This is a genomic window from Butyricimonas sp. Marseille-P2440, assembly GCF_900091675.1.
Classification (GTDB): Bacteria; Bacteroidota; Bacteroidia; order Bacteroidales; family Marinifilaceae; genus Butyricimonas; species Butyricimonas synergistica.
Window position 1 is genome coordinate 1,343,452 of sequence record NZ_LT594610.1, and the last position, 57,671, is coordinate 1,401,122.

Here is a 57,671-nt window from a genome sequence, read left to right on the forward strand (position 1 = left end):
ATCATGTTGATGTGTTTGTGAATGTAAGCAGTTCCGAAGGTATACCAGTGTCAATTATGGAAGCATGCTCTTGTGGTATACCAGTAATTGCAACCAATGTTGGTGGCACATCAGAGATCGTTCATGATAAGCAAAATGGGTATTTACTTGACAAAAATTTCAAACTTGATACATTTACGAATTGTATAGAAGATTTGATTCAGAATGAATATAAATTAAATGACATGAGAAAACAATCAAGGCAAATCTGGAAGAATTTGTTTTTTTGTGAAACTAACTATCATGAGTTTTATAACAGTGTTATTAAAGTGTAAGCATGAATATATTATTTGTTATTCCTAGCATGCATTGCGGTGGGGCAGAAAGGGTAATGTCAATTCTTTGTAATAGTTTCTCATCGAAAGGAGATAATGTATTCCTTTGTATTACAGAGGATGCTACAGATATAATGTATCCATTATCTGACAAGGTTCAGATAGTTAATCTTACTTGTTCTGGTTCTTCGTATGTTTATAAAATACCCCAATACATAAGAGGTATTTACGATATCGTTAAAAGAATTAAGGCTGATATAGTTGTATCTTTTATTACTAGAACTAATATTTATTCGGTATTGGCGTGTAAGGCTGCTGGTGTACCTGTTATTGTATCAGAGCGAAATAATCCTATGACCATACCGGCAAATCGTCATTTGAGGATTCTAAGAAACTATGTATATAGATATGCGGACGGCATAGTTTTTCAAACTAAGTACGCAAGAGATTATTACTGCGAAAAAATTAGAAGAAAGTCTACAATAATAAAGAATCCTTGTGAATACAGTGAAATCGTTGTCCCATATCAAAATAAAGAGGACATTATTGTATCTGCATGTAGGTTGGTTCCTCAGAAAAATGTTTCTCTGTTAATAGAAGCTTTCTCGTTAATTAAAGATAAAATACCCAGCTATAAACTTTATATATATGGTGATGGCTCACTAAAAAATGATATTGAACGACAGATAACAACAAATAATCTTCAAGATAGAGTAATTATGAAGGGGGTTGATTTTGATCTAATAACGAAAATGTCTAAGTGTAAAATTTTTGCCCTACCTTCAAATTTTGAGGGATTATCAAATTCTTTAGCTGAGGCATTGTGTACTGGTGCGGCTTGTATTGCAACGGATTCTCCGACATTTGGCAATCGTGAAATTATTATAGATGGGGAAAATGGAATTTTAACTCCGGTAGGGGATGTCAACCGTTTTGCAGATGGATTATTTAGACTTACTACTGATATGGCTTTTGCTAATAGTTTGTCAAAAGAAGCAATTAAGATAAGAAATAGCATTTCTGTATCAAAAATTACATCTGAATGGCAAATGTATATGCAGGAGATTATGAAATAATTGATTTTGATAATAATAGAAAATATTAATTACAAATGAAATTAATATCAAACATTAAAGTGTATATAAAAAGTAGGTTGTTTAGATTCTTTGGTCTAGGATGTGAAACCTCTGAAATGCTTAGAAAGCGTGGTGTTCAAGTTGGAGAAAGGCTTCAGAATTATGGCGTAATAGATAATGGACATGGCTATTTAATTCAAATTGGAGATGATGTGACAATTTCTGCAGCTCGAATATTAGCACACGATGGAAGCACCAAAATATGGACTGGATATAGTAAAATTGGACATGTAAAGATTGGAAATAGAGTATTTATTGGAGCTGGAGCAATTATATTGCCCAATGTCACAATCGGTGATGATGTAATTATTGGAGCAGGAAGTATCGTAAACAAAGATATTCCTTCTAATTCCGTTGTGGTTGGTTCTCCTATAAGAATTATTGGAAAAGTTTCTGATTATATAGAGAAGAACAGAAAAGAAATGACTCCAGATTTATGTTGGAACACATACTGGAAAAATAAATCGAAAGACGAAGAAAATGAAATACGATCAAAGCTTCTACAGGGAGGGGTAGGATTTGATGTATAAAACCTATTGTTATTTGTTTTTTTACAATAAGAGTCTATTGTATATGGATTTGCAACCATTTAGTATCGAATGAATAGATTATTTTTTTATACAAACATTAGAACTTGGGATTATACTTTAGGTATAACAAGAAAGGTATTTTCAGAGATCGAGTCGTTTAAGAAATTAGGGTATGATGTAACATACTCAGGCTATTTAGAGGATGGTGTTGCTATTTTTGATAGCAACCACAATATTATTAAGAGCCAAAAATTCTTTTTTAAGAATGGCACGATAAATCATTTTTTGCGAAGATCAATGGTTATGGACCTTTGTGTCGATTATTTAAAGACAATCTCCACATCATATTCTTTCTCTTATGCGAGGTATCATTTTTTTGATAACCATTATATTAAACTGCTCCGAACCCTAAAGGAGAAGTCTGCAAAGGTGATAATTGAAGCACACTCTACTCCAAAATTTCAATCAGGATTAAATAAATTTACTTATATCGCTTGGAAAGACAGAAATTGGAATAAGTATGCAAAAGAATATGTTAGTCTTGTAGCGTCTATGTCTGGTGATGATGTAATGTGGGGAATTCCAACTGTAAAAATTTCAAATGGAATTGATATTAATACCATAAGATTACATAACTACATTTCTAATCCTGATGATATTAATCTTATTGCTGTATCTTTTGAGGCACCTGTTCATGGTTATGATAGAGTAATAAAAGGAATGTATAATTACTACAAAAACGGAGGACAGAAAAATGTATATTTTCATTTGGTGGGCACAATTATGTATTCAACAAAAAAACTTATCGAAAAACTTGACCTAAGTGATAGATGCATAATATATGGACCGAAGTCTGGAGATGAGTTGGCCGCGATTTATGATAAGGCAAACATCGGAATAGGTTGTCTTGCTAACCATAGAATTGGTTCTACGTTTGGCTCGGCTCTCAAAACAAAAGAATATATTGCAAAAGGAATTCCTTTTGTTTATGGTTGGAGAGAAACCGTTTTGGAAAATTTTCAATATGCACTCAATGTTGAACTTTCTGAAGAACCATTAGACATGAATAGAGTTATTTCGTTCTATGAAAGTTTAAAAAAAGACTCATTAGCATTGAAAATAAGAAATCACCTTGACTATAAAGACACATGGGATTATCAAATTCAAACTGTAGTCAACGCTATTAATAATCAAGCAAATTAATTCAGTTGCATGGAAAGTTTCTCAAATGACGCTTTGACAATAAGATGTCGCTATAAAGGTTCTGATAGGATAGGTGTAATTTTTTATTCTATAATGGTTATTTTATGCGAATTGGCTATTTCCCATAGTGATAACACACTTTATTCGATGTGGCTAAGGAAATGCTATTTATACATTATGTTTGTAAGTTTAGTTGTTGTAATCGTTACGAAATTTTTGTACAAATCAGATGTTAATAAAAGCATATTGATAGTTCCAATAGTGTATTTTACAATTATAACAATACATACGAAAATGGGGATGTCTGGCAATCAAATATTTGATGCATTTTATTCTGGACTTAGATTAATTTTCTTTTTATTACTTACCTCAATGGGTAAAATAAAAGTTCTTGAGTTTTTTCGAACTTTTATGATTGTTACATCTGTACTCGGTATTATAAGTTTTGTTTCGTACATAGTTGGCATTCCTTTACCCCACAGAAGTGTTGTATATTATACTGATAGTATTTATGCTAATTATATAGATTATTACTTCAGTATTTTGTTTTCTGAATTTGGTGCGATTAGGTTATGTGGTCTATTTAATGAACCAGGAGCATTCGGAACCTTTCTTGCTTTGATGTTGTGTGTACAAGATTACAATTTAAGAAAGAAGGGCAATCTTATTATGTTTGTTGCAGGTTGTCTTTCCTTTTCTGTTGCCTTTTTCTGTATTACAGTTCTACATTATGTAATTAAGCACTATAAAAATGTAAAGCTATTTATTCCTGCTATAATTTTTATTTTATTCATTTTATTCGTATTACCTACTTTGAATATTGATAATCCGATTATTTCAGCTTTTACAACCCGTTTACAATTTGACAGTGGAAATTTTGTAGCTGACACCAGATCTTCAAATTTCATTGATAAAGAAATCATATCATTATTTAATAGTGGTAATTATTTATGGGGATACGGACGTGGATATCTCACATATATAGGATATGAAAGCGGAGCTTCTACATACAAAACAGTAATCTTAGATTACGGCATTTTAGGGTTCTTATTAATATTTGGATCGCTATTATTTTTTGCATATAAACAATGTAAAAGAAACCCTATATCAGTTAATCTTCTTATCTGTTTTGCTGCAAGTATATACCAGAGACCTAATGTATATTCTATTACTTATTTCCTCATACTATTTGGAGGCATTGAATATATAAATCATGTGGGCGGTCAAAAGTATCAAGCTAATACCAAACTTTTAATGCAATAGAAAACGATTATACTAACATTCCCATGAAGTATTTCAAAAAATAGATGAACTTTCTAATAAAATAACTTGGGATGTATGTTGAACTTCGATGCTTAGATTTTACGATGAACAATCTTTTCTGCGAACTCTTTCGTGTTTGTATTGGTTTGCGGTCACACTTGACTTGTGTTCCTTTTCTTGAAGAATGAAAGGAAATATATGCCTTAGACATTAAGCATGCGCTGAAGGTTGTGCTGTTTGATTACTTGAAAACTTTGCCAAAATTGAATGCTTGGAGAGGAGTGTGCTGTTTAATGGTTTACCGCCTCTGTCAATGTGAAGCAGGAGTGTCAAGGAACTTGGAGGTACAATGGAATAGGACGACTATAAGCATTCGCACCTTTTGTACAAAGGACTGACAATAGAAAATTATGTTTTCTTTACCGACTTCGACAATACGAAATGTGGTAAACTGACGGAGCCTTCTTAGCTAGCGAGATCTGCTCTAGGTATGAAGCTCGTATATAAAGAGTCCGGAGGTATATGTTTTTGATACTTATATTTGACTTATGATATAGCCATACATATGAAACAATGATGAAATATATAAAATGGTTATGTACAAGAATTTCTTTAAGCGGTTGATTGACTTCACCCTTGCGTTTATAGTGCTATTGGTCATTTGGCCGATTATAATGATTATTGCAATTTGGTTGCACTTTGCCAACAATGGGGCTGGGTCGTTCTTCTTTCAAGAACGACCGGGACTTCATAGTAAGATATTCAAGGTGATTAAGTTCAAGACAATGACGGACGAGCGGGATGCAGAGGGAAAATTGCTGCCTGATTCAGAACGACTTACTCCTGTAGGGCGCTTTGTCCGCTCCACATCGATTGACGAGTTGCCTCAGTTGATTAATGTGTTAAAGGGGGATATGGCGTTGATAGGGCCGAGACCTCTTTTGGTTCAATACTTGCCCCTTTATTCTAAAGAGCAGGCTCGTCGGCATGAAGTTCGTCCCGGGATTACGGGGTGGGCTCAATGTAACGGTCGTAACGCAATCTCGTGGACGGAGAAATTCAACCTAGATGTTTGGTATGTGGATCATTGTTCTTTTTGGCTGGATTTGAAAATTGTTTTGATAACGATAAAAAAAGTGTTCATTCGTGAAGGGATCTCCTCGGGAACGAGCGTGACGATGGAGGCATTCACTGGAAATAATTAAAATATCATGTATCTGTACGGAGCAAGTGGTCATGCGATGGTGATCATGGATATATTGAAAGCGTCGGGAGTCGTTCTTGACGGTTTGGTAGATGATAACGAGTCCCTGTCGGAATTACAAGGGATACCTGTTTTGCACGGGAACACGGGAGTTTCTCCCGTGATCGTGAGTATAGGGGATAATGCGACCCGTTGCTGGGTGGCGGGTAAGTTGTCGGGACCTTTTGGTAAAGCGATACATCCGTCTGCTATCATTTCTTCAATCGCAACAGTCGGGGAAGGAACCGTGGTGATGCAGGGGGCGGTTATACAAGCGGGAGCGAGAGTCGGGAGGCATTGTATCGTGAACACGGGTGCCTCGATCGATCACGAGTGTGTGCTGGAGGATTACGTTCACGTCTCTCCTCGTGCCACGTTGTGCAGTAACGTGCACGTGGGAGAGGGAAGTTGGATTGGGGCGGGAGCTACCATCATTCCCGGGGTAAAAATCGGTCGCTGGAGCGTGGTTGGTGCGGGATTCGTGGTAACCCATGACATTCCGGATGGCGTGGTGGCCATCGGGAATCAATGCGTGGTCGTCGGTGATGATAATAAACAAAAATTAACAAACGAGAATAAAATAGATCTTGCCGTGTACGGTGCCGGGGGATTCGGGAGAGAGGTTCTATCCATGGTCGAGAATTTGAACGAGAGCTGCGGCTTGTTCAACCCGGTCGGTTTCTTCGATGACGGGTTAAGCCGAGGATGCGTGGTGAACGGGCACGAAGTACTCGGGGGAATGGAAGAGTTGAACGCTTACCCGGGAAATTTAGCCTTGATCGTAGCGGTGGGCAGTCCCGCCGTGAAGAGAAAAATCGTGGAGAGGATAGATAACCCCCGCGTGTTTTTCCCGTCGGTTTTAGATCAAACCGCACTCGTGGGAGATGTTACTCGGGTGTCCATCGGCAAGGGATGTATCATTTGTGGGGGCACGATGATCACGACGAACGTGACAATCGGGAATTTCGTGATATTGAACCTTGGATGCACAGTGGGGCATGACACGGTTATTGGGGATTACTCGTCTTTCATGCCTTCCGTGAATATATCAGGAGAGGTGAATATCGGGGAATCGGTTTACGCTGGCACGGGGGCCAAGATTATCAATCGTCTGGAAATTGGAGCGGGAACCGTAGTCGGGGCTGGGGCGGTAGTGGCGAAGTCTTTACCTGCACGTTGTACGGCTGTAGGGGTTCCCGCCAAGCCCATAAAGTTTTTTTTTGAAATAGAGTAAACACACAATTTAAAAATATCGAGAATGTCTAAAGCTTTTTTATCACATAGCAGCAAAGATAAAGAACTTGTAAGGAGGATAGCCACGGAGTTAGGCGATCAATGTATTTTAGATGAAATATCTTTTGAACCAGGGAGGAAAACTTTGGATGAAATTTTTCGAACGATGGCAGAATCAGATATCTTCGTGTTGTTTATTTCGGGTAATTCCTTGGATTCACCTTGGGTGAAACAAGAAATTACTCGTTCAGAGAAACTTTCGAGTGAGAAATTGACGCATGTTTTACCCCTGGTAATTGATCCTACTATTTCTCACGAGGACAAGCGGATACCAGATTGGTTGGCAAAACCTTATAACCTCAGGTATATCTCGAATGTTAAGATTATATTGCAAAAAATAGAGAATGCGCTTAGAAAAATAAATGTGTTAAAATTTCCCCGGAATCAAGAGTTGATGAATTTATTCGTGGGTAGGAACGATGAGATAGCCCGTTTTGAATTTGATATAAATAATTTAGACAACTGGATGCCAACATATGTCGTTGCATATAATTATTTTGCAGGAATCGGGCGGCGAACCTTCTTGATGAATGCTTTGAAAAAAGTGAACTTGTTAGATGTTCTTCACCGACCCACGTTTATCTCCATAGACGCGAAGGAAAGTGTCGAGAATTTTATTTATAAATTGAATTCCATACACCAGGAAGATGATATTTGGCACGTTGATCTATCGCGAGAAACCATAGAGAGAAAAGTTTCGATAGCAATAGATTTGGTGAAAGAGTTTTATAAGGTCAAGGAGATTATTTTTATTGTAGATGACGGGGGAATCGTGTTGCCGAATCACGATATCGTGGATTGGTTTAAACAGATTGTTGCCGACGAGTATTTTCACAATCGATTAGTATTTTGTGTGGTTTCACAAAATCGTCCTAATGAACAAACGCTTCGAGAGGAACACTTGGCACTTTGGTATAGGATTCCAGAATTGACGAAAGAGGAGTCAAAGAGTTTGTTTATCAGGTTGCTAAACGTTTATCATGTAGAGAATTTGTCCAAGGAGTATAAACAGTATTTTTTGGATAAATTAGGAGGGATACCCTCGCAGATCAATTATGCAGTGCAGTTAATCAAAGATAATCCGGTAGAGGCTAAAATTCATGCGAATGATATTGTTGAATTCTCGGATCGGTTTTGTCATTTATTGCTTGATAACGTGAAAAAAAATGATCTTGCGTATCAAGTTTCTCTATTGCTTTCGAAAGAAGAAATTATAAGTTTGACCTTAATTTATAGAATTTTTGGGGAAACGAAAGAGACAAACGAGGCATTGCAATTTTTGTATGATTTCTCGTGTTTTAATTACTTACAAGGTGATTGCGAATTTGTCAAGTTGAACCCCACAATGGCAGATTTCATGAGGCGTTCGCGTCTGGAGTTGTGTGGAAAATACCGGACGAAATACAAGAATGTACTTCGTCAGTTGCTTGAAGAAAACTTGGATGAGCTTTTGGAAAAAGATTATTCTCAATTCATGTTAACCATTCAACAGATGCTTCAAGAAAAGAAAAGGATCCCGGATAAATATTTTATGCCCTCTCTTATTATTAAAAACGTGATAAGAGAATATGATAGAGGGCATTATTCTTACGTCATTACATTATGCACGGATCTTTTGAAAAATTCAAATTATGACGAGCAGATTTTGTGGGAAACCAGGTATCGCTTAACATTAGCGTACGCACGCACAAGAGATAGTCGTTTTCTTGAAAGTGTAAAATCTTTTTGGCCTACTAATAAATTTGATTATAATTTTTTGATGGGTTTTTATTATCGACATAATAAAGATGCTTCTAAAGCCTTGGAATATTATGATAAAGCTTTAGAAATATCCCCTGATAATTCTAGGACGAAAAGAGAAAAGGTGAATGTTTTGCTTTCCCTGGAGCGTTATGAAGACGCGTTGGAAATGGCTAGAGAAAATTATGAACACAGGCGGGGCAATATTTTTCATACTCAATCTTATTTTATTGCGCTGATCCGGAAACAGGGAATAATTCTAGAAAAAGAAAAAACGATATTACGAACGTTAATGGAAGAGGTTCACCAGAGTGATGATTCTAAAGCGATAGATATCTATCGTTGTATGAAAGGTGAATATATGTATTATGTTGATCACGATACAATAAATGCTATCAAGCAACTTCGAGATGCTATGAAAGAGAATGAAAATTCAGTATATCCTATAAAATCATTGATGATAATCTATAAACGCACGGGGCAGTTCGCTGCTTTCGAGGAATTAAGAGATAAACTTTCTAACATGGATGATAATTGATAGATTGGTATGTAACTAAAACGGGAGGAAAAATGAGACGTTCAAGTATAGTGGCACGGATCAAAAAGGTTTTGAAGTATGTGGTTCCGGGATTGACGGTAATTCTTTACGGGAGTGAAGCTCGTGGAGAAGCACGGGCTGAAAGCGATATCGATTTGTTGTTATTATTGGACAAGGACGTTGTCACGTTGGCGGATAAGATGGCGTTAACAGCTCCCTTGTACGAGTTGGAACTCCAGACCGGGATTCAAATTAATCCTTTTATTTTGTCTGTTTGCGAGTGGGGCAAACAGGTAACCCCGTTTTACGAGAACGTGATGAAAGACGCTATCGTGTTATGACCCTGGAGCAACGTCATAGCGTGGTGCGATACCGGAGTTCAGCCAAGGAACTTTTGCCCGAGATCAAAAATTATATGTACCCGCTAGTGTACAGGTTTATTGAATTGATTGATACTTATATAAGTTGCGAGTAAGTTTTTTTGTAAATCGACAACAAGTTTTTTTAATCATAGAATTTATGGACAAACGAATTTATCTTTGCCTTGCTCACATGAGCGGTGAGGAGCAGAAGTATATACAAGAGGCATTTGACACGAACTGGGTGGTGCCTTTAGGACCGAACGTGAACGGTTTCGAGGAAGATATCAAGCGATTTGTTGGAGAGAACAAGGAGGTGGTGGCGTTGTCGGCGGGTACGGCAGCGGTACATTTGGCGTTGTTGGCTTGTGGAGTGGGGAGGGGTGACGAGGTGATCGTGCAGTCGTTCACGTTTTGCGCTTCGGCTCACCCGGTGACTTACCTGGGGGCGACGCCGGTGTTCGTGGACTCGGAGGCGGATAGCTGGAACATGGACCCGGGGTTGCTGGAGGAGGCGATCCGGGACCGGGTAGCCAAGACGGGGCGTAAGCCGAAAGCGATTATCCCGGTGGCGCTTTACGGGATGCCGTACGATTGCGAGCGAATACAGGAGATCGCTGCACGTTATGAAATCCCTGTGATAGAGGATGCTGCGGAGGGGTTCGGCTCGAGGTATGACGGTCGGGTGCTGGGGACGTTCGGTCGCTACGGGGTGTTGTCGTTCAACGGGAACAAGATGATCACGACGAGTGGCGGCGGTGCGTTGATTTGCCCGGACGAGGCGGCGAAGCGGGAGGTGATGTTTTACGCGACGCAGGGACGGGAGGCTTATCCTTATTACCAGCACGAGAAGATCGGTTACAATTACCGGATGTCGAATATCTGTGCCGGTATTGGGCGGGGTCAGATGACGGTGGTGGAGGATCACGTGGCGCATCACAAGCACGTTCAAGCGCTGTACCGGGAGTTGCTGAAGGAGGTGGAGGGGGTGACGCTTCACGAGAACCCGTCGTCACGTTATGACAGCAATTTTTGGCTTTGCACGGTGACGCTGGACCCGGGCTTGCATGTCAAGGGAGAGGAGCACGCTTATGAAGAAGCGGTGCAAGGTGCTGTCGGAGGGGCGGCGGGAGTGACCCGTGCGGTCTCGGGGTTACACACGGCTCACGAGCCGAACCGGAACGTGGAGGCGACGCGGTTGGCGTTGGACCGGGCGGGGGTAGAGAGTCGCCCGTTGTGGAAACCGATGCACTTGCAACCGGTGTACCGGGACAACCCGTGTTTCGTGAACGGGGTGAGCGAGGGGTTGTTCAAGACGGGGCTTTGTTTGCCCAGTGGTCCGCGGGTGACGGACGAGGACGTGCGGTATATCGTTGAACAAATCAAGAGAAACTTGTAAATTTATGATTCACGATTGGGCGATTTACGATTGAGGTGTGTTTCGACACACCTCTTTTTTGTTTTTGGGGTATTGTTTCCCTGTACATGAAAAGGTCATTTCGCGAGATATAAAATTGGAAAGTTATGAAAGAATTGAATGATCAATCGCAACGTCTCGTGGGAGATTGTTTTTTTGTACGCCAGGGAGAACGTATGGAGAGGTGTTTTTACTCGGAAATCTTGTACGTGGAGGCATCGGGTTGTTATTGTTATATTTACCGTCGGGATAAGCCCCGGATATTAATTTCTTATTCTCTTTTTATGGTGGAACTTCGCTTGCCGAAAAGTATGTTCCGGCGGGTTCATCGAAGTTATATCGTGAATCTTCGGGCGGTGGATGGTTTCATCGGGAAGACGATTTGCATTAATAGAAAAATAATCCCTATCAGCAAGCCTTACCGGGAAGAGGTGTTCGGGTGCTTTGTTATTTGGGATTTGAAAACGAGGGAAGAGGAATAGTTAATTATTAATCGTTCTTGTGAGATGACCTATAATTGCTGAAGTTGCGTTTTATCCGGGAAGACTTAGGACTGGAGGAGAGGGTGAAAACGACGGAACTCAACTTGGAATAATTATAAATATTTAATTTTGAATAGAGAGGAAGCGAAATAGTTGATCTTCTGGAAAAAAGTTCGTACCTTTGTGAGGTAGTTGTATTTAATGTCATTTGTTATGGGGAATCCAAGGAAAAATAATAAGTCGAAAAAGGAGATACAGGAAATACTGGAGAAGCGTTTCAGTTATTTGCCCAAGGATGAACGTAATAAACTTATCTGTGGGAAAGAATTCGTGAAAGTTCCCCGTCAAGAGTTGGAACGTCTGCGCGTGAACGTGTATCCTTACTTGATGTGATGGATTTGCATTATTACCCGTATCGTTTCGTGCAGAAGGTTGTTGAAAATAGTGATACAGCACGTTCTTTCTTGAAATACAAGTTACTTTACACGTTCAAATCTCCTAAATCACACCAATGGTATTGGGTGTGGGTAGAGGTGTATGAGCGGGATTTTTATGCGGTGAAATTTCATTTGAAGGCTCACAGAAATAGCGAGAAGAAGTATAATTTGCTGACGGGACTGAATGAAGCAAGACCCGTTATAAATACTTGTGTGGCTATCATGCGTGAAATAGGAATGAACAACGAGCGAGCGTCATTTGGTTTTATTGGAGCGAACATGGATTGTGAATCGACTTACATGACCAAACGTTTTCGTGTATATAGTACCATGATGGCAACTTATTTTGATGAAAATGTCTTCGAGCATTACGTGATGATGGATAAAAGTGCCTATATTCTTGTAAGGAAAAGCGTGTTAAATTTATGCCCAACTCTTCCAGAGGAATTAACCAGGGATTTTAATCAACTGTACGATTATTTCGATTAGCATTTGCATTGATAGAAAAATAATCCCGGTGTCAGCAATGCGCCTATGGCAGATTCAATATATCTGCCCCATAATTTAGGATTTTCAATCATTTCGGAAAAGTCGTCATCTACATAGACGTTACGGAGTGCATTATTGTGTACCTGAAATTTAGGGGCGGAATGTTCAACTTGTTCGTGTAAAATGTTCAGTCCGACTCAAAGGTATGTAATTTGTTTTAATTGAACAAGTTTCATTCAGATAATTTTTCCGGTCATTCATATAATAAACCGGTTCACTCAGATAATTTAGTTGGTAAAGGGGTGGGGCGAGATGTATATTGGGGATACAATTAAAAATTACAAAAGATTATGGGAGTATTACAGAACGTGATTAGAGAGATCGGGGATATCGTGAATCGGTTGTCGGTGTCCTCGAGAGAAAAGCAGAAGATACAGGAAGAGATACAATCTCTGGTGTATCGTTACAATAGCGAGTTGGTACGTGAACAGTCGGCGGCAGTGGGCGAAGAGACGCGGGGAAACTGGTTGCAACGGTCGTGGCGCCCGATCGTGATGCTGGTACTCGCCTTGTTGGTGGTGCTGGGCGTGTTCACGGGGTCACCCATGTTGTCGGACAGTTCCCGCTTTTGGGATTTGCTGGAGATCGGGGTAGGCGGCTACGTGATCGGGAGAAGCGGGGAGACGATCACCGGCAACCTGTTGACCCGAAGACGGAAGTAAAAAAGGTGTTTTATTTTAAATTTTAGCGTGTTATGGAAATTGTAGACCATTTATTGTTTGGAGATAACGTGAAGTATTTGCAGTGTTGCAAATGTAACGTGAAGTTATCCCGATTGGACACGATCGTGCTGCATGGCACGGGAGGTGCAAGTGCCGTTTCGTCCGCCCTTTATTTGAGCAGGCCGGACACGGGAGTATCGGCTCACGTGGTGGTTGGCCGGGACGGGGAGATATTTCAGTTGCTGCCTTTTGACGTGAAAGCGTGGCACGCGGGGAAGAGTTATCATGCCGGCAGGGTAAACCTGAATGATTGTTCCATCGGCATAGAGTTGGATAATGCCGGGGAGTTACAACGGGTGGGCGACAGGTTTTACTCGTGTTTCGGGAGGGAATATTCTCCCAACCAGGTGTACACGACCGAAGTGGAAGGGAGAGCGAGGTACTGGCATTTGTTTACCGAAGGGCAGTTCAAGATTTTGGAAGAGGTTTGCAAGTTGCTGCAAGAAAGGTACAAAATCAAATACCTGGTGAGGCACTCGGATATCACTTCACGGAAGGTGGATCCGGGACCCGCATTTCCCTTCGAGGAGTTGAAGAAGAGTTTGAAATTTAATTAACCGGAAAGGAGGTCGATATGGCTCGTTGTTATTCTAGAATATTTAATCGTTTTTCAGGACGGATCGGGAAGGTTATTTACTACCAGGTGGGGGATAATCTTTACGCGAGGAGAGCCCCGGGAGAGGTGAAGGATTGTCGTTCGGAGCTGCAATTGTATTACCGGGAGAGAATGCGGGGCACGGTTACTTTTTATGGGGTTGTCTGGCAGACGTTGTTGGCGCTCGTGTGGCAGGCGGTGGGGCGGAGAAAGAAACGTTCGGCGTATAATCTTTTCGTGCAGGCCAATATCCGGGCGTTTAACGGGACGTCGTTGCTGTATGATCTGGTGCGTTTCAGTTCGGGAAGTTTGGGATTACCCCATGATTTTCGAGCGTACCGGGAGGGGGATAAGGTTCGCTTGACGTGGGAGAATGAAGAGATGCAGAGCGATGAACGGAAGGAAGATGAATTGTGGTGCGTGGTGATGATGGAGGATAAGAATTTCCGGATTGCCGGACCGGAAGAAACCGGGGCTGTACGGGCGGATAAAGCCGCCGTGATAGAACTCGCGAGCGAAGAGAGGGAAACGGTACATTTGTATTGTTTTTTCGGGGCGGCGGGAAGAGATGATTTTTCAGAGAATTTGCATTTTACGTTATGAGTATATGTTTAACCTTTAAAATTTAGTATTATGGCTTTATTTAAATCATTTTTGTTAGGAGATGTGAGAAAATCAGTGGCTAACGTGACGATGTACGCCGGGGCAAACGGGTATAGCATCGCCCGGGGAAAGAGAAGCACGGTGCGTAACCCGAAGACTCCCGGGCAGTTGACCCAGCGGGCAAAGCTGAAGGCACTGGAGGAAACTTCGCGGTATTTTGCCCCGGCTGCAGCACTCGGTTTCCCGGGACGCAAGGGGGGACGCACGTTCTATAACGCCTTCGTGCAAAATAACATGGAGGCAGTGACGGTGGACGAGAATTACGTGCCGACGGTTGACCACGAGAAGCTCAAATGTGCCGCGGGTTCTTTACAAAACTGCAAGGTGACGGTCACCGTGAACGAGGAAAGTCACAAGGTTATTGTTTCGCAAGAGGCACAAACCCGATGGAATGCGGTAGCCAACCCGACAGACGTGTTGCACGTGGTGGTCTACGAGAAGACCGGGAAGACGATGATCGTGGAACCTTGCCGGAGCCGCCAGGAAGCCGGTTCAACGTCGATCGCGATGGACGAGGGGTGGAGCAAAGAAAATCTCGTGTTTTACGCTTTCATGTTGTCGAAAGATAAGCGGAAAGCATCGAATAGCGTGGTGGTTCAACCGGAATAGAGTTTTTTCCCCGCCAGTTGAGAGGCTGGCGGGGAATTTTTTATTATATTCGCGGTGCGAACACGTGTAGTTGAAAATAAACAAATAAAACGCATGGCTATAGTATTCTATCAAAAAGATGCAACAGTGTATGCCGTACACTATAAAGAAGCGGAAAATCCTTTAGACGTAAGTAAGTTAGAATGGTTGTTCAGCGGGGCGAAGAAGGTGGAGAATGATGTGATGGATAACTTTTTCGTGGGACCCCGTCGGGAAATGATTACCCCTTGGAGCACGAATGCCGTGGAGATTACCCAGAACATGGGTATTTCCGGGATATTGAGAATCGAGGAATTTACTCGCGTTGAAGATGAGAAAGCTGCTTTTGACCCGATGCTTCAAGCATTTTACAAGGGGTTGAACCAAGATACATTCACGATTGACAAGAAGCCGGAGCCGATAGTGTATATCGAGGATATCCGGGCATATAATAAACAGGAAGGGTTGGCGTTGAACGAGGACGAGATTTCCTATCTTGAGGGTTTGAGCAAGAAATTGAATCGCCGGTTAACGGATTCGGAGGTGTTCGGTTTCTCGCAAGTGAATTCGGAGCATTGCCGCCACAAGATTTTTAACGGCAGGTTTATTATTGACGGGGAGGAACAGGAAGAAAGCCTGTTTGCCATGATCAAGAAAACGTCCAAAACGAACCCGAACCGGATTGTATCGGCTTACAAGGATAACTGCGCTTTTATCGAGGGACCTGCCAGCGTGCAATTTGCCCCAGTGTCGCAAGATAAGCCGGATTTCTACACGCAGAAAGATATTGACACGGTGATTTCGTTGAAAGCGGAAACGCATAATTTCCCAACCACGGTAGAGCCTTTCAACGGGGCCGCGACAGGTACGGGAGGTGAGATCCGCGACCGTATTGCCGGGGGACAGGCTTCGCTTCCGTTAGCGGGAACGGCTGTTTACATGACTTCATATCCCCGTTTGGATGCCGATCGCCCGTGGGAGCAAGTGATTGATCCCCGGAAATGGTTGTACCAGACACCGGAAGATATATTGATTAAGGCTTCTAACGGAGCTTCTGATTTCGGTAACAAGTTCGGGCAACCGTTGATCGTGGGTTCCGTGCTGACTTTCGAGCACGAGGAACACGAGAAAACGTATGGTTACGATAAAGTGATTATGCAAGCCGGCGGAGTCGGATTCGGAAATAAGGATCAAGCTATTAAGCATACGCCGGAAGTGGGCGAGCAGGTTGTGCTGTTGGGAGGTGACAATTACCGTATCGGTATGGGCGGCGGAGCCGTTTCATCTGTTGACACGGGTGTGTATGCCAACGCTATCGAGTTGAATGCCGTGCAACGTTCCAATCCGGAAATGCAACGCCGGGTATGCAATGCCATCCGTTCCATGGCGGAATGCAACGAGAACCCGATCGTGTCTATCCATGACCATGGTGCCGGGGGACACTTGAATTGTTTGTCCGAGTTGGTGGAAGAAACGGGAGGTTTGATCCATTTGGATAAATTGCCCGTGGGCGACCCGACACTTTCTGACAAGGAGATCGTGGGGAATGAATCACAAGAACGCATGGGACTCGTGATGAAGTCCGAGGACGTGGCAACTTTACAACGGGTTGCTGACCGTGAGCGTGCGCCAATGTACGTGGTGGGGGAAACCACCGGAGACCACCGTTTCGTGTTCGAGGACGGGAAGACCGGGGAGAAGCCGATCGATCTGGAGATGACCGATATGTTCGGGAATCCTCCGAAGACGATCATGGAGGACAAGAGTGTAAAAGAACATTTTGCAGAAATTGAATATAGTGCCGATAAGGTTGAAGAGTATATCGAGCAAGTGTTGCAGATCGAGGCGGTAGCTTGTAAAGACTGGTTGACGAATAAGGTTGACCGCTCCGTGTCGGGCAGGGTGGCTCATCAACAGTGTGCCGGACCGTTGCAGTTGCCGTTGAACGATTTGGGTGCCGTGGTACTCGATTATCACGGGGAGAGAGGAATCGCAACTTCTATCGGTCACGCTCCGGTTGCCGCTTTGGCTAATCCGGCTAACGGTTCTCGTTTGGCTATAGCGGAGGCTTTGACCAACTTGGTTTGGGCTCCTATCGAACAAGGTTTGCGGGGAGTTTCCCTGTCGGCTAACTGGATGTGGCCTTGCAAGAATGCCGGGGAAGATGCCCGGTTGTATAAAGCCGTGCAGGCTGCCAGTGATTTCGCGATAGAATTGGGTATCAATATCCCGACGGGGAAGGATTCGCTTTCTATGACGCAGAAATACGGCAAAGACAAGGTGTATGCCCCGGGTACGGTGATTATTTCTACCGTGGGGGAAGTGATCGACGTGAAGAAGATTGTTTCTCCGGTATTGAAAGCTGATAAAGACACGGAGATCGTGTATATCGATTTCTCGTTTGACAAATTGAAGTTAGGTGGCTCCAGTTTTGCCCAGATCTTGAATAAGGTGGGTAAAGAAACTCCGGACGTGAAGGATGCCGATTATTTCGGAAACGCGTTTACTGCCGTTCAGCGTTTGGTGAACGAGGGATACGTGCTTGCCGGACATGATATTTCAGCGGGAGGTATGGTAACCGCTTTGCTTGAGATGTGTTTTGCCGACAATCGCCTGGGATTGGATATTGATTTCTCTTATCTGGCGGAAAAGGATATCGTGAAGATATTATTTGCCGAGAATCCGGGTGTATTGGTACAGATCAAGGATTGTAAGAAAGTTGCCGCTATTCTGGATGAAGCGGGTGTCGCTTATAATTTCTTGGGACGTTTGGGTAAAGCCGGGAAATTGAATATCAAGAAAGATGCTACCGCGTTGAATCTCGACATCGCATCATTGCGGGATCTTTGGTTCAAGACTTCTTACCTGTTGGATCGTCGCCAGAGTGGCAATGAATTGGCACTTGAAAGATTCAAAAACTATAAACATCACGAATTGAAATACAAGTTCTCCCCATCGTTCACGGGAAAATTGGCACAATACGGGCTGGATCGCAACCGCACGAAGCCTTCGGGCATCAAGGCGGCTATTATCCGGGAAAAGGGATGCCAGTGCGAGCGGGAAACGGCTTGGGCAATGCATCTTGCCGGTTTCGACGTGAAGGACGTGCACATGACGGACTTGGTCAGTGGGCGTGAAACATTGGAAGACGTGAATTTGATCGTGTTCGTGGGAGGTTTCTCCAATTCGGATGTGCTTGGTTCGGCAAAAGGTTGGGCGGGTGCATTCAAGTATAACGAGAAGGCACGTGTTGCCCTGGAGAAATTCTACAAGCGTGAAGACACGTTGAGTTTGGGGATTTGTAACGGTTGCCAGTTGATGGTAGAGTTGGATTTGATCTATCCGGAGCACAAGGAGAAGGCAAAGATGTTGCATAATGATTCTCATAAATTCGAGTCGGCATTCTTGAGCGTGGACATCGAGGAAAATGATTCCGTGATGTTGAAGACATTGGCTGGCACTCGTCTGGGAATCTGGGTAGCTCATGGAGAAGGGAAATTCTACTTGCCTTATGGTCAGGAGGAATACAATATCCCGGTACGTTATTCACATGACACGTACCCGGCTAACCCGAACGGTTCGCCGTTTGCCACTGCCGCAATATGCAGTAAGGACGGGCGCCATTTGGCAATGATGCCTCACTTGGAACGTTCTCTTCAACCTTGGAACTGGGCGTACTATCAAGAAGGGCGCGAAAATGACGAGGTTAGTCCCTGGATCGAAGCATTCGTGAACGCACGTTTGTGGGTAGAAAAGCAGAAAGGACGTTAGTTAAGTCTATAAAATCCGTAAGGTCTATAAAGTCCGTAAAGTCAAAGGAATATTCCATACGACTTTACGGACTTGTTTTATTTTTTTCTTTAAATTATTATTCTATATTTGTAGAATATAGATACAAATACCTTCGCTTATGGTTGCAATCTTACACATGATTCGCTTTTTCCTGTTGTTAGGAATAGGTTTGGCTATTGTCCCGGAAGTCGGTGCACAGTCCCGCCGGAAAGTAGATGCCGAAGAAACAGGGAGTCGCATTGTGGGACGGGATTATGAGCGTCAAACTAATATCGAGGGGCGTGAAATTATACTGGACGGGATTGTACGCCATATGTTCCCGGATACGGTGAAATCTTCGCTTTTCGTGCAATTGGACAGATTGTCTAAATCGGGTAACCTGTTGAACGCGGGAGTACTTTTAGCCGTGGATACGGATAGCGAGAAAGTATTGTGGTACCAGAAAGTGAATAACGAGCACGAGGAATTGAATCCTATTGGAAGTATATTTTTGTCTGAAGTGAGTGGTCGTACAAAATGTTATGATCGTACTAGCGGAAAAATTTTGTGGGAACTTAAAAACCATTTCTCGCACGCTAGTGAAGAATGGGGTGTTGCAATAGGGTATAAATCAGCTTCCCTACAAACGATACATCCCAAGTTGCAGGGAGTGGACGTGAAAACCGGAAAGGTATTATGGGAGCATTCTTTGTACTCGAAATACGGTTGGACGGAAATAAACGGGACGGATGATTCCCTTTTGCTCGTGATTTCCGATGCCTTGTACTCGATTAACGTGAAGAACGGAAAGACCTGGCGTCACGAAATATTCATGAAAGATTTGAAATTCGAGAAGGGAAAAGAAGAATTGATGCAGAGTCTTGTGTCGAATATATATGTCGATGATCACAAAATTTACGTGGCTTCGTGCGATCGACTGTTTTGTCTGGACAAGGATGGAAAAGTGTTGTGGTTTCAAGGGGTTCCTCGCAAAATGACCGGACAATCTCTATTATTCGGTCATGGCGATAAGTTGTATATGGTTAGCCTGGGTTATGGTAAGGTCGGGAGTCTTTATCCCGTGTGGGGGGCGGCGTATATCGCTTCGTTTAACAAGAAAACGGGATTGCAAAATGCGTATTCGGCTTATCCCCGGGAATTTGGTAAAATAAATTACGTGCACTTGAAAGGGGATAAACTGTACACTTTATTTGAAAAGTATATGCTTCAGTTTCCGATAGATGATATTCGGAAGATCTCGTCCCTCAGTTTTAAATATGACCAGGAAAAAGATGCTATGAAGTATTTGGTCAGCGACAAAGTGTTTGTGCCAGACAATGCTTTATACAAAAGTTTGTTCGAAATTGATTCTACCAAGACTTACGTGTACACGAACAAGCAGGAGATATTGTGTATAAACGCGGATTTGAAGTCTTACGAGAAATTGAAGGCGGGGCAATATTGGGTTAGTTACATGGATTATCAAGATTATCATTTTCTGGTAAACGAGGATGAAACATTAGTTGTCAATCCCCGGGGAGAACTTGTGGCGCATCTCCGGATGGGAAAACAGACTGTACGAGTGGGGAATAAACTTTTTGACGCTCAAAATAACCGGATTGTGATTGTAGATTTAGAAAGTATCATAAGGTAAACGAGGAAAATTTTGTACTTTTGCCCCTGTAGTTGAAAACGTGCAATAATCATTCGATATATGGAATTACTGAAAAGAAGGATATTACAGGATGGCAAATGCTTTGAAGGGGGAATTTTGAAAGTGGATAGTTTTATTAATCACCAGATGGACCCGATTCTGATGAAATCCATCGGGGTGGAGTTCGTGAGGCGTTTTGCCAATAAGGATTTCAACAAGGTGATGACGATAGAGGCGAGTGGTATTGCTCCGGCGATCATGGTGGGCTATCTTTTGGAGTTGCCGGTGGTCTTCGCGAAGAAAAAGCAACCGAAGACGATGGAAAACATGATCTCCACGACCATCCGGTCTTTCACGAAGGACAGAGAATACAATGTTTGTATCAGCCGGGATTTTTTGAAAGAGGGGGATCGAGTTCTTTTTATTGATGATTTTTTGGCGAACGGGAATGCCGCGAATGGCATTATTGATTTGATAGAACAGGCGGGTGCTGAACTCGCGGGCATGGGATTCATTATAGAGAAGGCTTTCCAACATGGGGGGGACTTGCTGCGGGAGCGAGGCGTGCATATCGAGTCGTTGGCAATTATTGACAGTTTGGATAACTGCCAGATTAAAATTCGATAACCCGAGCTAGCCATGAGCATGAATAAACAGGAGAGTTCTGCCATCCCTATAAAAACAATCTATTTAGGTTGTTATTTTAATAATTAATATGAGTATAGAAGAAATTTTTCCGTTAGCCGTTGAGTTCAGGCGTTATTTCCACCAGCATCCGGAGTTTGCGATGCAGGAAGTGGAAACACAACGCTATATTGTAAGTGTATTGGATAGGTACGAAATCCGATATTGTACAGTTGGAACCGGTATTATCGCGATGATCGGGCAAGGGGAGAAGTGCGTGGCTATCCGGGCGGATATGGATGCCTTGAAAGTGACGGAAGAAACCGGGTTGCTTTATTGTTCTCTCCAGCCGGGGATGATGCACGCTTGCGGGCACGATATGCACATGGCTATGGTGTTAGGGGCAGCTATTGTATTAAAATCAAGGGAGCGGGAATTGCAGGGTGTCGTGAAAGTGGTTTTCCAGCCCAGCGAGGAAAAACGACCGGGAGGGGCTCGTCTTCTGCTGCCTGAATTGTTGAAAGATCCCGTGCCACAAGCTATATTCGGGCAACACGTTTTCCCGAATCTCCCGACAGGAACAATAGGCATTCGACCAGGGGCATTTTTTGCCTCTTCCGATAACATTATTTTTTCCGTGGAAGGAAAGGGTACTCATGCGGCAATGCCCCACATGGGGTCTGACCCGATACTGGCAACGGCTTGTTTGATACAATTTTACCAGACGTTGGTCACGAAATTCCGTGATCCATTGATTCCCGCGGTGATTTCAATCACTTCCGTGCACGGCGGGACGTGTAATAACGTGATTCCGGATAAGGTGGAAGTATTGGGGACGGTCCGGACGCACGATAACGTTTTGCGTTACCGGATATTCGAGTTGATAGAGGAGAAGTCCAAAGAGATTTGCGATTTATACGGGTGTACTTTCACGATGGATAAGACTTGGAATGGCTTGCCCGTACTCGTGAACGACGAACGATTGACTAAATTTGTCGAGCAGAATGCCCGGGAACTTCTTGGGGAAGAGAATGTGATTCCCATGAATCATCTTACCCTGGGAGAGGATTTCGCTATCTATCTGGAAAAGATTCCCGGAGCCTTTTGGGTACTGGGAGTTCGCCCACCGGAACAGGAAAGCCTGCCCCCGTTGCATAATCCGAAGATGTCACCGGATGAGAATGCCATAAGAACGGGGATCGCCTTGATGGTGGAGAACTGTTTACGGGTATTTTAACAGGGAGAAGGGTACAATAAATCCCGGCAATCGTGAGATAAACCGGGATTTATGAATGATGGGGAAATCTTTATTGCGCCAGATCAATTTCTATGGCTGCCGGGTATAGTCTTGCCGGGTCAAAGAATGTTGCACAGCTATTTACAATATGCTTGAGTTCCGGTTTGACTTTACCTTTGAAAACTTCTTTCCCGTTGACCGTCAAGGTGATTTCTTTATCCAGATTTACCAATTCATCGCATAGATAAATGATTACTTTACCTTTCGTGGCGGGTTGATAAGTCTTGTCAAATTTCAACTGAATACCCCATTGCGGGTCGATCTCCGTTGCTTTGTATGTGACAAGATCAACTTTAAGAGTGATGCTGTTATCTTGGATATTCATTTCGTAGTAAGTGCGGGAGGTATCATCATTGTTGGAACGCTCTTTTACGACTAGATTGTAAAATCCGTCACGATATAATCCGTCCATCTCGAAATTCTCCCAGCTTACAAATTTCGGGTAAGGGTTGCGGGTATATTCTTTTAACCACGGGGTCGTGGGGCGATAATCGATACCGTGTCCCATACCCGGGATGAGTTCTATTTTATGAATGAAGCTTCCCGAGTTCAATTTTTGTAACCGGTCAAATTCATCTTTCGTGTATTGCGTGAGTTTATTCCGGTAGAAACCCACATCTTTTGCTCCCGTGCGTAATGAAAAAGCGATGTTCCTGCAATTTTCCACGGGGGCATTTTTAAGAGGTTCGCCTCCAGCCATAGGACCGGCTCCGGCTAAATAGTCGGCATAGAACGAGGCAAGCCGTTGGCTGCCATATCCGCCTTCCGAAATACCGAAGAAATATACTTTATTCGGGTTGATTTTCCCGGAAACAAAAGCCAGACGCAACATCTTTTCCCATGCAAATTGTTTTGCCTTTTGCCACCAACGGTAGTAATCGCCCATGTTGGGGATTTGAGGAATGAAATACACGGAGGGGGCATCATCGAATCTCTGACATATAGAGAGTCCGGTTTGCCATTCACTGTCTTTGTGTCCTGAACCGTGCGTGTACAAGTACAGCGGGTAACCGCCTTCAGGCATAGCATCCCCTTTGATTCCCCAGTAATAAGGCATAATCGCATTGGGTTCAAGGGTCTTGGGAAGAGTCCATTTGCCGGATTTTGCCAATTCCAGTTTTTCAAGGTTAATAAGTTTCTCTTCCCTGAAATTATTGTTTGCTTCTTTCCAAGCCGCCCACACGAGAGCCTGCATTTTTTTCGTATCGGAGGGTTTGATCGTTGTTTTGCTTTCAAAAGAATCCTCTTTACCGGAGAGATAATCAGAAAAGAAGGCAGTTATCTTTGCTTTTGTTTTCAGATCCTGTTTTTTCAAAGGCACGTCCTGCGCCATACTGTTGCTAGGGAGGATAAAAGCAAATAGTAAACCTAGCACACCAAGTGAATAAGCCGATATTTTCATTTGTTATTGAGTTTTTTAATTGCTACAAAACTACAAATAATTTGAATAAATATAGGTTTTATAGGCTTAAATGAAGAAAGTCCGAGAGCCATAGACTCCCAGACTTCCGATTTATACTAACCTAAAACTATTTATTTGTAGATTTTCCCGGTGAGTTCACCACGAAGAACCATCAAGCCGTTCATTGCCAAGGCTCTCATTTCATCTTCGCCGCCGTAAGCTTTCACGGGAGCGATGAAACCTACCATTTCTTTCACGTAATCCACGAGGAAGGGGTTGTAGGCGATACCCCCTGTCAACAGGATACCATCCACTTTACCTTTCAGCACGGCAGCCATTGCCCCGATAGCTTTACCTACCTGGTAAGACATGGCGTCTTGGATCAGTTTATATTTCGGGTCTTCCTTTGCTTTCATTTCTACCTCGTAAGCGTCATTCGTTCCCAAGTGAGCTACCAGACCACCCTCGCCTTTAATTATTTTCTTTATTTCTGCTTCCGTTTTGGTCCCGCTAAAGCAAAGTTTCACGAGTTGTCCCGTGGGAAGCGAACCCGAACGTTCGGGGGAGAAAGGACCGTCGCCGTCTAAAGCGTTGTTCACGTCAATCACCCGTCCTTGCAAGTGTGCCCCGACAGAAACGCCGCCACCCAAGTGAGCCACGATCAAGTTTGTTTCCTCGTATTTTTTCCCGATCTCTTTGGCATAAGTGCGGGCGATCGCTTTTTGATTTAAAGCGTGAAAAATGGAAACTCTCTTGAATGCAGGGTGACCGCTGATACGTGCCACGTCCTGTAATTCATCAACGACAACCGGATCGGCGATATATGCTTTTGCTCCATTTTCAAGCGATTTAGCGATATCGTTTGCGATCAGACCTCCTAAATTAGAAGCGTGCTCACCCATCGGAGGATTATTCAAGTCATGAATCAATGCTTCATTTACCTCGTACACACCTGATTCGATAGGTTTAACTAAACCACCTCTTCCAACGATTGCGTTGATTTCGTTAATATCAAATCCGGCACTCTTTAACTCGGAAAGAATGATGTCTTTACGGAATTGGAATTGAGAAGCCACGTTGTCGAATTTGGCAATCTCCTCTGCAGAATGTTTAATGTTCTTTACAAACTTCTCGTTCTCGTCCTCGAAGATAGCGATTTTCGTGGATGTAGAACCCGGGTTAATCGCGAGAATTTTAAATGACATAGTATTAAATGTTATCTTTGTATTAATAATTATTCTTTTTCGCACGTTTTGAGGCTGCAAAATTTATAAATTGTAAGCAAAACTCAAAGGAAAAGTGATAATTTATTTATTATAGAGAATCAATCCGAATAAGCGGAGGTGTACAGGGTGTCAATAAGTGCCTGTGTCGCTATTTTTAAGTAGTGGGAAGCATTCGTGATGGAGTCGTTCACCGAACGGGCGTAGTGGATTAAAGTAAATATTTGGTCAAAATAAGGGGTTACTTGTTTGTCCGAAAGTCCGGTGATGGCGTAAACAGGTACTCCTTGTTGTTTACAAAGGGAAGCAACGGTACCCGGAATCTTGCCGTAGAGCGATTGTAGGTCTATTTTTCCCTCTCCGGTGATGACGACTGCCGCCCCGGCTAAATGTTCGTGGAAACGGGCGAGAGAGAGGCAATATGATGAACCGGATACAAGATCGGCGTCCAACAGGGCGTACATGGCTGCCGTGATGCCTCCGGCTGCGCCCCCGTGTTTCAAGTGAAGTACTTCTTTGCCTGTTTTCATGTGCAATAAGTCCGCAAAATAATGCAATTGCTTGTCTAGCATGACAACTTGCCCGGGGGAGGCTCCTTTTTGTGGTCCGAACACGGCTGCCGCCCCTTCAGCGCCACAAAGCAGGTTGTCTACATCACACAGGATCGTGATGTGAATATCCTTAAACTTATCCTGTAAAAAATCAATATTAATATCCTTAATATCTGTAATATAATTATTGTTCAAACTATCCCCGTTTACAATTGTCAACCCCATTTCCCGAAGGGCTCCCGTGCCACCGTCAACGCTGGCACTTCCCCCAACGCAGAGGATTAATTCCTTTGCCCCGTGTGCAATTGCGTGATTAATTAATACCCCGAATCCGGCAGTGTTCGTGTTTAGAATGTCGTATTCCTCCCGTTTCAAATGTTTTAAGCCACAGGCAGCCGCCAGTTCTATGATCGCGGTATCTTCATGCCTGTAATAGAATGCCATGCGTTCCCTTCCCAACGCATCTTTGGTGATAGTCTCGACTGGAATGGCTTTCATGTACCAGGCTATGATTTCGGCAGTCCCATCTCCGCCATCTCCGAGGGGAAGCGACAGAGTGGACAAGCCGCATTTCTCGAATTCAGCCTCGACTATTTTACAGAAGTCAAAAGCACTTAAACTCCCTTTGAAGGCGTTGGGTGCTAGTAAGACATGGCGTCCATGCAAGAAATTCATAGCTTCAAATTTTCTGGCGTGGGTGGACCGAATTTGGGACTTTCCTCGTTGGCAAGTAATTTCTTTTGGTCGTGGTAGTTCTTGCAATATGCCGGGTCGAACAAATTGCGGTCCGGCCATTCTTTTACCCGGTTCATTGCTTGATAGATCATGCGTTCGATTTTCTGTGGGAAATGAGGTCCTGTCCAGTTGCTCGTGTTCGTGATAAAAGCCCAAGAAAAGCCATCGTGCTGGCGTTTAAGCATGGCACTGGTGCCCGCCAGCGTACCGGAACGTAACCAATCCCCGCGGTTGTTCGCTTTCATCCAGCCGATAGGCAGGGAGAAGCCCGGGCAACTGACCATCGTTTCGACACTGCTTTCACTTAAAATGTCCGGATAGGTGTCATCCCCGTCAATGGAAGCCAGGAAGCACAATAATTCGGTAGGAGAGGCGACCCATCCGCCAGCCCCGTAAAGGGCTTCTATGTTGTTGCCCCCGTTACTGCGCGGGAGCAAAGTATCCCTTCCGTCACACGACTGAATGAGATCGGCATCCGCTTGTTCATAATAACGCACTTCATTCAGATAACGTTCTTCGTACAGGTTTCGAGCCAGATGCATATCGTAGCATCCTGCCGGAATCAATATGCTGTCTTGAATGAAACGTTCGTATTCTTCCCCGGCAACCTGTTCGATGACCTTGGTCAATATCCCGTAACCCACGTTAGAGTAGTTCGTGCTTGTACCCGGAGTGAATCCTAATCTTCTGGATAACACGAATTTTATGATTGTATTCAGATCGGCTGGCGCGGGAACATCCATTTTCTTGGCGATGTCCACGGGTTTGAACATCGGGTCGCCGTAACGGGCGGAAAAACCTCCCTGGTGGCGAAGTAAATTCTCCACGGTAATATTCTTTGTCCTCTTATCCTTGATCGGGTAATAGAGCGTCGTGTCGTTCAATATGCCGTCTTCCCCGAACACCTTGTCATCCAATGATAATTTACCGTTCTCGACCAGCTTCATGATGCCTGCCGCGGTGATTAACTTGGAAACGGAAGCAATACGGAAAATATGTTTCACGTCTGTTTTTATTCCGTTTTCTTCATCGGCGTACCCGTATCCTTTGCTGTAAATCAATTTACCGTCTTTCATGATAGCCAATGATGCCCCTTTTATTTCCCATTGATTCATAAATCGTTGAATGGTTTGATCTAAACGTTTCGTTTCGTCTAAATCGGAAAATTCGTTGGTGAATAAATCATGAATGGCTGTAACCAGCGTATCTTGAGGGGGAGCCTGCTCGTCCTGAAACTTCTCGGGGTGAGATTTCCAGGGAATGATAACAAGTACGAGAAGTAGTAATATAAGTATTATCGTGTATTTCATTATATGCTATTAAAAAATCAAAGCGTAACATTCTAGAAGAAAAGAACATTACGCTTGCAATATTAAGAAAAATGTATTTTTTATCAAAGCAAATCCATGTAAAACAGTTTTAAAAATTCTTGCTTAACAAATCGAAGTAGCGTTCCATGACCTTCACAAGCAAGGGATGGCGCGGGTTGAAGGTGATTTTGTCGATATGCAGGATGGGCAACACGAGCGGGGAAGTACCCGTGATAAAAGCGGCGTCATAAGCGGATAATTCCTTGTAAGCCACTCTTTTTTCTTCAACGGGTATGCTGTTTTCCTCGCAGATCGTCAATACACGTTTACGGCTCGTGCCGGGCAGTACGTGGGGAAGCGGGGCCGTGTACAGGGTGTTGTCTTTGATGAAGAACACGTTGGAACGGGAACCTTCCGTGATATATTCCTCTTTATCGATAAGCAGCACCTCGTAAACTCTTTGTTCCTGCATGATCTTGTTGGTCATTTCCCGCAAACCGGAATTGATGTATTTCACCTCGGCATTTTCCCGCATGGCACGGCAAGTAACCGTTTCTATTCCATGTTGATAGGCTTCTTCCGTCGGGTAGGAGTGTTTGATCTGGTAGACATACTCGTCGATGCCCGAGGGGGAAACGTGCAACACGTATTTTATATTACCTTCCTTGATGTGTTCGAGGTCTATCAGACGATTCAATTTCCCTTCTACATTCAAATCGGCAATATCGATCTTCAGGCCTGATTTTTTAATTGAATTGTCAAGTCTTAAAATATTGTCATGCAGAAATATAACTTTTCCCCGGAAGACCCGGCAAACCTCGTAAAGACTTAATCCGTGGTTCAAGATTTCCTCGGAATATTCTTTATTGTCAATCGGTTCGTTGTTAAATAGCATCATAATTTATCTCCTTTTATTGCAGCGCAAATTTATGCTTTAAAACGATTATCCGGACGGAAAAGTTCATAAAAATAATATGTACTTTTATCTCTCTTTCGGAACACCCCGTGAATATTTGTAACTTTCGATTATTCGCATTACTTTTGACTAACGTATGGAAACAGAAGAACAAATAGAAAGAATCGAGCATTTTTTACGTGAAGTGGTTGAAAAAGAGATCGCTAAATTGCAGAATGCCGGGCTATCATATATGCAATTTGTCATCATGGGGCAGGCGGTCGAAGTACTGGGAAGCTTTCTGGACAACAAACCCATGAAAGCAAAAGGGCAATCGGCAAAACGTTTTTCCCTTGCCGTGAAGAAATTGTTCGGAGGACGTTATCGACTGTTAAATGATAATTGTTTCTTGTATGATAAACTACGCAACCAAATGACTCATACCTTTATTCCCGGGAGTGATTTAATATTATTGAACCAATCGGGGAATAGCATGGGATACAAACATTTACAAATGATCAACGGGAGATTAGTATTGATTTCAGAGGATTTTCACGAGGATATATGCAAGGCGAGCGAGCGTTTGCTGGAAGCTTTGAAAAGTGGTGTCTTACCTCCTAAAAATATTGCTTATTAATTATGGAACAGGAGAAAATTATATTGATCGGTGCGGGAAATGTGGCACATCATTTGGCTTCAGCTTTGTTGAAAGCGGGCGAGAACCTATGCCAGATATATAGCCGCACGATCGAGTCCGCCCGTGCGTTAGGTGTAAAAACAGGTATATCCTACACGGCGGAAATCGGGGAGATATACCCGGATGGTGATATTTATATATTTTGTGTAAGTGACGATTCGTTATCGTCTTTATTGAAGACGGTTAGGATAAAATCGGAAGCACTCTTGTTACATACTTCCGGAAGCTTGCCGATGGATGTATTGAAACCTTTCTCAAAGCATTACGGGGTAATCTATCCGGTGCAGACTTTTTCCAAGAAAAGAGATTTGGACTTCGACGAGATACCTTTGTGCATAGAGGGTTGTTCTTCAAGTGTTTCAGGTAAAATCAAAATATTAGCGGAGAAGTTATCGAGTAAGATTCATGCTATAAATTCACAGCAACGCAAAGAATTGCACCTTGCCGCCGTGTTTGCTTGTAATTTCCCGAACTACTTGTACGGCGTGGCAGGGAAATTGCTTGAAGAAAATGGATTATCGTTCGCGATGTTACGCCCCTTGATTTTCGAAACGGCGCATAAAGTGATGCTTCTGACACCCGAGGAAGCCCAAACCGGACCCGCTAAACGGGGTGACGAGAGTATCATGAATATGCACAAGAGTATGTTGAAGCAAGATAAGGAATTATTGAAAATATACACGTTACTGTCGGAGGGTATCAAGGAAGCACAGGTGAAGGAGAGTACGGATGAGCCCAAGACGTCGTCATCAGAGATTAATGATATGCCTACATTATGGTAGATAATATAAAAACAATATAACATGAAACTGTTCAAAGAGGAATTGAAAAAAGTAGAAGCTTTCGCGTTTGATGTGGATGGTGTGTTTTCTCGTCACGAGATGAATATAACCCCGGAGGGTGATTTGGTGCGGACATCCTGCACGAAAGACGGCTACGCGATGATGTATTGCGTGAAGAAAGGATACCCCGTATGTATTATTTCCGGCGGTTATGCCCCAGGAGTAAAAGAACGTTTCAACAAGCTGGGAGTTAAGGAAGTCTATTTAGGCGTGGCGAACAAAGTGGAAGCGTTGAACGAATTTCTGGAAAAATACGGCTTGAATGCCGAGAACGTGATGTACATGGGAGATGATATACCGGACTACAATGTGATGACCATCGTGGGGATGCCCGTGTGTCCGGCAGACGCTTGCGAGGAAATCAAAGCTATTTCACGGTATATCTCGGATACACCCGGGGGACTTGGTTGCGTGCGCGACGTCGTTTCCCAGGTATTGAAAGCCAAAGGAGAATGGATGGATACCCATTGCCACGTGAAATGTATGTAGTTACAAAAGATAACGTATGTTTGAAATATTCAGATTAATACGGTTAAGAACAATCGCTTTCACGGCATTCACGATGTATGCCATGCGATTTTTGGTTATTCTTCCCTTGCTGGATAAAGAGGGGGGTGATCTACAAATGCCCGAGGGTGATTTTTCACTTTTGGTCATTGCCGTGTGTTGTTTGGTATCGGCTGCCTATGTCATAAATGATTATTTTGACACGAAGGCAGACCGGATTTCCGGTAGCAGACCCGTGATCGTGGGGAAAACGATCAGTCGTCGTGCTGCAATTACCCTTCATACCCTGTTGAACATGGTTGCCGTCGGTATTGCTTATTATCTGGCTCGCAACGTTCATCATAGCGAAATCGTGTTCCTGTTTCTGGTAATTTCAGCTATCTTGTGGTTCTATTCTTCCCGTTTCAAGAAACGCTTTTTGTGGGGTAACTTGATCGTGGCTTTTCTAGCGGGGTTGATTCCCCTCACGGTGGCAACCTTTGAAATTCCTTTGCTTAACGAGGCTTATTCAGATGTCATCGTGAAAACCCAAATGGATTTTAACAACGTATTTTACTGGACTTCCTGTTTCGCTTATTTTTTGTTCTTGAATATGTTGATTTACGAGATAAACAAGGATATGTACAGCGTCAATGGCGACCGGGCAGAAGGCATCATGACCATCCCGGTAAAATGCGGTATTCCCGTGGCTCGTAAAGTTATTATCACGTTGGTAGCGGTATGTTTGATCTCTTTGGTCGTATTTTTTATCATGGAATTCAGATCTTCCGCCGTTATGTTGGTTTATTTTCTAATCGGGCTGATTGTTCCATACCTCGTGTACGGGTATTCCGTGCTGAAAAATGACAAGATGAAATTCCAGTTGAGGTTGATTCGTTTGATTATGGCCTTGTGCATTGGTATCAGCTTATTTTTGCATCACTTCTTTAATTGTCAAGCATAAAGATGTATTCAATAAAAAATTACAAACTCATATTGGCTTCAGCATCTCCCCGCAGGCAGCAACTGATGAAAGATGCAGGGCTTACTTTTGAAGTAAGACAGAAGAAAATAGTGGAGGACTACCCGAAGGATTTGCCTTTGGAGAAAGTGCCGGAATATCTCTCTAAAGTGAAAGCAGAGGCTTTCCGGGAGGAACTGCAACCGGATGAAGTGCTGGTGACTGCTGACACGGTGATATGTATCCACGGTAAAATACTCGGGAAACCCGCCAACCGGGCAGAAGCAATCGGGATGCTGCAAGAATTGTCGGGAAATCGCCATTTGGTGGTGACAGGCGTGAGCGTAACGACAAAGACAAAACAGATATCTTTCTCGGCATTGACAAATGTATTTTTTAAAGAGTTATCTGACGAAGAAATAGAGTATTACGTGGATGTATATAAACCTTTCGACAAAGCCGGGGCTTATGGCATACAAGAGTGGATCGGTTACATCGGTATCGAACGTATCGAGGGGTCTTTTTATAATGTTATGGGGCTTCCGGTGCAGAAACTGTACGAAACTTTACGAATGTTACAATTTTAAATATATATAACTATCTAAAATACCAGTAAATGAGAAAAATTACATTATGTTTTTTGGCTTTCATACTGATTGCCTTACCGGGTTTCGCGGATGAAGGGATGTGGATACCGATGTTGTTGAAGAAATACAACATTGAAGATATGCAGAAAGCCGGATTTAAGTTAACGGCGGAAGACATCTACGATATTAACCAGGCTTCGTTAAAAGATGCCGTGGTTGGTCTCGGGAGAGAGGGATCGCCTTTTCAGCATTTTTGCACGGGAGAAATCGTGAGTGACGAGGGATTGATGATCACGAACCACCATTGTGCTTTCGGTATGATACAAGCTCACTCTAGTTTGGAACACAATTACTTGCGTGATGGTTTTTGGGCGAACTCGAAAAAGGAAGAATTGACCAATCCCGGAACGACGGCTTCTATCCTTGTGCGTATGGAAGACGTGACTGAGAAAATCAATGCCGCCTTAAATAGCAATATGTCTGAGGAAGAGCGTGCCAAAAAGATAAAGGAAGTTAGTCGTAAGCTTGAAGCAGAAGCCGTCAAAGGCACGAATCTGCAAGCAAATATTAAACCCTATTTTAACGGGAATCAGTATTTCATGTCTGTTTTCAAAATTTACCGGGATGTACGTTTGGTCGGAGCGCCTAACTCGGCTATCGGTAAATTCGGGGGTGACACGGATAACTGGACGTGGCCTCGCCACACGGGTGATTTTTCAGTACTTCGTATTTACGCTGGACCGGACAATGAACCCGCTGCCGTTTCACCCAATAACGTCCCTTACAAACCGGCTAAATTCTTCAAGGTTTCTGCCCGGGGGGTAAAAGAAGGTGATTTTACCATGGTTTTCGGTTATCCCGGAACTACGAACGAGTACTTGACTTCTTATGCTATCGATCAGATCGCTAACGTGGAAGACCCGCACAAGATCAAGATTCGAACGGCAAAGTTAGAAGTGATTAACGCGGCTATGGAATCGGATGAATTATTACGTATCAAATATGCGGCTAAAGCAGCCAATGTTGCCAACGCCTGGAAAAAATGGCAGGGAGAGATCAAGGGATTAGACCGATTCAGCACGGCTGACAATAAGCGGATACTGGAGCGGAATTTCAACCAATGGGCACAAGCGAACGGGAAAACGGAATATATCGGCTTGGTTGACCGTTACAAGAATTTGTATGATGCTCGTCAGGAATATATTCTTGCAGCCGCTTACGCTACCGAGGCTGGGTTGCGGGGTGCGGAAGTGATCGAGTTAGCACGTAATATAAAACAGATTCTGGAAGTTTACGACCAAGCCAACGACAAAGAGGTTTTTAAACAAAGGGTGAAAGAATACATCCAATCTTTCTATAAAGATTACGATGTCGCAACAGATGAACGCATTCTGGTTGAAATGCTTAAATTATATAACAACGAGGATTTGGATAATCAATGGATACCGGAAGTTGTACGTCTTTCCCCGAAATATGCCAAAGGAAACGCTTACGAGCGGTATGCGGCAGATCTGTTCAAGAAATCGATATTTGCCCACGAGGATCGTCTGTTGGCATTCGTGAATAATTTGAACGATAAAACGATCAAGAAAATCGAGAAAGACCCGATATACATGATGATGGAAGGCATCCAAAACTTGTTCATGGAGAAAATCCGTCCCGAGTTAGGACGCATCGAAAGGGAGATAAATAGTCTGAACCGTCTGTGGATGGCAGGTCTGATGGAAATGCAGCCTGACAAAATCTTTTATCCGGATGCCAACTCCACGTTGCGCATCGCTTACGGCAAGGTGGCTGGTTACAAGGCACTAGACGCCGTGTATTACACGCCTTACACCACATTGAAGGGAATTATGGAAAAAGATAACCCGAATATATATGACTATGATGTTCCGCAGAAATTACGGGAACTATACAAGAACCGTGATTTCGGTCCGTACACGCAAGACGGGGAGGTTCCGGTATGCTTTATTGCTACCAACCACACGACCGGCGGAAATTCCGGTAGTCCGGTGTTGGATGCGGAAGGCAATCTGATCGGTCTGAACTTCGACCGGGCGTGGGAAGGGGTGATGTCTGATATGCAATACAGTCCCGAGATTTGCCGGAATATTGCCGTCGACATCCGTTACGTGCTTTTTATCATAGACAAATATGCCGGGGCAAAACATTTGATAGAGGAGATGGAGATTATTCACTAGAATATATTTCAGATCGTATTTTATATTCGAGAGGTCAGGTTATTCTGACCTCTTTTTCGTGTAGATGGGATTCAATTATTATAAGATAATTATTATCTTTGCGTATTGAGAATAAAATTACGTTTTATGGTACAAGTAAACAATCCGTTCGTGACAGGAGGATACGTGTCAGCGGAATATTTTTGCGATCGGGAGCTTGAAAGCGAGGAATTAGTAAGACAGGTGGCTAACGGTAACAATCTTGCTTTAATTTCGACTCGAAGAATGGGGAAGACCGGATTAATTATGCATTGTTTTGCCCGGCATGAAATAAGCAAGGAATATTACACGTTTTTCGTGGATATATATGCCACGAAGTCTTTGCGGGATTTCGTGTTTTCCTTGAGTAAAGTAATCGTAGAGCAATTGAAACCCTTTGGCAGAAAAGCCCTGGAAACTTTCATCCGTTGCGTGAAGACATTGCAAACAGGAATTTCTTTCGATGTTTCGGGTAATCCCTCTTTCAATGTACAGTTAGGAGATATACATGACTCGGATGTCACGCTGGACGAGATTTTCAAGTATCTGAAAGCAGCAGGTAAACCGTGTATTGTGGCTATTGATGAATTTCAGCAAATAGCTTCTTACCCGGAAGATAACGTGGAAGCTTTATTGAGAACGCACGTTCAACACTGCACGAATGCCCGGTTCATTTTTGCCGGTAGTCAACGGCACGTAATGGGAAATATGTTCTTGAGTGCATCCCGTCCTTTTTATCAAAGCGTATCGATGATGTATTTGGAATGTATTGATATTGATAAATATACAGCATTCGTTCGTTGCCATTTCGAGAAAGCGGGTAAAAAGATCGCTGATGGAATCGTGGAAACCGTTTATCGGCGTTTTGAGGGAATCACGTGGTATATCCAGAAGATGTTCAACACTCTTTTCATGTTAACAGAGAAGGGTGAGGAATGTAGCGAGAAAATGATAGAGATAGCCCAGGAAAGTATTATCAGCAGCTACAGATACAACTACGAGGAAACTCTCTTCAGATTGCCCGAACGTCAAAAAGGTTTGCTTGTTTCCATTTCCAAGGAGGGGAAAGCGACTAACATTACTTCCGGGGCATTTGTAAAAAAATACAAACTTACCTCGCCGAGTTCCGTGCAAGCTGCACTAAAGGGATTGTTGGAAAAAGATTTTATCACCTCCGAACACGGGAATTATGCCGTGTATGATAAGTTTTTTGCCATTTGGTTGAATGCAAATTATTGAACGGACTATAAAATAACAAAGTCGTAAAATCAATGCCTGACATGAATTTTACGACTTTGTATGTTTTATGTATTAGAACTTATGTCAATCGTTTGTTGACAACGTCCCAGTTGATGATATTCCAATAGTTCTCGATATATTTCGGGCGGGCGTTTTGGGTATCCAGGTAATAAGCGTGTTCCCAAACGTCGATGGTTAATATAGGTTTCTTGCCGTGTTTCAACGGGGTGTCGGCATTGCTTGTCTGCATGATTTCCAGTTTCCCGTCTTTGCCAACAACCAACCATCCCCATCCTGAACCGAATAAGGTAGTGGCTGCTTTTGCGAAAGCTTCTTTAAAAGCATCGAAGCTACCAAAGGATTTATCGATCAATTCTTTCACTTTACCAGTAGGGGTAGTCTTTGCGGCATTATGCGGTTGAAAGGTTTCAAAATAGAATATATGGTTGTAAGTCTGCGCGGCATTGTTGAATATTCCGCCCTCGGACTTAACCACGATACCTTCCAGGCACATTTTTTCAAATTCCGTTCCGGCAATTAAGTTATTCATGTTCGTGATATAGGTAGCAAGATGTTTACCATAGTGGTATTGGATCGTTCTCTCGCTGATATAGGGTTCTAATGCGTTTTCCTTATAAGGTAGGGTCGGTAATTGAAATTTATTGTCTGCACCTCTTTTGTTGATCATATCAGATGACATCAACACGTCTAAATCTTTGAATTCTTCAGGTTTCATATCCTTATGTTTTAAATTAAACTGTTTTTAAATTTAGTGATTCTATTGGATAGAAACGATAAATTATAAAAAAAGTTTCATTATTCGGAAGAAATTTTAGCAAGGTATAAATGCGAAAATAGGAGAGAAGCCTAGAAGACAGAGGGGAAAAAGACGAAAAAACAGATACTAAATATTTCGAGAGAAATACTTAGAAGTATATAAAAACAATACGGTACGTTGAGAAATTAAAAAATCCCCCAACATTCAATTGTTGGGGGAAAAATCATTTTAGCGTACAAGTACAGCACCAAAGTCTAATTTGGTAATGTTGTTCGAAATATTTTGTATTGCAGTTAAAGCTTCTGCCGGAAGATTAACTCCTAAAGCTGGTAATATGGCAGGAAGCATAGCAACAACGGTTTTAATAGTTGTTGTATCCAGGTAGATGGTCAACTTACCATCTTTAAAAAAATAGTTCAAGCTAATAGCTGATAGAGCTGCGGGAATCTTGTTATCCGTAATCGACTTGAATTCTTCACTTTGAGTACTAATTGAAAGTACACTTCCCTGTACAGTATAAGTTGTTTTTATACTTCCTGCTTCATTATCCTTGGTGTATAAAATTTTCAATTCAGAATCAGATACAAACTCGATGCCTCTAAAATATTTTGCCATCTGTTGTTTTGCATAGGGTTTTAGAAGGGTTTCCACTGTTGCAACGGGAACACCATCTGCGGGAATGTATCCTTGTATACTCTCGGGGAGCATAGCTATTATTTCTGCCGGAATTTCAATTTTGTCTTTTGCATATTTAAAATCCAAATATACATCCCCCTTTGTTCCATAATTCCAAGTTCCTGTAAGAGTTTCATCAACTTTGTCATCGTCATCACTACAAGACGAGAACCCCACACACGCTGCGAACAGCACAGCCACTAGATACATTAATTTGTTTTTCATACTTAGATTAATTAAAGATTTGTCGTTTAAATTTTAATGGTTATTGATGCCCCGAACCGAGAAGGAGCTCCGGATTGACCGGAGTTCAGGTATTCGGGTAGATTTTTGCCTACCGGACTGTTAAACATGTAGCAGAAAAAGGCTTTATTCAAGATGTTTTTCCCCCACAGGTGAAAGTCTATGTATTTTCCCGAAACGCCGAAATCCATGTTCCATAGGAAATAAGGATTTTGTTTTAAGGTATTGGCTTCATCAAAATACTGTTTGCCGAAACCTGTCACGAAAGTGGATGCCATGAAAGACTTGAACAAGGATATATCTACATTTTTTTGATAAGAAAATCCCGTGTTCATGGTAAATTCAGGCGCCATCACGATCCTGTTACCCTCGTACTCCTTCGTCAGATGGTGGTAATATTCCGAATTACTGTAACCCGCTGCAAGGAAATAAGTCAAGTGGGGCAAGCATTCCCACGTCAAATCCATTTCTGCTCCAAAACTGCGGGCATCCCCGGCATTCTTAATGCTAGGTCCCATCATCTCCATCACGAAGATTTGCTGGTCTTTCCAATCAATATAGAAAAGAGCCGCGTTCACGTTGAAACGCCCGTTTCGGCTGAAGTATTTTGTCCCGATCTCGTAATTCCAAAGAGTTTCTTTGTCATACTCCAACTTCACGACTTGTGAGGTCATGTCATTCGCGATGATATTATAACCGCCCGCCTTGTATCCCTTGGAAACGCTGGCATAAGCGGAGATTCGCGTGTTCCACTTCTTCAGAACGGAGAATTTAGGCAACCAGGCACTATACGAGTTGTCCTCCTCCCAATCGTGATAGCCGGAGAAATCTTTAGCCCCGTGGAATAACAAACTATCCCGGTAATCAAGGGACGCTTTCTCGTAATCGTACCGCAATCCCACGGTGATAAACAACCCAGGAAGTATATTCTTGAGAGTAACCTGCCCGTAACCCGCTATGCCCCACGTGTTCGTATTGTTGTAATACAGCGTCTTGTCCAAGTTGAGAGGAAGCAATAATTTACGTTCCGTACCGAACGTGGCGAGATAATCGTTCGTCAAGTCCTTGTAGAACCCGAACGTCCCTATTGTCCAATCGAGTTTTTCGCTTGCCGTGGATTGGTAATTGATCTCTTGAGTCACCAGATTTTGCTTCGACTCTTTCTGGTTTTGAAACACGTCATGGAATGTAAAATCGGCATCTAGTTCTTGCTCGTCTTTCGTCCACGAATAGGATGTAATCCAGCTCAATGCGGTCCGGTCGAAAAGTTTACGGGCATTCAGGTAAGCTGAAGCCAAATCCCGCTTGTAGGAAGCGTCGGCATTGTAATTTACCCGGTAGCGGTGAACTTTCAATGAATCGATGGCATGGTAAGCGTACCCGTCGTCGAAACTATGGTTGTAGTTCGCCCCCAAGGTAACCTGCCACATGTCGTTCGTGTGCAGCCGCCCCTGGTAACGCACGTTGTACGAATCGGATTTGTTAGGTTTTCCGCCCGTGAAATCGTTCTTGAAATACCCGTCCGTTCGGTTGTACGAAAAGGATACCTTATTATACAAGTAATCTCGGAGGGGGAGATTTGCCGTGAGCATATAATTCTGAGAGTTGTAACTCGAAACCCCGGCTTTCGCCTGTAACGAGAAGGTCTCGGCAGGTGGGTTCGTTCTGATATTTATTAGCCCAATAATACTGTTTCGCCCGTAGAGAGTGGTTTGCGGACCTCTCAATACCTCGATTTGTTTAATATCGTAGAGATCGAAAATAAAAGCATTCTTGTCGAATACCGGCACCCCGTCCACGTACAGCCCGACGGGTGGCGTTCCCGAAACCGTCCCGATTCCTCGCACGTAAAGTGGGGTAGAGAGTTTCAACCCGCCTTCCTGCATATAAAAGTTTGGGATTCTTCCCGACAGGTTGCGCAAGTCCGGGTTATTCTCGTTCAGCAAGTATTTACCCGAGATCACGCTCAAGGCAATGGGTATCTCGCTGATAGACAATTCTCTTTTTTCGGCGGTAATAGTCACTTCCTGCAATTGCTTGATCGCGCTGAATGTGGAATCGTTTGTCTGCACGACCGCTGAACGTTGAGCTGATAAAGTACCGCAAAGTGTCAATAATAGCGCCGTGCTATATAGTTTTCGCATATTTTTATCAATGAATAAATGATTAAACGTGTCTGTCATTTGTCCTGTAATAAATTTTTAAATGAACATAATTAAACAAGGACACGTCGGGGGCGCTCTCAACGTTTTTAGGGTTAAACGGGGATTTTTATACTCCGCCGGTGGTGTGTACGATAGCCATTCATGACTGTCGTAGACCGGAATAAATGTTTTCTTGACTTCAGTCCTTTTTTGTTCTTTGTGTACCTCGTGGTAATGAACCTCCTCGTTTGTTGTGAAATGATAAACATGAACGACATTCCCCGGAAGAACTCCCGGGTGCTTTGCCTCGCTTTTCGAGTAGAAACAGACCACGAAAAAAGCAGAAACAAGCAGGTACACGAATATATTGACTGATGGTCCTATGAAAAACATACTGCAAATCTATAAAAATATTAGCTAATAATTGAAAGAGAAAGAAAAAACTATTATTATGGGTGACTTACATCGTATCCCCCGGTAATTACACGGGAATTTCCCGGTATGAAAATTAGAATATTTCTAAATTACGACAAAATCAACTAGAATTCGTTGCGATTATAAAAAAGATAACGATATTTGCACTCGATATAAATTTGTAACAATTACAAATTAGAAATGAATACAATTCAAGACACGAGAGAGTATATGCAACGATATGATATAAAGCCGTCCGTGCAGCGAATGGCTATCATGGATTATCTTATGGCAAACAGGGTACATCCCACGGCTGATGAGATATACGGTGCGTTGTACCCGGTGATGCCCACGTTGTCGAAAACAACGGTGTACAACACTATGCGCCTGTTCATGGAGCAAGGGGCAGTGAAGGCTCTCGTGATCGACGAAAAAAATGTGCGGTTTGATATTGACACGAGCGATCATGCCCATTTCATGTGCTTGGGATGCGGGTGCGTGTACGATATTCCGATAGAGAACCGGGACGCAATCGTGTTGGAAGGAGTGGGGGAGTTGATAATCACGGAAACACACCTTTATTATAAAGGGTATTGCAAGAAATGTGCGGAAGAGAAAGGAAAAATCATATAATTAATTCATTAAAAAGAGTGCGTTATGAAAAAATTTATTTGTTCTGTATGTGGCTACGTTCACGAGGGAGATGAAGCTCCTGAATTTTGTCCTCAATGTAAACAACCGAAAAGCAAATTCAAAGAATTGGTAGAGACGGAAGGTGCCCTTACGTTTGTTGACGAGCATCGTATCGGTGTAGCCCAAGGTGTTGACCCGGAGGTTTTGGAAGGATTGAGAGCACATTTCAACGGGGAGTGCACGGAAGTCGGCATGTACTTGGCAATGAGCCGTCAAGCTGATCGTGAAGGTTATCCGGAGATTGCCGAGGCTTTCAAGCGTTACGCTTGGGAAGAAGCAGAACACGCTTCCAAATTCGCTGAATTGTTAGGCGAGTGCGTGTGGGATACCAAAACAAACTTGAAAAAGCGGATGGAAGCCGAGGCTGGTGCTTGCGAGGATAAAAAACGGATCGCTACTTTAGCTAAAAAGTTGGATTTGGATGCTATCCATGATACCGTACACGAGATGTGTAAAGATGAAGCACGTCACGGGAAAGGTTTTGAAGGACTTTATAACCGTTATTTTAAATAGTTTTAAATATTCGGATTCTGATAAATGTATCGGAGCCATTTCTTTTTACAAAGGATGGCTCCGATTTTTTATTGAATTCCCCCTTTTCCCCGTATCGAAAAAACACAAATAGGATTTGTCTTTTTCTTCCTGTGTTTTTACAGAAAACCCAATGAGAAACATAGGAAAATCCAAGGTAATAATCTCACACTGTCGTGTTGTGGTCGTTTTTGCTCTAATGTTTCTATATAAAAGATTATAGGAGGTATACAGTATAAACGGAGATAGAACGAGGGAGAGGTATTATTAGGGTTAATCTTCTTTGGGTTTACGATGGGCTCTCTGTATGATCATACACTCTACGTGTCGTGTAACTATATCTTCCGATTTTTTTGTATTATTAACGTAACCTTGTGTGTCTATTTCCCGTATTCGTGTACAAATTCATTTAACACGGAAATTTGTATGAGAACTTATAGATGCGAGGACGTCACCTTAACAGATAAAGGCATAGACAGTAAAGGATGGTTGTGCAACCCACGAGAAAAAGGGAAGAAACCGGCTATCATAATTTTAGGACCCAAGAATACCTCAACAACCCCGGTATCGTTGCAATACGCAACACGTTTGGCAAATTACGGGTACGTGGTATTGGGATTGGAAGAGATGCAGAACGTGAAAGCTGCTATCGATTACTTGAGTTTAAAGGAAGAAGTAGACCCGGACAAGTTGTACGCCATCGGTATTTGTAACGGTACAAACGAAGTATTGGCGGGAACGGAAGCCGATAAACGATTGAAGGCAATAGCTCTTGTATCTGGTTGTTACAGGCGGAAAGAGGCTTCAAAAGTAAAAGTGCCTACTATCGTTATCCACGGTGGTGAGAACGAGAAGGAATACCAAGCGGCGAGACGCGTGTATGACACAATTCGCGCAGAAGAAAAATTAGCGATATGGGAAGGTTCTGTAACCCACGCTCAATATTTTGAAGACCCGCTTGTGCTGGACAAGACTGTCCGTAACGTGTTCCGTTGGTTTAAAACACATTGACAACCACACACTATATACTGAGGGGGCTGTGCAAACAGCCCCTTTTATCTGTTATATCCTACTATCTACTATTTCCTCTATTTCCACCATTTATAGAAATGATGAACAGCACCATGTCCGTGCCCGATTCTATATTCCGCTGCGATTTCTATTGCCCCGTGCAGGTAGTCGATGGCTGCTTTCACGGCTTTCTCCATGGGGTAGTCGTGGGCGAGATAGGCGGCTACGGCAGACGATAAAGAACAGCCTGTCCCGTGCGTGTTCACCGTGTCGATCTTTCTCGTGGTATAACGATATTCCCGGTTGTTCTCGTAGTCTACCAGCACGTCGGTGATTTCCTCGCATTCCAGGTGTCCGGCTTTCAGAAGTATGTTACGGGCGCCTATATTTTTCATTCTCGGAATGGAGGCATACAAGTCTTCCTGCGTGTTGATTTTCATCCCGGATAATATCTCAATCTCGAAGGTGTTCGGGGTAATCACGGATGCTAGCGGGAAAAGTTCCTGCTGAAGTATCGCAATAGCCTCTTCCTGCACGAGAAGATCGCCGGAGGTGGCAACCATAACGGGGTCGACCACGATGTGTTTCACTGGGTAATCCCGCAACACCCTTACAATCGTGCGGATAACATCGATAGAATGCAGCATACCGATTTTCACGGCATTAGCCCCGATATCATCCAGACAAGCCCGGATCTGTGCTTCAATGACACGAACGGGGAGGGGGGCTATTGATTTTACCCCCAAAGTATTCTGCGCGGTAACCGTAGTTATGGCGGTCATAGCAAAACAGCCACACGCTGAAATGGTTTTCAGATCAGCTTGTATCCCGGCACCTCCGCCACTATCGGAACCGGCTATGGATAAAACTCTTTTATAAGTTCTCATCGTGATTCTATTTATTAAAACGGTCTGGCATACAAGACAAATATCGTCGGACGCTTATTTATGTCCGGCTTCTCGTGTTTCCAATCCTTTACCTGCATTGTTTTTATATATTCGTTTTCTGTCGTGATGTCACAAGCCACCGTGAGGCGCGTTACGGGAGAGAGGGAGGACACGATGTCCTCGAGTAACTGCAAATTACGATACGGCGTTTCGATGAATATTTGGGTACGATTCTCTGCCGCTGATTGTTTCTCGTAGTTTTTCAATGCCTTCACGCGTTCCGAACGGTTGACAGGGAGGTAACCGTTAAAAGAAAAATTCTGACCGTTACACCCCGAAGCGATGAGCGCGAGCAGGATGGACGAGGGACCGACAAGCGGTACCACTTGATAGTTGTGGCGGTGTGCCAACGCTACCAGTTCTGCCCCCGGATCGGCAATGCCAGGACAGCCGGCCTCCGAGATTATACCCATGTCATTATCTTTCAAATAAGGTATATACGTCTCTATATCCTTGATGTCCGAGTGTTCGTTCAAATCCAGGAAAGTAAGTTCGTCAATATTGATCGCTTTATCTATTTTCTTCAGGTACCGCCGGGTATTCTTGATATTTTCCGTGGCAAAAATCCGGATACGTTTGATCACGTCGATCACGTCGCAGGGGATCACCCGCTCGACGGTTGTTTCTCCTAATAAATTAGGAAGCAAATATAATTTTCCCATAAATAAATTGTTTGCGGCAAATATACGGGATTATTCCGAATCTTATTAATTTTGCGGTAAATAGTTGTGAACGGATGAAAGTTACGATATTAGGAAGTGGAACTTCGCAAGGAGTACCGGTGATTGCTTGTGATTGCGAGGTTTGTCGCTCTACGGATGAACACGATAAACGGTTGCGAAGTTCCGCGATGATTGATATAGGAGATAAGAAGTTGATTATAGATGCCGGACCCGATTTCCGCACCCAGATGTTGCGGGCAGGAGTGAAGGACGTGAGAGCGTTGTTGTTGACACACGAGCACAAAGATCATATCGGAGGCTTGGACGATATACGAGCGTTTAACTGGGTGAAACAGGGAGAGGTTGAGGTGTATTGTAATTATTTAACCATGAGGGCAGTACAAAAGGATTACGACTACGCTTTTATGAAATTCCGGTATCCCGGGGTACCGGAAATGAATATTCACGTGGTGGAAGAGGAACCTTTCCGGATTGATGACGTTGAGGTTATTCCCGTCACGGTGATGCACCATAAACTACCGATCACGGCATTCCGTATCGCAAATTTCGCTTACGTTACCGATGCCAATTTTATCCCAGAAGAAAGTATGAAAAAACTGGAGGGAGTGGAGTATCTCGTGATCAATGCTTTGCGCAAAGAACCCCATCTATCCCATTTTACGCTAGGACAAGCATTGGAGGTCGTGAAGCGGTTGAACGTGAAGCAAGCGTATATCACACATATCGGTCATCAAATGGGGTTACACGGGGAGGTTTCCGACGAATTGCCCGACAACGTGAAGTTGGCATACGATATGTTAGCTTTCGAATTTTGATTATTGCTTAAAAAAATTTCCTTTAATCCATCGTTTTTATTACATTTGTGGGATTTTGGTAGGATAGGGGTGATATTGATGTCAACATTCTATCAAACAATGCGTTAAAAGAGTAATTTAATATTATAAATGGAAAACGTCGGAGAAAAAATTATTAAGATCAACATCGAGGAGGAGATGAAATCTTCGTACATTGACTATTCAATGTCGGTGATCGTGTCGCGTGCATTGCCTGATGTTAGGGACGGTTTGAAACCGGTACAGAGAAGAGTATTGTTTGGAATGAGCGAATTGGGTGTAACGTCCGGCAAGCCATTCAAAAAGTCAGCAAGAATCGTGGGAGAGGTGCTCGGAAAGTATCATCCTCACGGGGATAGCTCGGTGTACATGGCAATGGTACGTATGGCTCAAAGTTGGTCTTTGCGTTATCCGCTGGTGGACGGGCAAGGAAACTTCGGGTCTGTCGACGGGGATAGCCCTGCCGCCATGCGTTACACGGAGGCTCGTTTAATGAAAATCTCGGAAGATATTCTGGCTGATTTGGACAAGGATACGGTAAACATGATCCCGAACTTTGACGAATCGTTGAAAGAACCGAGCGTCTTGCCGACCAGAATACCTTTATTATTAATAAATGGTGCTTCGGGTATTGCCGTGGGTATGGCTACGAATATGGCTCCCCACAACGTAGCAGATACAATTGATGCTATTTGTGCTTATATCGACAATAATGATATTGAGATCGATGATTTAATCCGGATCATTAAAGCTCCAGACTTCCCCACGGGAGGTAGTATCTACGGGTATAGCGGTGTGCGGGAAGCTTATCACACGGGAAGAGGTCGTGTCGTGATTCGTTCCAAAACATCCATCGAAACAACACCTCACGGGCGAGAGAAAATTATCGTGCATGAAATTCCTTACATGGTGAATAAAGCCGAATTGATTTCCCGTATAGCCGACTTAGTGAACGATAAGAAAATAGACGGTATCTCGAATATCAACGACGAATCTGACCGCAGCGGTATGCGTATCGTGATCGATCTGAAAAAAGACGCGATCGCCAACGTGGTTTTGAATACCTTATTAAAACACACGGCTCTTCAAACTTCTTTCGGGGTAAACAATATTGCTTTGGTAGGAGGCAGACCCCGGTTGTTGAACTTGAAAGACCTTATCCGCCTGTTCGTGGAACATCGCCACGAGGTGATTACCCGCCGTACTCAATTCGAGTTGAAACAAGCGGAAGACCGTGCTCATATTTTGGAAGGTTTGATTATAGCCAGTGACCATATTGATGAAGTAATCCGTATTATTCGCTCGTCTAAAACTCCGGACGAGGCAAGAGCTACTTTGATGGAAACCTTCTCGTTGAGCGATATTCAGGCTCGTGCTATTGTAGAGATGAGATTACGTCAATTAACAGGCCTGGAACAAGATAAGTTGAGAGCAGAATACGATGATATTATCAAGGTTATCGAGCACTTGAAAGAAATTTTGGCGAGTCTGGAATTGAGAATGCAAATTATTAAAGATGAACTTTTGCAAATAAAAGCACAGTACAATGACGAGCGCAGAACAGACATCGTGTACGCATCCGAAGAATTCAACCCGGAAGATTTCTACGCTGATGAAGAAGTCGTGATCACGATTTCGCACATGGGATATATCAAACGTACCCCGCTGTCCGAATACAAGGTGCAGAATCGCGGGGGAGTCGGTTCCAAAGGATCAGCAACCCGTGACGAGGACTTCCTGGAACACATGATTATGGCAACCATGCACAATACCATGTTGTTCTTCACGGAAAAAGGAAAATGTTTCTGGCTGAAAGTTTGGGAGATCCCGGAAGGTTCCAAGCAATCCAAAGGTCGGGCAATACAAAATCTGTTGAATATCGAGCCGGATGATAAAGTGAAGGCTTATATCAACACGTTGGATTTGAAAGAAAACGACTATATTAATAGCAACTATATCGTGTTGTGTTCAAAGAAAGGGATTGTCAAAAAGACGACACTTGAGGCTTACTCTCGTCCAAGAGCGAACGGAGTAAACGCAATAACGATCAAAGAGGGAGACCAATTGTTGGATGCCAAGATGACAAACGGCGAGAATGACATCATGATTGCCGTGAAATCCGGTAAGGCTATCCGCTTCCCGGAAGAAAAAGTACGTCCCATGGGTAGAACGGCATCCGGTGTTAGAGGAATCACCCTAGATAGCGAGGAAGATGAAGTGATTGGCATGATTTGTGTTGAACCAGATAAAGCAGACGTGCTGGTCGTTTCTGAAAATGGATATGGAAAACGCTCTAGTATTGAAGATTACCGTATCACGAACCGTGGCGGTAAGGGTGTGAAGACCATTAACATGACGGAAAAGACCGGAAAATTAATTGCGTTGCTGGATGTCACGGATGAAGATAACTTAATGATTATCAATCGTTCCGGCTTAACGATCCGGCTTGACGTGAGCACGTTGCGAGTTATGGGACGTAACACGCAAGGAGTAAGATTGATTAATTTACGTAATGACGACGCTATCGCTGCCGTTGCCAAAGTTTCAGCGTCAAAAGAGGAAGATGTACCAGCAGAAGGGCAGGAAAATACGGACGCGGAAGAAACCGGAGAAAGTAGTGAAGAATAATTATTTATAAATGATATCTAATTGGAACACAAATTTTAAACGTATGAGAAAACTAACTTTTATCATTGCCCTTCTGCTTTGCGCGAATGTGTCTTTCGCGCAAATGGGAAAAGTGACATCTGCTGTTAGCTTTTACACGCAGGGAAAGCTAGATAAAGCAAAAGAGCTAATCGATGAAGCTATCGGACACGAGAAATGCGTGAACAACCCGAAAGCCCACTTCGTGAGAGGACAAATCTACCAAGGTATTTTCGAGAGTCAGGATGAAAATTACAAGAAATTGTCTGCAGATCCGCTTCCGATTGTTTGGGAATCTTATCAAAAAGTAATACAGTTGGATGAGAAGAAAAAGTTTGAAAAAGATTTAAAGGCTCAGTTTGCTAATTTGGTTATTGACTTCACGAATCAGGGTATCGTGTGCTACAATCGTGGTACAGCTGCTGAAGATGCGAAAAATGCTGAAGCTGCCAAAGCTGATTTCCAAGCAGCCCTAGACAATTTCAAGAGAACTTTGGATATAAACGCTTCTCCTTACGGAACGCAAAAAGTAGACACTGCCGTTATTTACAATGCCGGTGTAGCAGCCCATAAAGCCGGACTGGTAGATGAAGCTATGGAATTCTACAAAAAATCATTGGAATTAGGTTATGAGGCAAACCGGATTTATGCCATGTTGGCTAGTATTTACCTGGGAAGAAGCCGCGACGCAAAAGAAAACGGGGATACGATTACTGCGAAAGCTATTCAAGAAGAAGCTGTTAAGTACTTGCAGGAAGGACATAAGTTGTTCCCGAATGACGAATATATGTTGATCGAGTTGATTAACTATTATTTGCAAGGGGATACCCCGGGAAAAGCTGAAGAATTTCTGGATGCTGCTATCAGATTGGAACCCAATAAACCGGATTATTATCGCGCAAAAGGTTCTTTATACGAGAAAATAAACGAACCCGAGAAAGCAGAACAGATGTATATCAAAACGTTGGAATTAGCCCCGAATGATTTCTTCGCTCAATACAACTTGGGAAATATTCATTTGAACCGCGTGATCGAAGATCATAAGATCGTTCAGGAAATCGTTGATGTTAAGGAATATAACGCAGAACTCGCTAAAATTATGGACAAATACGAGGCTGTAGTTCCTTATTTCGAAAGAGCCCTTGAATTGCAAGCGAACGACAAGAACACGCTGACTACTTTAAAAGAATTGTATTATCGTTTGCAAGCAAGCAAAAAACAATATCAAAGCAAGTATGATCAGACGGTCGAGAAACTTAACAATCTGTAATAGATAGATATAAAAGAAGAGGGAAAAACTTCCCTTTTCTTTTTTGTATATGTTATTTATCATAATCGCAATTATAAAACTTTTATATGATTGCGTTTTTTTCCATTATGATTCTTCATTCTCCAAAGTTGTTGTTATATTTGTAAATCAAAATAAGAAATTCTAAACACCTAAGAAACAAGATTCATGCAAAACAAAGTGGTGATTATTACAGGAGCATCTTCCGGTATTGGTAAAGCGTTGGTTTATGAATTTGCTAAACGTGGCGCCAAAATTGTTATGGGCGCTAGAAACATGGAAGAACTGAAAAAAATTGAGGATGATTTAAAATCACAAGGAACAGAGATTATTTCCGTGCAGACAGATGTTTCGAATGAACTGGATTGCAAAAATCTTGTGGAAAAAGCTCACGAACGCTTTGGAAAAATAGATACACTCGTGAATAACGCCGGAATCTCCATGCGGGCTCTGTTTGAGGATTTGGATTTGGAGGTCATACGACGTCTGATGGATGTTAATTTTTGGGGAACGGTGTACTGTACAAAGTATGCTTTACCCTATTTATTGCAAACAAAAGGTAGTCTGGTTGGCATTATTTCAGTTGCGGGATTCCTCGGGTTACCCGGAAGAACCGGTTATTCAGCCAGTAAATTTGCAGTCCGAGGATTCTTGAACACGCTACGTGTCGAGAATTTGAAAAAAGGTCTGCACGTGCTTGTTGCCGCACCCGGCTTCACGGCTTCTAATATTCGAAAAACTGCTTTAGTTGCTGATGGTAGCCAGCAAGGCAATAGTCCGCGGGCCGAAAACAATATGATGAGTGCGGAACGATGCGCGGAAATCATTGTAAATGGCGTTGTTAAACGGAAGCGAGAGATTGTAATGACTTTGGTTGAAGGGAAAATATCCGTGTTCTTGAGCAAATGGTTTCCCAGTTTACTGGATAAGTTGGCTTACAGTCATATGGCGAAAGAACCGAATTCTCCGTTCAAATAACAAGTAATTAGTTGCATGAGGTCTGTTGTTATTGTATTTTTTATTCTTACTTTGTCCCAGAATTTTCTTTTCGCTCAAGAAAAGAAACACTCTCGGGTGATGCCGGTACATCCTTCGTACGTGTTGCCGGTAAAACATACTCGTGCAGATTCTATTTCTCATACCGTTCCTCAAATAAAATACGTCTACCAATACTTGAAAAATACACATATAAATAATCCTGCCACTCGTTACGCTCTAGATAACTTGAAAAGGGATCGGTACAAGTATTACGAACTGAGTCGGGCAATCAGAATTTTGAGAGATTATGCTGAAAACGAGCATATTAAATATATGCTGAATTACGTGAGAACGTATTTTGAAACAGTTAAAGCCAAAGAAGAGGCTATTGCAATGATTCAAGAGCGTATATCGAGGGATAGTCTTGATTTTTACCGGGCTAACCCGGAATTGGATTCTTTACATTTGTTGGATTCTACCCGGTATGATATATTTTTGAATCAGGATCTGGAAGCCCTGCTCGCTTTTATGGAGCAGGACGAGAATTATCAATGGATGAAAGAAAGAAGCCGTGATTCTGTTTTGATCACGATTTTGGGTGCTTCCGATCGTTCAAAAAATATATGGCTGAACACGGGACGTGCTGAATACCATCGTATGATGACGGAGAATTTCGTCGGGGACTCTATCGGTGGCTGGATAAAAGTGATGCCACGGGGTAAACAGATTAAATTTCTACTGGATAATGATGTCTACCAGACACGAAGATTCGCTTTCCGGCAAGAACAACCGGAAGAATGTTTGCTGGTAGCTTCCGATTCTGCTTATTTCGTTTTGGCTGAAATGAAAATCGGTACAATAGAAAGACGGCATTGGACTTATTATTCCGATGTTTCATTATCGTTCGGACAAGGTTTTATCAGTAGCAACTGGGCTAGCGGTGGTGAAAATTCGCTTTCTATTCTTTCCGATTTGAAATATTTTGCCACTTACAAGAAGAGAAGTACAACGTGGGAAAATTCATTCCGCTATCGGTTGGGGGCTTTAAAGAGCGGAAGTGAAGATTTAAGTAAAAATGAGGATAAACTGGAAATACAATCCAAACTCGGTGTTAAGGCGTTCCGGCACTGGAATTACGCTACCCAGTTTGATATGAATACCGTATTGTTCAATTCATACAACGCCTCGGACAGAGAAACCGTGATTGCAAACTTTTTGTCACCCGGTAATTTTACTTTATCTTTGGGTTTGGATTATAAACCGAAGGATAATATCTCGTTATATCTCTCCCCTATTGCCGGGCAGTGGGTATATGTACGGGATACAAACTCGGTGGATGTCACCCGGTACGGTATTGAAGCCGGAAAAAGATATAAAAGTGATGCCGGAGCCAAGATTGAGTTGAAGAATAAGCACACGCTTTTTAAATTTCTCAACGTGGATAATCACTTGATGCTGTTTTCAAGTTATTACGAGCAACCGGAGAAACTCACGGTTGATTGGCGGTTGACATTGAATTTTAGAATAAATTACTTTATGCAGACATCAATATACGCCAATGCTGTGTATAACCAGAACGATTCAAAAAAGATACAGTTTAAAGAAACATTGAATATAGGAGTACATTTTAGATTTTAAACATTATGATGAACTTTGATTCTTGTGAAATTAATAATATCGTGATCCATGACATCGGTAATAAATACGAAGATGGTCAGTTACGCCTTTCCGAGTCGTGCTTCTTGCCGGATGATATGGATGTACACAGTTTATTGAAGAGTTATTTCCTCTCCCCTTTCAAAAAGGATGCGTATTACCGTTTTGCACCCGTGGAGGAAGATTTGTATAACAATTTGGTGTATAGCACGGTAAACTCCATCTTCGAGGATGATGCCCGTTTCTATGAAGCCTCCGTGAATATAGCCCAACATTTGTTCGACCAATCCAATCACCCGAATATCAAGGCAGGAGAACTCTATATGGTACATTTTAAGAATTGTGTGCTGGAAGAAGGTCCTTGTGATGCTATTGGTATTTTCAAGTCGGAAACAAAAGATACTTTCTTGAAAATCATTCTTAACGAGAATAGTTACCAGCTTGAAAGCGAGAGAGGTCTTAATATCAAAAAGCTGGACAAGGCTTGTTTGATATTCAATATCGACGGGGAAAACGGTTATCGGGTAAGTATTCTTGATAAAACCAATTCTTCGGAGGCAATTTATTGGACTACTGCTTTCCTGGGATTGGAACAATGTGAGGATAATTATTTCCAAACTTCTAATTACCTGAAACTTTGTAAAGATTTCGTGCAAGAGGTCTATAATCAAGAAAACGATATACCCAAGGCAGACCAGATCGATATGCTGAATCGTTCTATCGATTATTTTAATAAGGCTGATGTGTTCAACGAGAGCTTGTTCAAAGAAGAAGTCGTCAGTGATCCCCAGATAATCAATGCTTTTGAAGATTTCAAAAACTATTACGAGGAAAAGAACGAGTTGGCTTTAAAAGACCAGTTTGATGTTTCCAACAGTGCCGTCAAAGACGAAAAAAAATATTTCAAGCACGTGCTGAAATTGGACAAGAATTTCCACGTGTATATTCATGGGCAAAAGAAATACATCGAGAAAGGTTATGATGCAGATCGGGATATGAATTATTATAAATTGTATTTCCGGGAAGAAAACTAATACTTTTACCTGATGAGCAAAATGGCAAAGAGAATTCTTGTATTTTTTGCGGTGATCGCCGTACTCGGGATCGCCTTGGGAGGTGTCGGTTATTATTATGTGTTTTCGCCTAACACGGTGGTGACGGATGATGGGATTCTTTATGTCCGGGATGGTAATTCCGTGGCTCAAGTGTTTGAAACCTTGCGAAGCCGGGGGTATATCAAACATCCTAACACTCTCAGTCGCGTGGCAAAGTTGAAAAAGTATTCTTCCCAAGTGAAGCCCGGGAAATACAAAATTCGAGATGGTATGAACAACAACGAGCTGATTAATATGCTTCGGGCGGGAAATCAAATTCCGGTTCATTTCACATTCAATAATATGCGGACGCTGGAAGAATTTGCCGATGAAGCCTTTGAAGATTTAGCCGTTTCCAAAGGCGAGTTGATGGGCTTGCTTACCGATCCGAACGTACTTGCTGAATTTGGTTTTAATTCCAATACTATTTTGGCGATGTTTATTCCCAATACTTATGATATTTATTGGAATATATCGGCTATGGATTTATTGAAGCGTATGAAGAAGGAGTACACTCGGTTCTGGAATGAAAAACGTATAGCAAAAGCCCAAGAAATGGGATTAAGTCCTGAAGAAGTAATCACTTTGGCATCTATTATTGAAGAAGAAACCATAAAAGCAGAAGAGTACCCTGTCATTGCCGGGGTTTACATCAACAGACTGAACAAAGGAATCAAGTTGGATGCTTGTCCCACGTTGAAATTTGTGCTTGGTGATTTCACGATCTCCCGGATTTTGGATCGTTACCTGACAATAGATTCACCTTATAATACTTATATGTATGCGGGGCTTCCCCCGGGACCAATTCGGATGACTTCCATAAAAGTTATTGACAGCGTACTGAATTACCAGAAACATGATTATTTATTCTTCTGCGCTAAAAGCGACTTTTCCGGATATCATAACTTTTCCCGTACCCTCCGACAACACAACGCTTATGCCCGTGAATATCATAAAGAACTAAATAAACGGAAAATATGGAAGTAAGAGAAGCTAAACTAAAACCGTGTGGCTGGAAACTAAAATGGGCGATTTCTTTGTAAATCCGAAGTAAAGTTGTAACTTTGCGGGCGATAAAATAATTTTTATTACTTTAATGTATTAATAAACAATCAGTTATGTTGAATCATTACGAAACCGTTTTCATCACAACTCCCGTTTTATCTGAAATACAGGTAAAGGAAGCGGTAGAAAAATTCAAAGCTGTTATTGCTGAAAATGGAGGCAATATCGAGCACGAGGAGGCTTGGGGACTACGCAAGCTGGCTTATCCAATCCAAAAGAAGACGACAGGTTTTTATCACTTGATCCAATTCGAAGGAGAAGGTTCTTTAGTTGACAAACTGGAAACTTCTTACAGACGAGACGAAAAAGTGATTCGTTTCTTGACGTTCAGATTAGACAAGTATGCTTACGAGTATGCACTGAAAAGAAGAGCAAAAAATCAAGTAAAACAAGAGGAGAAATAAGCCATGGCACAGAACGAAAGTGAAATTAGATATTTGACCCCCCCAACGGTTGAAATCAAAAAGAAAAAGTACTGTCGATTCAAAAAAGCAAAAATCAAATTTATCGACTACAAGGATCCGGAATTTTTAAAGAAATTCTTGAACGAACAAGGTAAAATTCTTCCCAGAAGAATTACCGGAACTTCTGTAAAGTACCAAAAGAAAGTAGCAACCGCCGTGAAGAGAGCAAGACATCTTGCTTTGTTGCCCTACTTAACCGACTTGATGAAATAATTTTAAGGAAGGAGGACACAAATGGAGATAATTTTATTGACAGATATAGCAAACTTGGGACACAAAGATGACATCGTTGATGTTAAACAAGGTTACGGTCGTAACTATCTTATCCCTCAAGGTTATGCTATTTTAGCAACCCCTTCAGCTAGAAAAGTTGTTGCAGAGAACTTAAGACAAAGAGCTCACAAAGAAGCAAAATTGAAAGCTGAAGCAGAAGAATTAGCAGCACAATTAGCAGAAGTAAAACTTACCATCGGCGCTAAAACTAGCTCTACCGGTAAGATTTTCGGTTCTGTTAACAGCATCATGATTTCTGAAAGTCTGAAAGAAAAAGGTTTCGATATCGACCGCAAGAAAATCATGCTGAAAGACGTAAAAGAAGTAGGAACTTACACCGCTCTCATCAAACTTCACAGAGAAGTTAAAGTTGATGTTGAGTTCGAAGTAATTTCTGAATAATTAAAACAAGTCATTAACAAGACTTAAACGCATTTCCAAACATATTCCAAACGCTAAAAGCACCCTCTCAAGGGTGCTTTTTTTATGAGAAAAGTCGTATCTTTGTAAATATTTTGGAAGGACAGATATGAGCAAGCAGAGAATTGAGTTGAAAGGAATACGGGTTCACAACCTGAAGGATATTGATCTGGATATAAAATTGAATCAACTGGTGGTGATTACCGGAGTTTCCGGAAGTGGTAAGTCTTCATTAGCTTTTGATACTTTATATGCCGAGGGACAACGTCGTTACGTGGAGAGCCTTTCTTCGTATGTGCGTCAATTCCTTGGAAGATTGAATAAACCGGAATGCGATTATATCAAGGGCATCCCTCCTGCCGTGGCTATCGAGCAGAAGGTGAACACCTCAAATCCTCGGTCAACGGTAGGTACCTCCACTGAATTGTACGATTATATAAAACTTTTGTACGCGAGAGCCGGCAGAACGTACTCTCCGGTTTCCGGTGAAGAAGTGAAACGTCATAGTGTAGATGATATTAGCAAATACGTTCTAGATCAAGATACAGATCAAGTTGCTGTTATCATGACAAAATCCAAGGACATGACAAACGAGGGACTTCCTCTTTTGATTAGCCAAGGATTCGCAAGATTGAAATATGGCGATGAATTTATCCGAATCTCCGATTTGATCGACAAACAAGAAGTGCTTGATCCTGTGAAGGAGATTTTTCTAGTGATCGACCGAATCCGAGTCAATCATGAAAAAGATACGATTTCCAGAATCAAAGATTCAATTGAAACGGCTCTATACGAGGGCGATGGAACTTGTTACGTGGAAATCGATGGTAAAATAAAGTCCTTCTCAAATAAATTTGAAGCAGACGGAATCACGTTTCAAATACCAACAATCAACACGTTCAGTTTTAACTCTCCTATCGGGGCTTGCCCGAAATGCGAGGGATACGGTAAGATTTTGGGAATAGACGAAGACCTCGTGGTGCCGAATAAATCCTTGAGTGTTTATGATGATGCCGTCATGTGTTGGCGGGGAGAAAAAATGAGTGAATGGAAACACTATTTCGTGCAAAACGCACACAAGGTAGATTTTCCCGTGCATACCCCCTATTATGAGTTGACTGAAAAGGAAAAAAATATTCTCTGGAACAGTGAAAGCGGAATCTACGCTTTCTTCGAGTATCTAGAATCCAAGAAGTTCAAGATACAGAACCGGGTGATGATTGCACGTTATACCGGGAAGACGAAGTGCCCGGTATGTCATGGAACTCGTTTGAAAAAAGAGGCTACTTACGTGAAAATAAGTGGTAAAGCGATTACCGAACTCGTGGATATGCCGATCACGGAACTGAAAACGTTTTTCGATACACTGAATTTATCCGAACACGATCGAACGATTGCCGCTCGTATACTTCCGGATATTCATAATCGAATCAATTTCTTGCTGGATGTCGGTCTTGGTTATTTAACTCTCAACCGTTTATCTTCTTCTCTCTCTGGGGGAGAATCACAACGTATTAATTTGGCAACTTCCTTGGGATCAGCCTTGGTCGGCTCCTTGTATATTTTGGATGAACCGAGTATCGGACTACACTCCCGAGACACGGATCGGTTGATTGACGTGTTGCATCGTCTTCGAGATTTGGGCAACACTGTTGTTGTCGTGGAGCATGACGAAGATATTATTAAATCAGCCGATGAGATTATCGACGTGGGACCGTTAGCCGGACGCCTGGGAGGTGAAATCGTTTTTCAGGGTTTACTAAAAGAACTTACTAAAGCGGATACATTGACTGCCGATTATATCTATGGTAAAAAAAGCATTCCGGTTCCCGCGATCAGGAAAAAATCAAGCCGCAAAATCGAACTTTCCGGGGCAACGGAAAATAACTTGAAAAATATAAATGTCACGATTCCTCTAGGAATCATGACGGCGGTGACCGGTGTAAGTGGTTCGGGGAAAAGTACATTAATCAAAACGATTCTTGTGCCTGCCTTAAAAAAATACTACGGGGATTATTCCGACCGTACCGGAAGTTTTAATAAATTGTCCGGTGATGTCGACTTAATACATGGAGTCGAGTATATAGACCAGAATCCGATCGGGAAATCTTCCCGTTCCAATCCTGTCACTTACTTGAAAGCGTGGGATGATATTCGAAAAATATATGCGGACGAGAAATTGGCTAAATTAAACGGTTTCAAACCGGCTCATTTCTCTTTCAATGTTCCGGGCGGGCGTTGCGAAGAATGCCAAGGAGAAGGAATAATCAAGGTCGAAATGCAATTCATGGCAGACGTCTACCTGGAATGCGAGCATTGCAAAGGAAAACGGTTTAAGGACGAAGTGCTGGAAATCAAGTATAAAGACAAAAATATATATGATATTCTGGAGATGACGGTAAATCAAGCCGTTGAATTTTTTTCCTCCGGGACAAGCCATAGCGAGCGTAGTATCGTGTCAAAATTGCAGAAATTGGTTGATGTCGGACTCGGGTATATCAAATTGGGGCAGTCTTCCAGCACGTTGAGTGGCGGAGAGAGCCAGCGGGTGAAATTAGCGTATCACCTAAGCCAAGAAAATGCAGATCCCACGTTGTTCGTGTTTGACGAACCCACGACTGGATTGCATTTCCACGATATTCACAAGTTGATGGATTCCTTAAACGCATTAATCGACCGAGGACACACGGTATTAATCATCGAACATAACATGGACGTGATCAAATGTGCCGATAATATCATAGACTTGGGTCCCGAGGGAGGAAGCGAAGGGGGCTACCTGGTGTTTGAGGGAACTCCGGAAGAGTTGGTAAAATGTAAAAATTCATACACGGGTAAATATCTTGCAGAGAAGTTGCGAACTAAATGATATAAATAGAAACTATTGGGAAATACTGAATAAATGAAGAAGATTATAGATTTCACGGTCAAAGAAAACAAGAGATTGAATGACGATACCATTCTGCTGGTACTGTATTCATCTGAATTGCCGGAGATAAAACCCGGACAATTTGTCAATGTACGGGTAGATCATTCTCCATCCACTTTTTTAAGAAGACCTATATCCGTGCATGATGTAGATGTAGAGAATGGACTATTGTATCTCTTTATCAAGATTGTAGGATGTGGGACATCTACCCTGGGAGAAATTGAGCCCGGACAGAAGTTGAATATTATACTACCTTTGGGTAATAACTTTACAATTCCTTCTTCCGGTAGACCACTGCTGAT

53 protein-coding genes and 2 pseudogenes (2 of these 55 only partly in view) are annotated in these 57,671 nt (G+C 42.6%); 44 read left to right on the forward strand and 11 right to left on the reverse strand.

Annotated elements, in window-relative coordinates:
* From BN8899_RS16660 to BN8899_RS16760, 22 genes and pseudogenes are all read left to right on the forward strand, one after another.
* Positions 1-314: the final stretch of a glycosyltransferase gene (locus tag BN8899_RS16660; protein ID WP_065220244.1), read on the forward strand. 961 nt of this gene lie to the left of the window's left edge; only the last 314 of its 1,275 coding nucleotides appear in the window; its start codon lies off the left edge, out of view; the stop codon is at positions 312-314.
* A 2-nt stretch (positions 315-316) separates the two neighbouring features.
* On the forward strand, positions 317-1,390 hold the full coding sequence (locus tag BN8899_RS16665) for a glycosyltransferase family 4 protein (RefSeq protein WP_065220245.1): 1,074 nt from the start codon (positions 317-319) through the stop codon (positions 1,388-1,390).
* A 35-nt stretch (positions 1,391-1,425) separates the two neighbouring features.
* Positions 1,426-1,980, forward strand: a complete 555-nt coding sequence (locus tag BN8899_RS16670) for an acyltransferase (RefSeq protein WP_065220246.1) — start codon at positions 1,426-1,428, stop codon at positions 1,978-1,980.
* Positions 1,981-2,049: 69 nt separating this feature from the next.
* Positions 2,050-3,183 carry a glycosyltransferase family protein gene (locus BN8899_RS16675; RefSeq protein ID WP_065220247.1) on the forward strand — a complete coding sequence of 378 codons (1,134 nt, stop codon included), beginning with the start codon at positions 2,050-2,052 and terminating at the stop codon, positions 3,181-3,183.
* A gap of 9 nt (positions 3,184-3,192) precedes the next feature.
* A complete protein-coding gene (locus BN8899_RS16680) occupies positions 3,193-4,446 on the forward strand; it encodes a hypothetical protein (RefSeq protein ID WP_148375502.1) in 1,254 nt (417 codons plus the stop codon).
* A 596-nt stretch (positions 4,447-5,042) separates the two neighbouring features.
* Positions 5,043-5,651: a sugar transferase gene (locus BN8899_RS16685; protein ID WP_065220249.1), complete on the forward strand. Its 609-nt coding sequence runs from the start codon at positions 5,043-5,045 to the stop codon at positions 5,649-5,651.
* Between the two features lie 6 nt (positions 5,652-5,657).
* Positions 5,658-6,230 (forward strand): annotated as a pseudogene (locus tag BN8899_RS21240) (acetyltransferase); the annotation flags it as partial.
* A gap of 57 nt (positions 6,231-6,287) precedes the next feature.
* Positions 6,288-6,923: pseudogene (locus tag BN8899_RS21245) on the forward strand (acetyltransferase); the annotation flags it as partial.
* Between the two features lie 24 nt (positions 6,924-6,947).
* Entirely contained in the window at positions 6,948-9,260 is a 2,313-nt protein-coding gene (locus BN8899_RS16695) for a toll/interleukin-1 receptor domain-containing protein (RefSeq protein ID WP_065220250.1), read from the forward strand.
* A gap of 32 nt (positions 9,261-9,292) precedes the next feature.
* Positions 9,293-9,601, forward strand: coding sequence for a nucleotidyltransferase domain-containing protein (locus tag BN8899_RS16700; protein WP_065220251.1), 309 nt, complete (start codon positions 9,293-9,295; stop codon positions 9,599-9,601).
* 178 nt (positions 9,602-9,779) lie between these two features.
* Positions 9,780-11,018: a DegT/DnrJ/EryC1/StrS family aminotransferase gene (locus BN8899_RS16705; RefSeq protein WP_065220252.1), complete on the forward strand. Its 1,239-nt coding sequence runs from the start codon at positions 9,780-9,782 to the stop codon at positions 11,016-11,018.
* A gap of 125 nt (positions 11,019-11,143) precedes the next feature.
* A complete protein-coding gene (locus tag BN8899_RS16710; protein WP_065220253.1) occupies positions 11,144-11,518 on the forward strand; it encodes a LytR/AlgR family response regulator transcription factor in 375 nt (124 codons plus the stop codon).
* A gap of 213 nt (positions 11,519-11,731) precedes the next feature.
* A complete protein-coding gene (locus tag BN8899_RS16715) occupies positions 11,732-11,911 on the forward strand; it encodes a hypothetical protein (protein WP_065220789.1) in 180 nt (59 codons plus the stop codon).
* Positions 11,911-12,444 carry a hypothetical protein gene (locus tag BN8899_RS16720; protein WP_065220254.1) on the forward strand — a complete coding sequence of 178 codons (534 nt, stop codon included), beginning with the start codon at positions 11,911-11,913 and terminating at the stop codon, positions 12,442-12,444. The genes BN8899_RS16715 and BN8899_RS16720 overlap by 1 nt, the downstream gene beginning before the upstream one ends.
* A 350-nt stretch (positions 12,445-12,794) precedes the next feature.
* A complete protein-coding gene (locus BN8899_RS16725; protein ID WP_065220255.1) occupies positions 12,795-13,166 on the forward strand; it encodes a 3TM-type holin in 372 nt (123 codons plus the stop codon).
* Between the two features lie 32 nt (positions 13,167-13,198).
* Positions 13,199-13,783 carry an N-acetylmuramoyl-L-alanine amidase gene (locus tag BN8899_RS16730; RefSeq protein ID WP_065220256.1) on the forward strand — a complete coding sequence of 195 codons (585 nt, stop codon included), beginning with the start codon at positions 13,199-13,201 and terminating at the stop codon, positions 13,781-13,783.
* A gap of 17 nt (positions 13,784-13,800) precedes the next feature.
* Complete coding sequence (locus tag BN8899_RS16735) at positions 13,801-14,424, forward strand: DUF6266 family protein (protein WP_065220257.1); 624 nt, start codon at positions 13,801-13,803, stop codon at positions 14,422-14,424.
* A gap of 30 nt (positions 14,425-14,454) precedes the next feature.
* Positions 14,455-15,093 carry a DUF6266 family protein gene (locus BN8899_RS16740; protein ID WP_065220258.1) on the forward strand — a complete coding sequence of 213 codons (639 nt, stop codon included), beginning with the start codon at positions 14,455-14,457 and terminating at the stop codon, positions 15,091-15,093.
* A gap of 93 nt (positions 15,094-15,186) precedes the next feature.
* Positions 15,187-18,882 (forward strand): phosphoribosylformylglycinamidine synthase, encoded by a 3,696-nt coding sequence (purL, locus tag BN8899_RS16745; RefSeq protein ID WP_065220259.1) that lies wholly within the window; start codon positions 15,187-15,189, stop codon positions 18,880-18,882.
* A 139-nt stretch (positions 18,883-19,021) separates the two neighbouring features.
* Positions 19,022-20,536: an outer membrane protein assembly factor BamB family protein gene (locus BN8899_RS16750; protein WP_065220260.1), complete on the forward strand. Its 1,515-nt coding sequence runs from the start codon at positions 19,022-19,024 to the stop codon at positions 20,534-20,536.
* Between the two features lie 60 nt (positions 20,537-20,596).
* Entirely contained in the window at positions 20,597-21,163 is a 567-nt protein-coding gene (xpt, locus tag BN8899_RS16755; protein ID WP_018336389.1) for a xanthine phosphoribosyltransferase, read from the forward strand.
* Positions 21,164-21,251: 88 nt separating this feature from the next.
* Positions 21,252-22,397, forward strand: a complete 1,146-nt coding sequence (locus BN8899_RS16760; RefSeq protein WP_065220261.1) for a M20 metallopeptidase family protein — start codon at positions 21,252-21,254, stop codon at positions 22,395-22,397.
* A 70-nt stretch (positions 22,398-22,467) separates the two neighbouring features.
* Here the strand turns inward: BN8899_RS16760 and BN8899_RS16765 are convergent, their stop codons facing one another.
* The 5 genes from BN8899_RS16765 to BN8899_RS16785 form a co-directional block, all read right to left on the reverse strand.
* Entirely contained in the window at positions 22,468-23,859 is a 1,392-nt protein-coding gene (locus tag BN8899_RS16765; protein ID WP_065220262.1) for a hypothetical protein, read from the reverse strand.
* A 131-nt stretch (positions 23,860-23,990) separates the two neighbouring features.
* Positions 23,991-25,064 (reverse strand): butyrate kinase, encoded by a 1,074-nt coding sequence (gene buk / locus BN8899_RS16770; protein WP_018336385.1) that lies wholly within the window; start codon positions 25,062-25,064, stop codon positions 23,991-23,993.
* Between the two features lie 119 nt (positions 25,065-25,183).
* On the reverse strand, positions 25,184-26,308 hold the full coding sequence (locus tag BN8899_RS16775; RefSeq protein WP_065220263.1) for a glycerate kinase: 1,125 nt from the start codon (positions 26,306-26,308) through the stop codon (positions 25,184-25,186).
* Complete coding sequence (locus tag BN8899_RS16780; protein WP_065220264.1) at positions 26,305-27,678, reverse strand: serine hydrolase domain-containing protein; 1,374 nt, start codon at positions 27,676-27,678, stop codon at positions 26,305-26,307. Before BN8899_RS16780 ends, BN8899_RS16775 begins: the two co-directional genes overlap by 4 nt.
* A 109-nt stretch (positions 27,679-27,787) precedes the next feature.
* Positions 27,788-28,576 carry an aminotransferase class IV gene (locus BN8899_RS16785; RefSeq protein ID WP_018336382.1) on the reverse strand — a complete coding sequence of 263 codons (789 nt, stop codon included), beginning with the start codon at positions 28,574-28,576 and terminating at the stop codon, positions 27,788-27,790.
* A 154-nt stretch (positions 28,577-28,730) separates the two neighbouring features.
* Between BN8899_RS16785 and BN8899_RS16790 the strand changes: the two genes are divergently transcribed.
* The 7 genes from BN8899_RS16790 (at position 28,731) to BN8899_RS16820 (ending at position 35,604) form a co-directional block, all read left to right on the forward strand.
* Positions 28,731-29,210, forward strand: coding sequence for a hypothetical protein (locus BN8899_RS16790; protein ID WP_065220265.1), 480 nt, complete (start codon positions 28,731-28,733; stop codon positions 29,208-29,210).
* Positions 29,211-29,212: 2 nt separating this feature from the next.
* Positions 29,213-30,052, forward strand: coding sequence for a Rossmann-like and DUF2520 domain-containing protein (locus BN8899_RS16795; RefSeq protein ID WP_065220266.1), 840 nt, complete (start codon positions 29,213-29,215; stop codon positions 30,050-30,052).
* A gap of 21 nt (positions 30,053-30,073) precedes the next feature.
* Positions 30,074-30,601 (forward strand): KdsC family phosphatase, encoded by a 528-nt coding sequence (locus BN8899_RS16800; RefSeq protein WP_018336379.1) that lies wholly within the window; start codon positions 30,074-30,076, stop codon positions 30,599-30,601.
* A 16-nt stretch (positions 30,602-30,617) separates the two neighbouring features.
* Entirely contained in the window at positions 30,618-31,562 is a 945-nt protein-coding gene (locus BN8899_RS16805; RefSeq protein WP_065220267.1) for a geranylgeranylglycerol-phosphate geranylgeranyltransferase, read from the forward strand.
* 2 nt (positions 31,563-31,564) lie between these two features.
* Positions 31,565-32,146 carry a Maf-like protein gene (locus BN8899_RS16810; RefSeq protein ID WP_065220268.1) on the forward strand — a complete coding sequence of 194 codons (582 nt, stop codon included), beginning with the start codon at positions 31,565-31,567 and terminating at the stop codon, positions 32,144-32,146.
* 29 nt (positions 32,147-32,175) lie between these two features.
* Positions 32,176-34,347 (forward strand): S46 family peptidase, encoded by a 2,172-nt coding sequence (locus BN8899_RS16815; protein WP_065220269.1) that lies wholly within the window; start codon positions 32,176-32,178, stop codon positions 34,345-34,347.
* A gap of 126 nt (positions 34,348-34,473) precedes the next feature.
* Positions 34,474-35,604 (forward strand): AAA family ATPase, encoded by a 1,131-nt coding sequence (locus BN8899_RS16820; RefSeq protein ID WP_065220270.1) that lies wholly within the window; start codon positions 34,474-34,476, stop codon positions 35,602-35,604.
* Positions 35,605-35,683: 79 nt separating this feature from the next.
* Here BN8899_RS16820 and BN8899_RS16825 read toward each other — a convergent pair whose 3' ends face one another.
* From BN8899_RS16825 to BN8899_RS20845, 4 genes are all read right to left on the reverse strand, one after another.
* A complete protein-coding gene (locus BN8899_RS16825) occupies positions 35,684-36,292 on the reverse strand; it encodes a superoxide dismutase (RefSeq protein WP_065220790.1) in 609 nt (202 codons plus the stop codon).
* A 318-nt stretch (positions 36,293-36,610) separates the two neighbouring features.
* Complete coding sequence (locus BN8899_RS16830) at positions 36,611-37,282, reverse strand: hypothetical protein (protein ID WP_065220271.1); 672 nt, start codon at positions 37,280-37,282, stop codon at positions 36,611-36,613.
* A 26-nt stretch (positions 37,283-37,308) separates the two neighbouring features.
* The gene (locus tag BN8899_RS16835) at positions 37,309-39,444 is read right to left on the reverse strand and encodes a TonB-dependent receptor (protein WP_065220791.1); all 2,136 of its coding nucleotides are present in this window, start codon (positions 39,442-39,444) and stop codon (positions 37,309-37,311) included.
* 57 nt (positions 39,445-39,501) lie between these two features.
* Positions 39,502-39,837 (reverse strand): hypothetical protein, encoded by a 336-nt coding sequence (locus BN8899_RS20845; protein ID WP_148375505.1) that lies wholly within the window; start codon positions 39,835-39,837, stop codon positions 39,502-39,504.
* Between the two features lie 222 nt (positions 39,838-40,059).
* Here BN8899_RS20845 and BN8899_RS16840 point away from each other — a divergent pair, with 222 nt between their 5' ends.
* From BN8899_RS16840 to BN8899_RS16850, 3 genes are all read left to right on the forward strand, one after another.
* A complete protein-coding gene (locus BN8899_RS16840; RefSeq protein ID WP_018336371.1) occupies positions 40,060-40,491 on the forward strand; it encodes a Fur family transcriptional regulator in 432 nt (143 codons plus the stop codon).
* Positions 40,492-40,515: 24 nt separating this feature from the next.
* The gene (locus BN8899_RS16845; RefSeq protein ID WP_018336370.1) at positions 40,516-41,064 is read left to right on the forward strand and encodes an NADH peroxidase; all 549 of its coding nucleotides are present in this window, start codon (positions 40,516-40,518) and stop codon (positions 41,062-41,064) included.
* 444 nt (positions 41,065-41,508) lie between these two features.
* Complete coding sequence (locus tag BN8899_RS16850) at positions 41,509-42,093, forward strand: alpha/beta hydrolase (RefSeq protein ID WP_018336368.1); 585 nt, start codon at positions 41,509-41,511, stop codon at positions 42,091-42,093.
* 77 nt (positions 42,094-42,170) lie between these two features.
* On the opposite strand, the gene thiD is transcribed toward BN8899_RS16850, so the two are convergent.
* Positions 42,171-42,980: a bifunctional hydroxymethylpyrimidine kinase/phosphomethylpyrimidine kinase gene (gene thiD / locus BN8899_RS16855; RefSeq protein ID WP_065220272.1), complete on the reverse strand. Its 810-nt coding sequence runs from the start codon at positions 42,978-42,980 to the stop codon at positions 42,171-42,173.
* A gap of 14 nt (positions 42,981-42,994) precedes the next feature.
* Positions 42,995-43,702 carry an SAM-dependent methyltransferase gene (locus BN8899_RS16860; protein ID WP_018336366.1) on the reverse strand — a complete coding sequence of 236 codons (708 nt, stop codon included), beginning with the start codon at positions 43,700-43,702 and terminating at the stop codon, positions 42,995-42,997.
* 74 nt (positions 43,703-43,776) lie between these two features.
* Between BN8899_RS16860 and BN8899_RS16865 the strand changes: the two genes are divergently transcribed.
* From BN8899_RS16865 to BN8899_RS16920, 12 genes are all read left to right on the forward strand, one after another.
* Positions 43,777-44,538: an MBL fold metallo-hydrolase gene (locus tag BN8899_RS16865; protein ID WP_026207229.1), complete on the forward strand. Its 762-nt coding sequence runs from the start codon at positions 43,777-43,779 to the stop codon at positions 44,536-44,538.
* A gap of 129 nt (positions 44,539-44,667) precedes the next feature.
* Positions 44,668-47,184 (forward strand): DNA gyrase subunit A, encoded by a 2,517-nt coding sequence (gene gyrA, locus BN8899_RS16870; protein ID WP_018336364.1) that lies wholly within the window; start codon positions 44,668-44,670, stop codon positions 47,182-47,184.
* A gap of 43 nt (positions 47,185-47,227) precedes the next feature.
* Positions 47,228-48,472: a tetratricopeptide repeat protein gene (locus BN8899_RS16875; RefSeq protein ID WP_231932408.1), complete on the forward strand. Its 1,245-nt coding sequence runs from the start codon at positions 47,228-47,230 to the stop codon at positions 48,470-48,472.
* Between the two features lie 186 nt (positions 48,473-48,658).
* Positions 48,659-49,468 carry an SDR family oxidoreductase gene (locus tag BN8899_RS16880; protein ID WP_065220274.1) on the forward strand — a complete coding sequence of 270 codons (810 nt, stop codon included), beginning with the start codon at positions 48,659-48,661 and terminating at the stop codon, positions 49,466-49,468.
* Positions 49,469-49,483: 15 nt separating this feature from the next.
* Positions 49,484-51,106 (forward strand): DUF3078 domain-containing protein, encoded by a 1,623-nt coding sequence (locus BN8899_RS16885; RefSeq protein ID WP_231932409.1) that lies wholly within the window; start codon positions 49,484-49,486, stop codon positions 51,104-51,106.
* A 5-nt stretch (positions 51,107-51,111) separates the two neighbouring features.
* Positions 51,112-52,158 carry a nucleoid-associated protein gene (locus tag BN8899_RS16890; RefSeq protein WP_018336360.1) on the forward strand — a complete coding sequence of 349 codons (1,047 nt, stop codon included), beginning with the start codon at positions 51,112-51,114 and terminating at the stop codon, positions 52,156-52,158.
* Positions 52,159-52,179: 21 nt separating this feature from the next.
* Positions 52,180-53,205: an endolytic transglycosylase MltG gene (gene mltG / locus BN8899_RS16895; RefSeq protein WP_231932410.1), complete on the forward strand. Its 1,026-nt coding sequence runs from the start codon at positions 52,180-52,182 to the stop codon at positions 53,203-53,205.
* A gap of 134 nt (positions 53,206-53,339) precedes the next feature.
* A complete protein-coding gene (gene rpsF / locus BN8899_RS16900; protein WP_026207228.1) occupies positions 53,340-53,687 on the forward strand; it encodes a 30S ribosomal protein S6 in 348 nt (115 codons plus the stop codon).
* Positions 53,688-53,690: 3 nt separating this feature from the next.
* Positions 53,691-53,960: a 30S ribosomal protein S18 gene (rpsR, locus tag BN8899_RS16905; RefSeq protein WP_018336357.1), complete on the forward strand. Its 270-nt coding sequence runs from the start codon at positions 53,691-53,693 to the stop codon at positions 53,958-53,960.
* A gap of 21 nt (positions 53,961-53,981) precedes the next feature.
* Complete coding sequence (rplI, locus tag BN8899_RS16910) at positions 53,982-54,422, forward strand: 50S ribosomal protein L9 (RefSeq protein WP_018336356.1); 441 nt, start codon at positions 53,982-53,984, stop codon at positions 54,420-54,422.
* Between the two features lie 127 nt (positions 54,423-54,549).
* Positions 54,550-57,309, forward strand: coding sequence for an excinuclease ABC subunit UvrA (gene uvrA / locus BN8899_RS16915; protein WP_065220276.1), 2,760 nt, complete (start codon positions 54,550-54,552; stop codon positions 57,307-57,309).
* A 33-nt stretch (positions 57,310-57,342) separates the two neighbouring features.
* Positions 57,343-57,671, forward strand: the 5' portion of a protein-coding gene (locus tag BN8899_RS16920) for a dihydroorotate dehydrogenase electron transfer subunit (RefSeq protein WP_018336354.1). Its footprint extends 433 nt past the window's final position; 329 of the gene's 762 nt are visible here — the first part of the coding sequence; its start codon is at positions 57,343-57,345; its stop codon lies off the right edge, out of view.

Bases quoted from the DNA above. Each gene is read 5' to 3' on its own strand.
- BN8899_RS16860 (WP_018336366.1), bottom strand. From the start codon at position 43,702: ATGGGAAAATTATATTTGCTTCCTAATTTATTAGGAGAAACAACCGTC.
- BN8899_RS16715 (WP_065220789.1), top strand. From the start codon at position 11,732: ATGGGGAATCCAAGGAAAAATAATAAGTCGAAAAAGGAGATACAGGAA.
- BN8899_RS20845 (WP_148375505.1), bottom strand. From the start codon at position 39,837: ATGTTTTTCATAGGACCATCAGTCAATATATTCGTGTACCTGCTTGTT.
- BN8899_RS16780 (WP_065220264.1), bottom strand. From the start codon at position 27,678: ATGAAATACACGATAATACTTATATTACTACTTCTCGTACTTGTTATC.
- BN8899_RS16740 (WP_065220258.1), top strand. From the start codon at position 14,455: ATGGCTTTATTTAAATCATTTTTGTTAGGAGATGTGAGAAAATCAGTG.
- gyrA (WP_018336364.1), top strand. From the start codon at position 44,668: ATGGAAAACGTCGGAGAAAAAATTATTAAGATCAACATCGAGGAGGAG.
- BN8899_RS16875 (WP_231932408.1), top strand. From the start codon at position 47,228: ATGAGAAAACTAACTTTTATCATTGCCCTTCTGCTTTGCGCGAATGTG.
- BN8899_RS16710 (WP_065220253.1), top strand. From the start codon at position 11,144: ATGAAAGAATTGAATGATCAATCGCAACGTCTCGTGGGAGATTGTTTT.
- BN8899_RS16835 (WP_065220791.1), bottom strand. From the start codon at position 39,444: ATGCGAAAACTATATAGCACGGCGCTATTATTGACACTTTGCGGTACT.
- mltG (WP_231932410.1), top strand. From the start codon at position 52,180: ATGGCAAAGAGAATTCTTGTATTTTTTGCGGTGATCGCCGTACTCGGG.
- BN8899_RS16670 (WP_065220246.1), top strand. From the start codon at position 1,426: ATGAAATTAATATCAAACATTAAAGTGTATATAAAAAGTAGGTTGTTT.
- BN8899_RS16700 (WP_065220251.1), top strand. From the start codon at position 9,293: ATGAGACGTTCAAGTATAGTGGCACGGATCAAAAAGGTTTTGAAGTAT.
- BN8899_RS16800 (WP_018336379.1), top strand. From the start codon at position 30,074: ATGAAACTGTTCAAAGAGGAATTGAAAAAAGTAGAAGCTTTCGCGTTT.
- BN8899_RS16885 (WP_231932409.1), top strand. From the start codon at position 49,484: ATGAGGTCTGTTGTTATTGTATTTTTTATTCTTACTTTGTCCCAGAAT.
- BN8899_RS16775 (WP_065220263.1), bottom strand. From the start codon at position 26,308: ATGAATTTCTTGCATGGACGCCATGTCTTACTAGCACCCAACGCCTTC.
- BN8899_RS16730 (WP_065220256.1), top strand. From the start codon at position 13,199: ATGGAAATTGTAGACCATTTATTGTTTGGAGATAACGTGAAGTATTTG.
- BN8899_RS16795 (WP_065220266.1), top strand. From the start codon at position 29,213: ATGGAACAGGAGAAAATTATATTGATCGGTGCGGGAAATGTGGCACAT.
- BN8899_RS16750 (WP_065220260.1), top strand. From the start codon at position 19,022: ATGGTTGCAATCTTACACATGATTCGCTTTTTCCTGTTGTTAGGAATA.
- BN8899_RS16685 (WP_065220249.1), top strand. From the start codon at position 5,043: ATGTACAAGAATTTCTTTAAGCGGTTGATTGACTTCACCCTTGCGTTT.
- BN8899_RS16850 (WP_018336368.1), top strand. From the start codon at position 41,509: ATGAGAACTTATAGATGCGAGGACGTCACCTTAACAGATAAAGGCATA.
- thiD (WP_065220272.1), bottom strand. From the start codon at position 42,980: ATGAGAACTTATAAAAGAGTTTTATCCATAGCCGGTTCCGATAGTGGC.
- BN8899_RS16845 (WP_018336370.1), top strand. From the start codon at position 40,516: ATGAAAAAATTTATTTGTTCTGTATGTGGCTACGTTCACGAGGGAGAT.
- rplI (WP_018336356.1), top strand. From the start codon at position 53,982: ATGGAGATAATTTTATTGACAGATATAGCAAACTTGGGACACAAAGAT.
- BN8899_RS16840 (WP_018336371.1), top strand. From the start codon at position 40,060: ATGAATACAATTCAAGACACGAGAGAGTATATGCAACGATATGATATA.
- BN8899_RS16790 (WP_065220265.1), top strand. From the start codon at position 28,731: ATGGAAACAGAAGAACAAATAGAAAGAATCGAGCATTTTTTACGTGAA.
- purL (WP_065220259.1), top strand. From the start codon at position 15,187: ATGGCTATAGTATTCTATCAAAAAGATGCAACAGTGTATGCCGTACAC.
- BN8899_RS16725 (WP_065220255.1), top strand. From the start codon at position 12,795: ATGGGAGTATTACAGAACGTGATTAGAGAGATCGGGGATATCGTGAAT.
- BN8899_RS16705 (WP_065220252.1), top strand. From the start codon at position 9,780: ATGGACAAACGAATTTATCTTTGCCTTGCTCACATGAGCGGTGAGGAG.
- BN8899_RS16765 (WP_065220262.1), bottom strand. From the start codon at position 23,859: ATGAAAATATCGGCTTATTCACTTGGTGTGCTAGGTTTACTATTTGCT.
- xpt (WP_018336389.1), top strand. From the start codon at position 20,597: ATGGAATTACTGAAAAGAAGGATATTACAGGATGGCAAATGCTTTGAA.
- BN8899_RS16830 (WP_065220271.1), bottom strand. From the start codon at position 37,282: ATGAAAAACAAATTAATGTATCTAGTGGCTGTGCTGTTCGCAGCGTGT.
- BN8899_RS16815 (WP_065220269.1), top strand. From the start codon at position 32,176: ATGAGAAAAATTACATTATGTTTTTTGGCTTTCATACTGATTGCCTTA.
- BN8899_RS16820 (WP_065220270.1), top strand. From the start codon at position 34,474: ATGGTACAAGTAAACAATCCGTTCGTGACAGGAGGATACGTGTCAGCG.
- BN8899_RS16785 (WP_018336382.1), bottom strand. From the start codon at position 28,576: ATGATGCTATTTAACAACGAACCGATTGACAATAAAGAATATTCCGAG.
- BN8899_RS16735 (WP_065220257.1), top strand. From the start codon at position 13,801: ATGGCTCGTTGTTATTCTAGAATATTTAATCGTTTTTCAGGACGGATC.
- BN8899_RS16680 (WP_148375502.1), top strand. From the start codon at position 3,193: ATGGAAAGTTTCTCAAATGACGCTTTGACAATAAGATGTCGCTATAAA.
- BN8899_RS16665 (WP_065220245.1), top strand. From the start codon at position 317: ATGAATATATTATTTGTTATTCCTAGCATGCATTGCGGTGGGGCAGAA.
- uvrA (WP_065220276.1), top strand. From the start codon at position 54,550: ATGAGCAAGCAGAGAATTGAGTTGAAAGGAATACGGGTTCACAACCTG.
- rpsR (WP_018336357.1), top strand. From the start codon at position 53,691: ATGGCACAGAACGAAAGTGAAATTAGATATTTGACCCCCCCAACGGTT.
- BN8899_RS16675 (WP_065220247.1), top strand. From the start codon at position 2,050: ATGAATAGATTATTTTTTTATACAAACATTAGAACTTGGGATTATACT.
- BN8899_RS16825 (WP_065220790.1), bottom strand. From the start codon at position 36,292: ATGATCAACAAAAGAGGTGCAGACAATAAATTTCAATTACCGACCCTA.
- buk (WP_018336385.1), bottom strand. From the start codon at position 25,064: ATGTCATTTAAAATTCTCGCGATTAACCCGGGTTCTACATCCACGAAA.
- BN8899_RS16760 (WP_065220261.1), top strand. From the start codon at position 21,252: ATGAGTATAGAAGAAATTTTTCCGTTAGCCGTTGAGTTCAGGCGTTAT.
- BN8899_RS16865 (WP_026207229.1), top strand. From the start codon at position 43,777: ATGAAAGTTACGATATTAGGAAGTGGAACTTCGCAAGGAGTACCGGTG.
- BN8899_RS16890 (WP_018336360.1), top strand. From the start codon at position 51,112: ATGATGAACTTTGATTCTTGTGAAATTAATAATATCGTGATCCATGAC.
- BN8899_RS16695 (WP_065220250.1), top strand. From the start codon at position 6,948: ATGTCTAAAGCTTTTTTATCACATAGCAGCAAAGATAAAGAACTTGTA.
- BN8899_RS16880 (WP_065220274.1), top strand. From the start codon at position 48,659: ATGCAAAACAAAGTGGTGATTATTACAGGAGCATCTTCCGGTATTGGT.
- BN8899_RS16720 (WP_065220254.1), top strand. From the start codon at position 11,911: ATGGATTTGCATTATTACCCGTATCGTTTCGTGCAGAAGGTTGTTGAA.
- BN8899_RS16805 (WP_065220267.1), top strand. From the start codon at position 30,618: ATGTTTGAAATATTCAGATTAATACGGTTAAGAACAATCGCTTTCACG.
- BN8899_RS16810 (WP_065220268.1), top strand. From the start codon at position 31,565: ATGTATTCAATAAAAAATTACAAACTCATATTGGCTTCAGCATCTCCC.